The 57,671-nt window shown below is 34.5% G+C and carries 48 protein-coding genes and 2 other annotated features; of the genes, 6 read left to right on the top strand and 42 right to left on the bottom strand.

The features are described 5' to 3' along the window. The coding region (locus tag BKP37_RS12985; RefSeq protein WP_139193130.1) for a transposase at positions 1 to 648 on the top strand (648 nt) is incomplete at its 5' end. Between the two features lie 474 nt (positions 649 to 1,122). On the opposite strand, the gene BKP37_RS20545 is transcribed toward BKP37_RS12985, so the two are convergent. Further along, entirely contained in the window at positions 1,123 to 3,195 is a 2,073-nt protein-coding gene (locus BKP37_RS20545) for a BMQ_0737 family morphogenetic spore coat protein (RefSeq protein ID WP_245712523.1), read from the bottom strand. A 117-nt stretch (positions 3,196 to 3,312) separates the two neighbouring features. Between BKP37_RS20545 and BKP37_RS20790 the strand changes: the two genes are divergently transcribed. Then, positions 3,313 to 3,438 carry a hypothetical protein gene (locus tag BKP37_RS20790; protein WP_281243063.1) on the top strand — a complete coding sequence of 42 codons (126 nt, stop codon included), beginning with the start codon at positions 3,313 to 3,315 and terminating at the stop codon, positions 3,436 to 3,438. Between the two features lie 113 nt (positions 3,439 to 3,551). After that, positions 3,552 to 3,803 carry a hypothetical protein gene (locus BKP37_RS12995; protein WP_071310042.1) on the top strand — a complete coding sequence of 84 codons (252 nt, stop codon included), beginning with the start codon at positions 3,552 to 3,554 and terminating at the stop codon, positions 3,801 to 3,803. 260 nt (positions 3,804 to 4,063) lie between these two features. Here the strand turns inward: BKP37_RS12995 and BKP37_RS13000 are convergent, their stop codons facing one another. Together BKP37_RS13000 and BKP37_RS13005 are read right to left on the bottom strand one after the other, a co-directional pair. Beyond that, positions 4,064 to 5,140 carry a M42 family metallopeptidase gene (locus BKP37_RS13000; protein WP_071310043.1) on the bottom strand — a complete coding sequence of 359 codons (1,077 nt, stop codon included), beginning with the start codon at positions 5,138 to 5,140 and terminating at the stop codon, positions 4,064 to 4,066. A gap of 67 nt (positions 5,141 to 5,207) precedes the next feature. After that, complete coding sequence (locus BKP37_RS13005; RefSeq protein ID WP_071310044.1) at positions 5,208 to 5,699, bottom strand: dUTP diphosphatase; 492 nt, start codon at positions 5,697 to 5,699, stop codon at positions 5,208 to 5,210. 118 nt (positions 5,700 to 5,817) lie between these two features. On the opposite strand from BKP37_RS13005, the gene BKP37_RS13010 reads away from it, so the two are divergent. After that, entirely contained in the window at positions 5,818 to 6,201 is a 384-nt protein-coding gene (locus BKP37_RS13010; RefSeq protein ID WP_071310045.1) for a sigma-w pathway protein ysdB, read from the top strand. 89 nt (positions 6,202 to 6,290) lie between these two features. Here BKP37_RS13010 and BKP37_RS13015 read toward each other — a convergent pair whose 3' ends face one another. The 6 genes from BKP37_RS13015 to BKP37_RS13040 form a co-directional block, all read right to left on the bottom strand. Further along, on the bottom strand, positions 6,291 to 6,872 hold the full coding sequence (locus tag BKP37_RS13015; RefSeq protein ID WP_071310046.1) for a TVP38/TMEM64 family protein: 582 nt from the start codon (positions 6,870 to 6,872) through the stop codon (positions 6,291 to 6,293). 36 nt (positions 6,873 to 6,908) lie between these two features. Next, positions 6,909 to 7,175, bottom strand: a complete 267-nt coding sequence (locus BKP37_RS13020) for a DUF1294 domain-containing protein (protein ID WP_245712524.1) — start codon at positions 7,173 to 7,175, stop codon at positions 6,909 to 6,911. 97 nt (positions 7,176 to 7,272) lie between these two features. Next, the gene (gene rplT, locus BKP37_RS13025) at positions 7,273 to 7,629 is read right to left on the bottom strand and encodes a 50S ribosomal protein L20 (protein WP_071310047.1); all 357 of its coding nucleotides are present in this window, start codon (positions 7,627 to 7,629) and stop codon (positions 7,273 to 7,275) included. A gap of 43 nt (positions 7,630 to 7,672) precedes the next feature. Further along, a complete protein-coding gene (gene rpmI / locus BKP37_RS13030) occupies positions 7,673 to 7,873 on the bottom strand; it encodes a 50S ribosomal protein L35 (RefSeq protein WP_071310048.1) in 201 nt (66 codons plus the stop codon). A 65-nt stretch (positions 7,874 to 7,938) separates the two neighbouring features. Beyond that, positions 7,939 to 8,442: a translation initiation factor IF-3 gene (infC, locus tag BKP37_RS13035; RefSeq protein WP_071310049.1), complete on the bottom strand. Its 504-nt coding sequence runs from the start codon at positions 8,440 to 8,442 to the stop codon at positions 7,939 to 7,941. 248 nt (positions 8,443 to 8,690) lie between these two features. Beyond that, positions 8,691 to 8,813: a sequence feature (ribosomal protein L20 leader region), on the bottom strand. A gap of 354 nt (positions 8,814 to 9,167) precedes the next feature. Further along, the gene (locus tag BKP37_RS13040) at positions 9,168 to 11,327 is read right to left on the bottom strand and encodes a sensor domain-containing protein (RefSeq protein WP_169823142.1); all 2,160 of its coding nucleotides are present in this window, start codon (positions 11,325 to 11,327) and stop codon (positions 9,168 to 9,170) included. Positions 11,328 to 11,649: 322 nt separating this feature from the next. Here BKP37_RS13040 and BKP37_RS13045 point away from each other — a divergent pair, with 322 nt between their 5' ends. Continuing rightward, positions 11,650 to 12,075: a hypothetical protein gene (locus BKP37_RS13045; protein WP_071310050.1), complete on the top strand. Its 426-nt coding sequence runs from the start codon at positions 11,650 to 11,652 to the stop codon at positions 12,073 to 12,075. 149 nt (positions 12,076 to 12,224) lie between these two features. Here the strand turns inward: BKP37_RS13045 and nrfD are convergent, their stop codons facing one another. The 25 genes from nrfD to BKP37_RS13175 all read right to left on the bottom strand — a co-directional run bounded on the left by nrfD (position 12,225) and on the right by BKP37_RS13175 (position 44,584). Next, positions 12,225 to 13,403: an NrfD/PsrC family molybdoenzyme membrane anchor subunit gene (nrfD, locus tag BKP37_RS13050; protein ID WP_071310051.1), complete on the bottom strand. Its 1,179-nt coding sequence runs from the start codon at positions 13,401 to 13,403 to the stop codon at positions 12,225 to 12,227. A 14-nt stretch (positions 13,404 to 13,417) separates the two neighbouring features. Beyond that, entirely contained in the window at positions 13,418 to 14,095 is a 678-nt protein-coding gene (locus tag BKP37_RS13055) for a 4Fe-4S dicluster domain-containing protein (protein WP_084034699.1), read from the bottom strand. Positions 14,096 to 14,195: 100 nt separating this feature from the next. Continuing rightward, entirely contained in the window at positions 14,196 to 15,713 is a 1,518-nt protein-coding gene (locus tag BKP37_RS13060) for a multiheme c-type cytochrome (protein ID WP_071310052.1), read from the bottom strand. A 265-nt stretch (positions 15,714 to 15,978) separates the two neighbouring features. Beyond that, on the bottom strand, positions 15,979 to 16,632 hold the full coding sequence (locus BKP37_RS13065) for a response regulator (RefSeq protein WP_245712525.1): 654 nt from the start codon (positions 16,630 to 16,632) through the stop codon (positions 15,979 to 15,981). After that, positions 16,604 to 18,490, bottom strand: a complete 1,887-nt coding sequence (locus tag BKP37_RS13070) for a HAMP domain-containing sensor histidine kinase (protein WP_071310054.1) — start codon at positions 18,488 to 18,490, stop codon at positions 16,604 to 16,606. The genes BKP37_RS13065 and BKP37_RS13070 overlap by 29 nt, the downstream gene beginning before the upstream one ends. Then, complete coding sequence (locus tag BKP37_RS13075) at positions 18,487 to 19,422, bottom strand: substrate-binding domain-containing protein (protein WP_071310055.1); 936 nt, start codon at positions 19,420 to 19,422, stop codon at positions 18,487 to 18,489. The genes BKP37_RS13070 and BKP37_RS13075 overlap by 4 nt, the downstream gene beginning before the upstream one ends. 177 nt (positions 19,423 to 19,599) lie before the next feature. Continuing rightward, entirely contained in the window at positions 19,600 to 21,522 is a 1,923-nt protein-coding gene (gene thrS / locus BKP37_RS13080; protein ID WP_071310056.1) for a threonine--tRNA ligase, read from the bottom strand. A 67-nt stretch (positions 21,523 to 21,589) separates the two neighbouring features. Continuing rightward, positions 21,590 to 21,952 (bottom strand) — a binding site (T-box leader). 83 nt (positions 21,953 to 22,035) lie between these two features. Further along, on the bottom strand, positions 22,036 to 22,890 hold the full coding sequence (gene ytxC, locus BKP37_RS13085) for a putative sporulation protein YtxC (protein ID WP_071310057.1): 855 nt from the start codon (positions 22,888 to 22,890) through the stop codon (positions 22,036 to 22,038). Positions 22,891 to 23,412: 522 nt separating this feature from the next. After that, positions 23,413 to 24,522 (bottom strand): cyclic dehypoxanthinyl futalosine synthase, encoded by a 1,110-nt coding sequence (gene mqnC / locus BKP37_RS13095; RefSeq protein ID WP_071310059.1) that lies wholly within the window; start codon positions 24,520 to 24,522, stop codon positions 23,413 to 23,415. A 179-nt stretch (positions 24,523 to 24,701) separates the two neighbouring features. Beyond that, entirely contained in the window at positions 24,702 to 25,634 is a 933-nt protein-coding gene (gene dnaI / locus BKP37_RS13100; protein ID WP_071310060.1) for a primosomal protein DnaI, read from the bottom strand. Next, positions 25,634 to 27,079: a replication initiation and membrane attachment family protein gene (locus BKP37_RS13105; protein ID WP_071310061.1), complete on the bottom strand. Its 1,446-nt coding sequence runs from the start codon at positions 27,077 to 27,079 to the stop codon at positions 25,634 to 25,636. The genes dnaI and BKP37_RS13105 overlap by 1 nt, the downstream gene beginning before the upstream one ends. Before the next feature lie 185 nt (positions 27,080 to 27,264). Further along, positions 27,265 to 27,747, bottom strand: a complete 483-nt coding sequence (gene nrdR, locus BKP37_RS13110) for a transcriptional regulator NrdR (protein WP_071310062.1) — start codon at positions 27,745 to 27,747, stop codon at positions 27,265 to 27,267. A gap of 255 nt (positions 27,748 to 28,002) precedes the next feature. Beyond that, positions 28,003 to 28,410 (bottom strand): hypothetical protein, encoded by a 408-nt coding sequence (locus BKP37_RS13115; protein WP_071310063.1) that lies wholly within the window; start codon positions 28,408 to 28,410, stop codon positions 28,003 to 28,005. A 211-nt stretch (positions 28,411 to 28,621) separates the two neighbouring features. Then, positions 28,622 to 29,254, bottom strand: a complete 633-nt coding sequence (gene coaE / locus BKP37_RS13120) for a dephospho-CoA kinase (protein ID WP_071310064.1) — start codon at positions 29,252 to 29,254, stop codon at positions 28,622 to 28,624. A gap of 22 nt (positions 29,255 to 29,276) precedes the next feature. After that, entirely contained in the window at positions 29,277 to 29,912 is a 636-nt protein-coding gene (gene ytaF / locus BKP37_RS13125) for a sporulation membrane protein YtaF (protein WP_071310065.1), read from the bottom strand. 179 nt (positions 29,913 to 30,091) lie between these two features. After that, positions 30,092 to 30,919: a DNA-formamidopyrimidine glycosylase gene (gene mutM, locus BKP37_RS13130; protein WP_071310066.1), complete on the bottom strand. Its 828-nt coding sequence runs from the start codon at positions 30,917 to 30,919 to the stop codon at positions 30,092 to 30,094. A 237-nt stretch (positions 30,920 to 31,156) separates the two neighbouring features. After that, positions 31,157 to 33,772 (bottom strand): DNA polymerase I, encoded by a 2,616-nt coding sequence (gene polA / locus BKP37_RS13135; RefSeq protein WP_071310267.1) that lies wholly within the window; start codon positions 33,770 to 33,772, stop codon positions 31,157 to 31,159. Positions 33,773 to 33,942: 170 nt separating this feature from the next. Then, entirely contained in the window at positions 33,943 to 34,872 is a 930-nt protein-coding gene (gene hflC / locus BKP37_RS13140; RefSeq protein ID WP_071310067.1) for a protease modulator HflC, read from the bottom strand. Next, complete coding sequence (gene hflK / locus BKP37_RS13145) at positions 34,872 to 35,837, bottom strand: FtsH protease activity modulator HflK (protein ID WP_071310068.1); 966 nt, start codon at positions 35,835 to 35,837, stop codon at positions 34,872 to 34,874. The genes hflC and hflK overlap by 1 nt, the downstream gene beginning before the upstream one ends. A gap of 834 nt (positions 35,838 to 36,671) precedes the next feature. Next, positions 36,672 to 38,444 carry a two-component system histidine kinase PnpS gene (pnpS, locus tag BKP37_RS13150; protein ID WP_071310069.1) on the bottom strand — a complete coding sequence of 591 codons (1,773 nt, stop codon included), beginning with the start codon at positions 38,442 to 38,444 and terminating at the stop codon, positions 36,672 to 36,674. Beyond that, positions 38,437 to 39,159 carry a response regulator transcription factor gene (locus BKP37_RS13155; protein ID WP_071310070.1) on the bottom strand — a complete coding sequence of 241 codons (723 nt, stop codon included), beginning with the start codon at positions 39,157 to 39,159 and terminating at the stop codon, positions 38,437 to 38,439. Before BKP37_RS13155 ends, pnpS begins: the two co-directional genes overlap by 8 nt. Positions 39,160 to 39,579: 420 nt before the next feature. Beyond that, on the bottom strand, positions 39,580 to 40,518 hold the full coding sequence (gene mdh, locus BKP37_RS13160) for a malate dehydrogenase (RefSeq protein WP_071310071.1): 939 nt from the start codon (positions 40,516 to 40,518) through the stop codon (positions 39,580 to 39,582). 352 nt (positions 40,519 to 40,870) lie between these two features. After that, on the bottom strand, positions 40,871 to 42,142 hold the full coding sequence (gene icd, locus BKP37_RS13165; RefSeq protein ID WP_071310072.1) for an NADP-dependent isocitrate dehydrogenase: 1,272 nt from the start codon (positions 42,140 to 42,142) through the stop codon (positions 40,871 to 40,873). A 164-nt stretch (positions 42,143 to 42,306) separates the two neighbouring features. Then, on the bottom strand, positions 42,307 to 43,422 hold the full coding sequence (gene citZ, locus BKP37_RS13170) for a citrate synthase (RefSeq protein ID WP_071310073.1): 1,116 nt from the start codon (positions 43,420 to 43,422) through the stop codon (positions 42,307 to 42,309). Between the two features lie 688 nt (positions 43,423 to 44,110). Next, the gene (locus tag BKP37_RS13175; protein WP_071310074.1) at positions 44,111 to 44,584 is read right to left on the bottom strand and encodes a DUF441 domain-containing protein; all 474 of its coding nucleotides are present in this window, start codon (positions 44,582 to 44,584) and stop codon (positions 44,111 to 44,113) included. A gap of 185 nt (positions 44,585 to 44,769) precedes the next feature. Between BKP37_RS13175 and ytvI the strand changes: the two genes are divergently transcribed. Next, positions 44,770 to 45,879, top strand: a complete 1,110-nt coding sequence (gene ytvI / locus BKP37_RS13180) for a sporulation integral membrane protein YtvI (RefSeq protein ID WP_071310075.1) — start codon at positions 44,770 to 44,772, stop codon at positions 45,877 to 45,879. Between the two features lie 138 nt (positions 45,880 to 46,017). Here the strand turns inward: ytvI and BKP37_RS13185 are convergent, their stop codons facing one another. The 8 genes from BKP37_RS13185 to dnaE form a co-directional block, all read right to left on the bottom strand. Then, entirely contained in the window at positions 46,018 to 46,413 is a 396-nt protein-coding gene (locus tag BKP37_RS13185; protein WP_071310076.1) for an FxsA family protein, read from the bottom strand. Between the two features lie 196 nt (positions 46,414 to 46,609). Next, on the bottom strand, positions 46,610 to 48,364 hold the full coding sequence (pyk, locus tag BKP37_RS13190) for a pyruvate kinase (protein ID WP_071310077.1): 1,755 nt from the start codon (positions 48,362 to 48,364) through the stop codon (positions 46,610 to 46,612). A gap of 118 nt (positions 48,365 to 48,482) precedes the next feature. Beyond that, the gene (pfkA, locus tag BKP37_RS13195; RefSeq protein WP_071310078.1) at positions 48,483 to 49,442 is read right to left on the bottom strand and encodes a 6-phosphofructokinase; all 960 of its coding nucleotides are present in this window, start codon (positions 49,440 to 49,442) and stop codon (positions 48,483 to 48,485) included. A 200-nt stretch (positions 49,443 to 49,642) separates the two neighbouring features. Next, positions 49,643 to 50,620, bottom strand: a complete 978-nt coding sequence (gene accA, locus BKP37_RS13200; protein WP_071310079.1) for an acetyl-CoA carboxylase carboxyl transferase subunit alpha — start codon at positions 50,618 to 50,620, stop codon at positions 49,643 to 49,645. A 17-nt stretch (positions 50,621 to 50,637) separates the two neighbouring features. Continuing rightward, the gene (gene accD, locus BKP37_RS13205) at positions 50,638 to 51,492 is read right to left on the bottom strand and encodes an acetyl-CoA carboxylase, carboxyltransferase subunit beta (protein WP_071310080.1); all 855 of its coding nucleotides are present in this window, start codon (positions 51,490 to 51,492) and stop codon (positions 50,638 to 50,640) included. A gap of 114 nt (positions 51,493 to 51,606) precedes the next feature. Continuing rightward, entirely contained in the window at positions 51,607 to 52,272 is a 666-nt protein-coding gene (locus tag BKP37_RS13210) for a FadR/GntR family transcriptional regulator (RefSeq protein WP_071310081.1), read from the bottom strand. 443 nt (positions 52,273 to 52,715) lie between these two features. Further along, positions 52,716 to 53,948 carry an NADP-dependent malic enzyme gene (gene ystJ / locus BKP37_RS13215; RefSeq protein ID WP_071310082.1) on the bottom strand — a complete coding sequence of 411 codons (1,233 nt, stop codon included), beginning with the start codon at positions 53,946 to 53,948 and terminating at the stop codon, positions 52,716 to 52,718. Positions 53,949 to 54,257: 309 nt separating this feature from the next. Further along, positions 54,258 to 57,617 (bottom strand): DNA polymerase III subunit alpha, encoded by a 3,360-nt coding sequence (gene dnaE / locus BKP37_RS13220; protein ID WP_071310083.1) that lies wholly within the window; start codon positions 57,615 to 57,617, stop codon positions 54,258 to 54,260. Positions 57,618 to 57,671: the final 54 nt, after the last annotated feature.

The following is a 57,671-nucleotide window of genomic DNA, read 5'->3' on the forward strand; positions in this document are numbered from 1 at the left end:
GGTATGGTGAAAGCAAATAATAACAGCTTCCGTCACAATGACAAGCGCTATCTTCTAAAGGATCTTTATAAGCTAGCAACGCCTGCTTCATCAAAGAAAAATAAGGACATCTTGCGAGTGATTCAAACGGAGATGAACCATAAGACGATGGGAACCGTCATTCCAGTTAAGATCGTCTTTATTAGGCATCGCCATTATAAGCAAGAGTGGTTAGCGATTTTGAGTACAGACCTAACTTTAAGTGCGGAAGATATCATTCGAATTTACCGCCGTCGCTGGCAAATCGAAACCTTTTTTAAAGCTGCAAAGTCACTATTAAAGCTTGAAAGCGAGTTCCAAGGAAGATCCTATGACTTGCTTATTAGCCATACAACGATTGTATTTACTAGGTATATTCTAATCGCTTGGCAGCAACGTTGTAGTAACGATCAACGTACATTTGGTGGTCTCTTTTATGATTTAACAGACGAATTACAAGATATAGACTGGGCGACAGCACTTTGTGAACTTCTTCTCATTCTTGAAGAAGTATCAAAGGAGTCAAATAAAGCAGTACAAAACTTAATAAAAAATCAAATAGTACAGTGGGTGAGTCACTTGCCCAACTATATCAAGGCTTTAGTGCCAATTTCTTGGTGCGAAACTTGAGGTAGAAGTTGAAAAAGTAGTATTATACATGTTAGACATTGATTTCCGAGGTAACATCTACAAATAAATACAAGGATAAAAGGTTAGGGAGTATTCTTAACCTTTTTTAATTTACAGTTATTACCGAGTGGGTAGATTAGCTTATTGAAGTAACGGAGGCTTTATCGAAAGTACTGCACATCTCGTTGTTGATCCAAGATATAATGCCTTCTATTTGTTGAAGTTACTTAACTCCCTTTAGTTGAATAACGAGACAGCCACTTCCTTTTTGGAGGTGGCTGTTTTTTATACCTGGCGCATATAATAGACCGTAATCAATTTGGATCACTTACATGCGCTTAAAAGCACACAGTTTACTCGTTCTTTTTTTTGTCCTTGTTTGTCAGGATCAACACGCTTATCGGCATCCTTCATGATTAGATGACCACCACATATAGAGACAAACTTATTCTGTTAGCAACAGTGCCACAAATGTTAAGGTTGTTGGTTGCAATCCCCAACAAAAGTTAATGGGTTCAAAGTTGCCGTAAAGGTAGTGGTAAATGTGTTACCAAATAAATCACTAGCATTGATTTGCCATGTCCCAGTATCCCCTGGCAAGAGTGTCAATATAATCTCTACATCAAATATCCCGCTGAATAAATTTCCACTGGCCATTGCGGTTCCATGTACTCTAGCTGTATTGGCCGTACAATCAATGTGAATTCTTCTTCCTTGAATAAAATTAATTGTTGTACCCCCAGATCCAAATGTAATATTAAAGTTATCAACGGCAGGATTACACATAGGTGCTGTGATAAAACATTGGACTGCAGTCACATTAATCGTTCCTGCTAAAGTTGAAGGAACACCTTGTTGGGTAATATTAACAGTCGTTGGGGCACTATTGCCTTGAATACCTATTCGGAACTTACAAGGACATTCATCTGGACCAGGACATTCTACATTCGTGCCTACATGGGTCGAGACGGTTTGACCATTAACTGTGGTAGTAGCCGTAATAAGAACCGATGTAAAAGGAGTATTCTCTGGTACTGTCACTGTAGTTGAGAAAGTTCCATTCGCAAGGGATACTACAGGATTAGGACTGAATGTTACTATATTTGGAAAGCTGCTAAACGAGATATCAGCTCCACTAACAGGATCACCACCGCAGAAAATGGAACCAGTGATTGTAGCTTCACAACTAATGTTGGCTGGAACTTCGAGTGTTAAGACACAAGCATCTTCAGAACAAACCACTTGGGCATCAATGGAGGTGAAAATGTTCTGTCCTTCAACTATTGTTGAAGCAGTAATTGTAATGGTTTGTAAAGGAGTTCCAGGTTCAACAGTAACACCTACGAAGAAGTTTCCATCAGTACCAGTTGTAATTTGATCATGAGCAAAAGTGACATCTTCAGAATCTGAAGTTACCTCAATTACAGCACCTTCAATTGGTCTTCCACCGCACATAACTCTTCCCTCAACAAATCCGTCACAGTCAATTACATCTGTAGTGAATAATTCAATTACACAAGGACCATGGCACTCCACAATCGTATCAAGTGAGGTAGTAATAGGTAGACCACTAACAAAAGTATTAGCTGTAATTGTAACTGGTGTTGGAGGGGTCCCAGGAGGAACAGTGACGATTGTATCAAAATTTCCATTAGCATCCGTTACTGTAGGATCAGGAGAGAATGTAACAATGTTTGGTTCTGCACTAAACGACACTTGGGCGCCCTGAACAGGTATATTTCCGCAAAGAACTTTACCTTGAAGATCTCCTTCACATATATAGGCTGCATGTACAAAAAGATGCGCATCGCAAGGTGGGATATCACAATCAAGCACTAAATCATTTATATTGAAATTTAACTGAAATGTGCTTGGGCGGACAATCCAGTCATATACCTTTTTTACAGATACACAGGCTAATTCCTTTTGAAAAGTATGATTTGTAGAAACGAACGTATCACTTGTTAATTTAATAGAGTTAACTTTGCCTTGGGTTCCTGCAGAGGTATTAGAAGAAGGAAATACCGCTGGACATTGATTCGGTAGAGGCATTGGACAACTGTTGATTTTAATCTCTTGACGCGGAGTACACAATTTCGCTGGAATACTAATTACGGTGTCTGCAACTATTTCTACATCTTGGCAAATAGTGAAGAATAGGTCCACTGAAGTAACAAGTCCATTTTGACAGTTTAGCAGTGCAATACAATCAAATTCAGTTATATTACATTCAAGTTCTGTACCTTCTGGCGCACATAGTATAAAAGATTCAATAAAACTAAATGGAAGAGGTTGGCTGCGGCAGGTGGTTCCAGGTCCAGTGATTTCAATGATAATAAATCCACTTTTTTGAACGAATACTTTTTGTAAAGTTATGAGCTTACCGTTTGGTAACGTCGTATTGATATTTTTCCTGCCGTTTTTTTGAGGTATTTCTTTACAGCTGATAGAACCTGGTGATAATGGGTCTATAGGAATTCCTTCTTGATTTGTAAGAATGCAATTTACTTTTAAAATATCACATAGATTAATAGGCAGATTTAACATAACGCCTCCTTTATAAACTGATTAATATAGTAAAGCGTAAAATATTTTATTCTAAACCAAAATACTATGATTGGACAAAAATCTAACTTCTGATGGTTTGGAAGTATTATTAAAGAAATGTTTAATAACGAATATAAGGGATTTGAATTAATCGAAGAATCCAACAATATGCCTATCATTTCACTTCAAAATGATGAAGAAATTTGGGACATTGTTACTTATAAAAATTTAATGATCTTCTAGTTGTTATTAGTATGAAAGGTAACCAAGATTTTTTAGAAGGTGATCAAATTGGTGAAACAGAGTATTTTTCAATATATAAGAAAATAATTGAAATGACGTCTGCTAAGTAAAAGGTGATTAAAACAGATAATGAACATCTGCTCAAAATCATCTTAGAACGTTTTGATAAAGTAGATCTTCAGTTTGATGAAGTATTATCAAGGCTTGGTCAAACAGAAAAAAGTCAGCAGAAAGATGTTAAAGACACCCTTTATTTAATCTCTAAAAAGGTTGACGGTATTAAGTATGACGTTGATTATTCAAGTGAAAAAACAGGGAAACACGATACGAAAATTAATAGCCTCGAAAAGAGAATTCAGTCCTAATATAAGTACTGATTTTTTTAGCCAAGAAATTATCTTTTAACTTGTGAAAAGTTTCACTTAAAGTAAGGAGGCTTTAGGCTAACAAGAAAAGAAAATATGAGTAAAAACGCACAGATACAGTATCTGTGCGTTTTTGTATGCTAATTGTATTGTTAATTCGTTTGGAATTGGAATGTTAAATGTAATGTATTTAACCTATAAATTAACGTTTTCCCTCCCAAAACTGAACCCGTTAGAATTAAATCAGCCTCCTTTAATTTTTATTCAAATGTTATTTTTGCAACTGTATCTTTATCAAGTTTTTTAATAACTTCAACAATTAATTTCACAGCATTTTCAAAATCATCTCGATGAAGAATCGCTGCATGTGTATGAATGTATCGTGTAGCAATAGTAATAGATAGAGCCGGAACCCCAGTCGCTGTCAAGTGAATAGCGCCAGAATCTGTTCCACCACCAGCAACAGAATCAAATTGATATGGAATTCCAGCTTCATCAGCTGTATCAGTTACAAAATCACGAAGTCCTTTATGAGAAATCATTGAAGCATCATAAATGATAATTTGAGGGCCTTTCCCCATTTTTGCCAATGCTTCTTTTTCTGTTACACCAGGAGTATCTCCTGCAATTCCTACATCAACACCAAAACCTATGTCTGGTTGGATAAAGTGAGCCGATGTTCGAGCCCCTCTAAGTCCTACTTCTTCTTGTACTGTCCCTACACCGTAAACTGTATTAGGATGATCAACATCCTTTAATTGGCGAAGTACTTCAATCGCAATTGCGCAACCAATTCGATTGTCCCACGCTTTTGCCATAAGCATTTTTTCATTTTTTAAGACCGTAAATTCACAAACAGGTACTATTGAGTCACCGGGAAGAACACCAAATTCCATTGCCTCTTCTTTACTTGACGCACCTATATCAATAAACATATCCTTAATCTCAACAGGTTTTTTTCTTGCCTCGGGTGGAAGAATATGCGGTGGTTTAGAGCCGATAACACCTGGCACATTACCTTTGCGTGTCATAACAGTAACACGTTGTGCTAACATAACTTGCCCCCACCAGCCACCTACTGTTTGAAAGCGTAAAAATCCTTTATCATCGATGCTTTTAACCATAAAGCCAATTTCATCTAAATGCCCTGCCACCATTATTTTTGGACCTTCAACAGCACCTGTTTTTTTTGCTATTAGACTTCCTAGGTGATCTTGAGTCACTTCATCAGCATAAGGTTCAATAAATTTTCTCATAACCTCTCGTGGCTCGCGTTCATCCCCTGGAATTCCGTTTGCATCTGTCAGTGCCTTTAACATCTTTAACGTATCATCCATATGTAAATGCCTCCTTAAAATATAATATCTCCCATTTAATTATACCGATACTCGAAATAATACTCAATTAATAGCCATCGTTCTGTCGTTGATGATTCACTTCATTTTTCCCTCTATATGCTGTTTCTATATCACTATCTGTAAAACCTAATAATTTTCCTAAAACTAAATATCGCTGAAATAATACAATAAAATCACTTTCATCTTTCGTTTTTTCAAACTGACTACTAAGAGAATATAGAGTTGCAAACTGGTTTGTTAAAGTTGAATTAATTTTGGGCGTATCAACATTAAGTTTTTTTATTGATATTGAGATATCTATTCCTATCGATAATAAAAAATGAAATCCATCTACATACTCCTCTAAAATAACTTCTTGTGAACTTGGTTGTTTTAAACTCCAATACTTGAAACAACGTGTTTCATTTGCTAATTCACCAAGTTCTACTTGAAAAGCTAATACTTTTTCAGCAATTAAGTTCTTACCAAGAACATTGTGTTCTTCTCTAATTCGGTTGTCTAATTCTTTCTGCAACTGGAACATTTTTATTAAATCCAATATATTCACGTCCTTTTGTTATTTTTTGAAACCTTTTCTTTTTTTAAACGTATGTAAATGAGATGATATCTGATTATGCGCATATACTATTAAATGATTTTAACTAGGAGTGATGTCGATGGCTGTTTTTTTATTTCGATTTTTGGTATTAATAGCCGTTTTTATTTTAGCATATTGTGCTATCAAATATTTTATAAATCCTAAACGAAAGTTAGAGTTAGCCCATAATAAAAAATTGTTTTATTTACTAGACGAAAAATCAAATGTCAGAAAAAATTTTCTTTTGACTTACCGTGGTGTTTTATTTGAGGGAGAAAAATATTTAGGGACAACTGAAAATGCCTTTGAGGTTGTCACTATACAAGTTTGGGCAAAGAATAACAATAACCTACAAGGTTTAAATAAGGAAGATTTTCATTTTATCGAGAAAGAAATTAGCATCATATATCCCAACTCGAAAGTAATTTGGAAGAGCCCAATAAAAGAATTACTTTTACGCTAACAAAAAGCGCATGCAACCGCAAAGACAAAAGTTTAAGTAAACAAGCTGAAAAAACAACCATCCAATTATATTATTGGACGGTTGTTTTTTCAGCTTGTTTTAAAAAATTTCTTCCATTCAACGTTTGTCTGTTTGTCTAAATTCTTTTTACGAAAACCAAAAAAGATAGCTGTTAAAAAGACTAAAAGAGCGATTGAATAAAAAAGCGGAAGATCCACAATCATTTGCCCAAAACTAGTAAAAATAATTGATGGTAGAACGATACCTAGAAACGAATATTTCGTATATTCTTTAAAACTATTTGTTTGCTCCATAACATAGAGCGATAATAGGTGAAAATGTACAAAAGGAACCATCCTTAACACCATGATTTGATTCATCGTCATTGGACCATTTTTCATCATTTTTTTATTTAACTTCGCAAATTTGGATAACAGATTCGGAAACTTCATTGTGATAAAATAAAAAATGATACACATAAGTGTTAATCCTATCATTGAAAAGATCGACCCGTAAATGACACCAAATAAATACCCACCAACCATACAAACAAAGATAACAGGTAATAACAAAAGTGGACGGATAAGATGAAATAAAACAAATAATAATGGCGCTAAAAATCCACTCTGCTCAATATAGATGGGGATAGCTTCTGATAGATGTTCAATCATCGTCTTCCTCCTCTCTATTAAAAATATGAATTCCGATTACAAATAATGATAACTCATTAGGACAATTTGTATAATCATTATAACCGGCATCCCTATTCTAAAAGAATTGTGCTTTGTTTTATGACGAAAAGTTCTCATACCTAGCATGATACCGACACTACCTCCGATTATCGCTAGTAAGAAAAATTTTCTCTCAGAAATTCTCCACTGACCTTTTATTGCTTTTTGTTTATCTACAAACATATAGATAAATGATACAATATTGATAAAAAAAGCATATGCGACGATGGTTGTACTTGTCACAACTTTTCCCTACTTTCTTAACATTAGGCCTAAACTCAACTACATAATGTGTTAAAAAGCCACCCTCGTTCATGAGAGTGGCTTTTTAATTTTAATATTAGTTTAAGCTAGATTTTGCTTTTGCTGCTAATTCAGCAAATGCATTCTCATCGTTAACCGCTAAATCAGCAAGCATTTTACGGTTTACTTCAATACCTGCTACTTTTAAACCATGCATTAAACGGCTATATGAAAGACCATTCATACGTGCAGCAGCGTTAATACGAGTAATCCAAAGCTTACGGAAGTCACGCTTCTTTTGGCGACGATCACGGTAAGCATAAAGTAATGATTTCATTACTTGGACTTGCGCAGTTTTAAACAATCTATGTTTTGAACCATGATAACCTTTAGCTAACTTTAATACTTTCTTACGACGACGACGAGCGACATAACCGCCTTTTACTCTTGGCATCGTGTTTCCCTCCTCAAATCTTCAACAATGTTGAAAATAATAATTATTTTTTGTACGTTAACATTTCACGGATACGTTTGAAATCTCCACTATGAACCATTGCAGCTTTACGAAGCTTACGTTTTGCTTTTGTTGACTTGTTAGCGAATAAGTGACTTGTGTATGCATGCGCACGCTTAAGCTTGCCAGAACCTGTTTTCTTAAAACGCTTTGCTGCACCCTTATGAGTTTTCATTTTAGGCATAAGTAAATCCTCCCTTATTGATTACTACTATTAAAAGATTCTTATGTTCTTGATAGTTTTATCAACTATTTTTCAGCTTTTGGAGCTAAAATTAAGAACATGCTTCGGCCTTCCATTTTTGGCGCCGACTCCACCGTTGAAATGTCTTCACATTCTTTGGCAAGACGCATTAACACATCTCTTCCGATTTGAGAATGAGTAATCGCACGTCCGCGAAAACGGATCGCAGCTTTTACTTTATCTCCTTTCTCAAGGAACTTGCGGGCATTACGAAGCTTCGTATTAAAATCATTTAACTCAATCGTCGGGCTCAGGCGAACCTCTTTCGTTGTGATAATTTTTTGATTTTTACGAGCTTCCTTGTCTTTCTTTTGTTGCTCATACCTAAACTTACCGTAGTCCATAATTCGGCATACCGGCGGTTTAGCATTTGGTGCAACCATAACTAAGTCAAGGTTTGCATTTTGAGCCATTTCAAGAGCTTCTTGTCTTGATTTCACACCAATTTGATCTCCGTTAGCCCCAATGAGACGAACTTCTCGGGCACGGATGCCCTCATTGACCATCATGTCTTTACTAATAACTAGCCACCTCCATGGTTTTTAGAAAAACATTGCTTATTAAAGCAACTGTAACCTTAGTTTACTATGTATATCGTTTTACTTTTTTCAAAACGATATACCAAGGATCCATGCATAAATTGAATGCCCTACTTACTTGATTATTCAATGTACTAGAACAACTTAATCATTCGCAAACTCTAAGTATGCGTCTTATACTTCCTATACTCTAATCTTTTAACAAAGTTAAAAGTTGGAGCATAAAAAAGGTGTGAGCACATATTGCGCCCACACCTATACTGTTCATTACTTAAACATTTTAGTAACCTACAAACTTCATTAGTCAGTCAGGTGAGAAGCGGGCGCTTCTTCTTGCATTGGTTCCAATATTTAATTTACTAAGTTACTATACCAAGAAGCAAGTTATTTGTCAACATTCTACGTATACTAATTATTTTCACTTCACAACAATTAAGAAATTCGAAAATCGACTTATTTATCTTAACAAGAATCTATGAAACATTTCAAGTGTTTTTTTCCTAAAAATGAATATTAATTGTTCTATTAATATTCTCCGTATTTAAATATCCTTATTGAATGAGTGTTCTAATTAAGCAAACAGACCCAAAATAATATCTTAACGGCGAGAAAAATGAATGAATAAATTCATTTTTCTCTATTAAATAAATTCAATTCGTAGAGTTTATATGGGTGATCCTGACTGTTATGATAAATCATTCATTTTTTAAAAGGGAAATTATTTCTTCAGAAGAAACTGGTCGACTAAAGTAGTAGCCTTGCATTTCATTACATTGTTCTTCTTGTAAATAACACAGTGCTTCTTTATTTTCTACCCCTTCAGCGATCACTCGTAAACCTAAATTATGTGCCAAATTTATTATTGAAGATACAATTGCTCGATCACCCTTATTGTCAGGTAAATGATAAACAAAAGTTTGATCAATCTTTAAAGTAGTTATCGGAAATGTTTGCAAATAACTTAACGAAGAATATCCTGTACCAAAATCGTCGATAGCAATTTGAATTCCTAATTCTTTTAATTGGGTTAATGTCTCAACCGTTGCTTTAGTATTTTCTAATAAACTATTCTCTGTTATTTCTAGCTCTAATAAACTCGGGTTGACCCTAGTTTTTTCCAACAATTTTGATAAATCGTTTATAAAACTAGGATGTTGGAATTGTTTATTCGAAATATTAACACCCACTCTTATATTATCAAAACCAAGCTGTTGCCACTTTTTAATTTCAGTAACCGCTTCTTTTAACACCCATTCTCCTAAGGGGATAATTAAACCAGTTTCTTCAGCAACTTGTATAAATTCTAAAGGTGGGATATAGCCTTTTTCTGGATGAAGCCAGCGAATAAGTGCCTCTACACCAACAATTTTATTCGTTTTTAAGTCAACCTGTGGTTGATAGTGCAGCATTAACTGCTTGTTTGTTGTTAATGCTTTCCTTAATTCATTTTCTATTTGTAATTTTTTGACTAACTTCTTATTCATCTCATCGGTGTAGAACATATACGTATTTTTACCCTTTTCTTTAGCATTGTACAATGCAATATCTGCGTTTTTCACTAGGTCTTCAGAGGTATCCCCAGATGATGGGTAAGCGCTGATACCTATACTTATTGTTAGGTGTATATCAGCTTGTTTATATAAAAATGGACTTTCAAATTTTTTTAATAAGTATTGGCATGCTTTAACTACATCATCTTCTTTAAAGTCATAAATGACTAATAAAAACTCATCGCCACCGAGATGATAAAGCATATAATCACCAATATAATTGGTTAACTCTACTTTTTTTAAACGATGTGCTGCCAAAATTAATACATAATCCCCTACCTGGTAACCTAACGAATCATTTATATGTTTGAAATGATCTAAATCAATATACATTACTCCAACATTTTTATTAGTTTCCCTAGCCGTTTGTATATGTTGAGTTAAATTAAGATCCAACATTCTTCTGTTCGGTAAATTAGTGAGTGTGTCATGATAAGCCATATGTTGAACCGTTAATTCAGAATTTTTTAATTCTGTAATATCATTTACCGATCCAACTATTTCTTGTATTTCATTCTCTCGATAAAATGGCGAAAGTGTTATATACAAATGCTTATTATTATTTTTTAATTCAAACTTACTTTTCTTCCCTGTAAAAGTTTTTTCTACATAGTATAAAAATTTATCTAAAATTACTTGCGGTAAAACTTTCGAAATAGAAGAATGAATAACATTATTTTTGTATAGTCCTAGTTCTTCTGCTAGTTTTCCAGCAATTAAAGTAAAAACGTAATCTTTATTTATTTTTTTTAACCTAAATACAAAGTTATCTAAATTTCCCACCACTTGAAAGAAATCATTTTTTAGTAATCTTCGTACTTGTTCTTCATAAAGCTTTCCTTCTGTTATATCAGTTCTAATTGATACGAATTTATATGGAACTCCATTCTCACGAAAATAAGGAAAAATGGAAGTTTTCACCCAATAGAAGGTTCCATCCTTTGCCCGATTTTTCACTTCACCATGCCAAACATTCCCACTAGTAATTGTTTTCCACATATCCGCATAAAAATCATCTGCGTGATGGTTAGATTTTAATATCCTGTGATTTTTCCCAATTAATTCTTCTCTCGAATATTTAGAAATTTTGCAAAATGTATCATTAACACTTAAAATTGTACCGTTTTTATCTGTTGTTGCAACAATGGTTGATTGATCGTGGGCATAGCTAAGATCAGATAACTCACCTAATATTTCTTCTACCATTGGACTATTTATATTTAATTTTGTTAGCTCGCGCTTAAGTTCATAGACAAGATTTGTCGATGTACTACGTTTAAATGTATCAATCAAATCCTTACTCAAAAAAATTCCCCCTTGAGAAGAAAACCTCTCAACATAAAATATAGAGTATTTCGCTTTTATCGGCATAGTAAGTCTACCACTCATTTATCAATGTCGAAAAGTGTAATTATTTATCATATTAATTAGTGTACCTAATAATTTCATTAATCCAGCGATAACATGCTATATCTAGTTAAAAACGCACCAATTCAACTAGATATAGTAACATAGTCACGTAAATCTGTATAATAAAATTCATAAAATATTAAAGCAATTTTTGGATAAAACTATGAGTTGAGCTTTTACTTGCACAAAAATTTTTACTAATTATGAAGGTGATAAAGTGAAAAAATACTTATTATTAACTATTCTTTTTACTACACTATTTAGTCATTCAGCATCTGCTATCTCGCCAGAATTTCTAGAAGAAAAGTATCTACCTAAATTTGAGGATATTGAAAGAAGAGCGATATTACAATTGAATTCATTAATTGATGAAGCCTATGTAGAGTATCATAATAAGAAAGAAAAAGGAGAAATAACGCTACCACTATTGTTCAACTATATAGAGCGAGGCAAAAAGTTAGAGGATGATGTGGAAATTGAATTTCAATCACTGCTTACACAAGTGAAAGCAGAAATAAAAGCCAATGATTTACCAGAAGAATTAACTTACCCTTATGAGAAATACTATATCAAATCCAAACGAAATAACAAACTAAAAATTTTGAAAAATATTACATTAGAAGGTCATAAAATTACTTTTTAGAAAAAGCTACTTAAAATACCCATATCAACTAGCATCAGCCAAGCTTCAAAATATCATATATCTTCACCTACTAAAAAGTGAATTCAAAGCCTTGGTTTTACGAGCTTTGAATTCACCTTTTATCGTATAAATATATTTTTAATATTAAATCAATGAGCTTTGTGATATTTATTTACTAACTTTATTCCTAAGAAATACCCTATAAATATCATACTAAGAGCACCGATCACCATACTATACTCAACGAATGTTGGTGTGTAGCTTAACAACGTAACGGGAGCGTTTACTTCTGGTTTTAGCGATACGATTTGCCCTGCCGTTATGAGATTATGACGTGCAAATGCCATTCCAACTAATACCATTACACCGGCAGCCATTAAACTCCGAGGATCTTTTACTGTTAGTACAATCAACAATGGTAGTAGAAGACCAAATCCAAGTTCAAACACCCAAAAACTTATACTTAAACTACCTGTTAGCAAATACATTGTAGCTTCGTATCTTTCAGGAGATTGCCCAATCAAACCACTGAGTATATTCCAAATAGTTAAAATAAGAACAACGATTATAAACAATACTAATAATTTACTTAAATACGGAACGAGCTGTTCTCTAGTTCTCTCACTTGTGAAATAAAACAATATGAGTAATGCGGCTGCCCCAGTTAATAATGCCGTAAATATAAACAATATAGGTAAATAAGGTGAAGTCCAGAAAGCTCTCCCTGGCATCGTACCGAAAACTGCGCCTAAATTACTAGTTGCAGCTAATCCAGTAGTAATTGCTAGTACTGCGAATACTTTTACTATCTTTTCTTTATTTCTCATATGAAAAAAAACTTCAGCGATTAAAAACACTAAGTAAATTCCATATAAGTAACCCATCCAAATAAACGCTGATTGGAAATTCGGTGATAATACGGCATAAATTGCCAAGTTAAGAGGATACTTAAGCTCTAGTGCAAGAACAAGAAAGGCTGTAGACAAAAATGTAATAGCCAAAATGATCGGCTTTATTCCCATATCTTCAAATTCTTTTGTGTTTGTAAACTTTGTGTCTCCAAAAACAAGACGGAGGATCCATACTCGGTGTCCTAATGTTGATAAGAGACATAACCCTGTACATCCAACAGCAAAGTATACATACGCAGAGATTAATAATCCCCATAATACTTCCTCGGTTGTACCCCATGCATGATGACCTTTAGCGAGCGTTACTATCGCACCATAAATAAATAAAGCAAGTAAAACACCCGTAATCACTAGTAAAGGAGTACTACTTTTAGGACTTTTAGGTAGTTCTGACTTTTGTTGAACAATTTCAGTCATCTTTCGTTCCTCCTTTACTTATGTCTCACATAATAAATTTTCGGTTTCGTTCCAAGTTCAGGCTTTAATGGCTCAAGTCGACGTTCAATAATATTTTTACTAATCTGACTATTTACGTCATTTAAATCTCCAAAAATACGTGCCTCTCGAGGACATGCTGTTACGCACGCCGGATCCTTACCAGCCTGTACGAACCCATCACAGAAATTACATTTTTCAGGAGTTCCGAACTTTTCACTCCAAATTCTTGCGTTATAAGGACAAGCAGTGATACACCCTTTACAGCCAATGCACTTCTTAGCATTCATAACCATGATACCCTGATCATTTAAATATGTTGCTCCAGTCGGACAGATTCTAGCACATGGGGCATTCTCACAATGATTGCATTGTGTAGTAATATTCTCTACAATGATATTAGGATACGTTCCTCGTTCGTATTCCTTATAGAGTTTAATAAAATACTCACCTTCTGGCAGCTCATGTCTAGTAGCACAAGCTTCCTGACATAGACCACAGCCAATACATTTCGTATTGTCAATGATCATACCAAATTTAACTTTTACGGTATTTCCATTAGATGCTGTTACTAAACTAGTAAGTGATAATAACCCACTTGAAAGTATTGCTGCCCCAGAACATAAGGTTGCAGTCTTCTTTAAAAAAGCGCGACGTGAAACCTTTGTTTTCATCGTTTCCCCTCCTTTTTATTTTTCTTATAACAACAAAACTTTTATTTTAATAGGGTACTAAATATGATTAGTACCCTATTGTGTTAATCAATATATAAAGCTACTGATTCCAAGGTTCAGCCCCAACAGATACTCTTTGACCTTTCTCTCTATATAGATCTTTTTCCCATGGCCAAATTGGTAGCCAATCCTCTTTTAGTGAAGCATCACCATCAAGCTTTAGTGCCCAAATATATTGATCTGGGGACAACCCAAAACTTCTGCCTTCCTCGTCAATATTAAAGATGTGCTGTTTGTTTGGCACACGGCCACCTTCATTTTTCCAGTTTCCGAATCCGTAACTATCCCAACCAGTTCTACCATCTAGAGCTTTCATCATTTCTTCAGACTCTAGTCCATGACATGTGAGACAATTAGCTATAGGTGTATCACCAAAAGTTCGTAAGTTATCTGGGTTATTTCCTACATTATGAGCATCATGACAATCAAAACAAGTCATAGATCCGTGGATCGTTTCTCCACCTTTAATATGATCTTGCAGGCGAATGTCCATGTCTTGTTGGTGGTCACGGCGACCTTTACCATCAATAGAAACTTGACGATTACCCTCACCCCATGCTGGCCGCGTATATTGAATAATATTCAAATAGTCATTAAAATCATGAACACCTAACTGGAATCCACGGAAATCATTTGAACCATTTCCATACATAAGATTTGTTTGGTTTCGTGTATGACATTGTTCACAGACAAGTTTACGCGTATCAACATCACCATCCATTGTTACTGGGTTAATGATTGTACCTTCACGTAACGGATAATATACGTGCTCTAAGCCTGGGCCGTGACAGGATTCGCAACTTACACGTGTATCTACAGTAAAAGTTTCTCTTAAATCCTCGCGTTCTCCGTTAATATATTCCTCTTTTGCTTCTTCCCAAGCATCTGGATCGAATCCAGTAGTATGACAAGCGATACACTGTTCTTGCCATGAACGCCATGTTCCGTAAGTTTTAATTTCTTGTTTCGGAGTTAATTCTAGAAATAAGAAATTATATCCAGCCCGTTCTTTATTACCTTCAAAATGAACCTTTTCGGACTTATCCAAATTCCAACTAATTCCACCATCTTCAGTAGTTGCTAAGTAAGCTTCTTGCGGTGATCCATCGTAATAAACCATATATCGTTGCTTTCTAACACTACCTACTACATAATCAACTTCAGCTAATTCATATTTCTTTGTGCTTAAATAAATGGTATTGCTGTCTTTTTGGTCAAGAATTAAATATGAATCCATTTGTTCCCACTGATCAAAAACCCAATCCCAAACATACTCGTAAGACCCAAGATTTGGCCCTTCCGTCGTTTTAGCTGTGTGCCAAGAAGTTTCCCATTTTTCGTATTTTTCTTCATGGCAATCCATGCATCTTTCAGGTCCAACAAACTTATCATAATAAGAACCATAGGTTATAAGGTCTACTACTTCTTCGCTTGGCTCTGTAGGAAATGTCGGTTGTACCGGTTGACCACCAACAGATGTATTGGTTTGACAGCCTGTAGCAATTGCTACCAAAAATAATAAAACAATTGATATAACCAATAACCGTAATTTCTTCATTCCTTCCCCTCCCTTTAATGAATTAAATGATTGAAAATTATTGACCTACTGTTTTTCTTAGTAAGTCCTTGTTCATATTTTCACATATTATTACATAATCTGTTATCAGTGAAAGCCACCTTTTTACTTAGTCTAATCCCTGAATGATTTTAACAAAACCTCTACTTATACCCTACAACAATCGGGGTTTTCCCCTACAGACATTTCAAAGCGATAACTCTTAATAAATAAAAAAGATTAAAAGTCAGGAGAAGTCCCCTGACTTTTAATCATGAATAGAAATTAGACCTTGCGCTACTGCATAGCGGACCAGTTCTGATCGTTTCTTTAAATTTAATTTTTCCGATATCCTGGCTTTATGTGTTTCAACAGTTTTGACACTAACATATAATTGATCAGCTATTTCTTGATACGTAAATCCTAAAGCAACGTACTTTAATACTTGTTTTTCTCTCTTACTTAAAGGAGATTTCTTTGAATGATCTTCATTCTGCTCCCCAAAAAAACCCTTTAATAGAAAGCTTGATAAAGTAGGATAAATGTAAGTTTCTCCTTGAAGTACAGTTCTTACAGCAGAAATCAATTCTGTATCAACTGCTTTTTTCAGTACATAGCCAGAAGCACCGGCCTTTAAAGCTTTCTTAAAATAATCCTCTTCAGAATACATGGTTAACATTAATATTTTCACTTTTGGGTGTGATAATTTAATTTGTTTTGTTGCTTCTATTCCACCAATTCCAGGCATCGAAATATCCATCAGTATCAAATCTGGGTTCCAAACGAAGACCTTTTCTACAGCTTCTTCACCACTTGAAACAGTACCTATTATCTCCCACTCGTTTATCTTTGACAGTAATAGCTCTATCCCAGATAATAAAACCCCATGATCATCAACTAGCATTATTTTCGGCTTCGCCACCCGTTTCATCTCCAATCATGATATCTTTCATGTATACTGTAGTGCCTATACCAGTGTTCGATTCAATCACTAGTTTCCCACCTATTGACTCTATTCTTTCCTGCATTCCTTTGAGTCCTAAATGATTCTTTGTTAATTTACCATTTAAGGTTTTATTTACGTCAAATCCTTCTCCATCATCTTCAATGATAACTGAAACTACTCCATTTACATGCTTTAAAATAATACTAATATTATCAGAATTTGCATGTCGGGCTGCATTTGTTAACGCTTCTTGAATAACACGATATATCGTAACTTCATATATAGAAGAAAGTCGCACTTGTTTAAATCCAATTACTTGAATGTCAACATCAATTGTGAATTTTTTCATATATTCAATGACGTACTTTTTAATCGCTGGCATTAATCCTAAGTCATCAAGAACACTCGGCCTTAATGACCATGAAAGATAATGAACTTCATCGAGTGTTCGTTGGGAAACCTCTTTAAGGTCAATAATCTCTTGTTGCATCGAAGATGGTATATCATACTCCTCCAAAAGAGTTAATCCAACTATAATAGAAGTTATCGATTGACTCGTTTCATCATGTAATTCACGAGCAATCCGTTTTCTTTCCTCCTCTTGAGCAGTAAGTACTCGATCCAAAAGCTTCAATCGCAGTTCTTCTTTATATTTTATTTCCTTCCAAAGTTCAGCATTTTCAGCAATGACAGTAAGCTGCCTAGCAAAAGAGGTCAAAAATTTTACTGTTGTATCATCTGGATCATTTTCAAAACAGCCTAAAATCTGACCAATTTTTTTCCCCTTTGTTTTAAAAGGAATGAAGAAATGCTTAGAATCTAAGACTAGTTTTTCTTCAAAACTAGTACAATTTGTACACCATTTACTACCTTTATACGTAGAAAGACTTTCCCCGCCAAGTAAGATTTCAATGAAACAACTATTTAATCCAAGCTCCTCAATTAAACGTTCTGCTGTACTCTCTAGAAGTTTTTCAAAATGGGCAATATCCGTCGATCCAACAGCAAGTTGGTGTAGTAAGGAAAGTTCATTATTTCTCATTTTTAATACTTTTGTAAAACGATTATTTTCTTCATTTTTATCATTTAAACGTTCGATCATTGTATTAATTTCTTTAGCAAGCATCCCTATTTCATCTTTACATTCTATATCTACTTTACAATCCAAATTTCCTTTTCCTACTTGTTGTGTTGTATGCATTAGTTGTGTTAAATCACGATACATATATTTCGTTAATATGAATGCAATAACAAATCCAAGCCCTCCAATAATAATGGTAGCCATAACAAGCAAAAATGTAATTTCGTCAATGGTGTTGTAAATTTGTTTTTCATTTAATCCTACTCTTACAAACCCAGCATCGCCAGAAAAAATAGGAGCAATCACATCGTGAATTTTTCCCGTTTCTGATTCAAATACAACTAACTGCGTATTTGTAATATCACCATTTGTATCTATCATATTTACATTTAAGAGTTCGTCAGACACTTCAAAATTAGAACCAAAAGTATGGATGATCATCTCAAAATTTTGATCGACAATAAAGATATATTCGATGTCTGGATTATTGCTCATTGTATCTTGTAATAAAGTATGAAAACTATAAATATCTCTTAAAATTATATGATCAATACTTCTGGAACTAACATCACTAGCTATAGAAATAGCTCGGCGATCAAGGTCTTCGCTAAGTTTCACAACCAAAATTTCCCTAAGTATGATTGTACTTGTCAATCCCATTAATATAACTAACCCAATCGTAATACCAAGAATTTTTGTTTTTACACTTTTATTTTTTAAACTAGTAATAATAAATTGTACTGTTTTCTTCATTTTAAGTTCTCAATTTCTTCGAGGATTTGAGTAATCGGCTCATATAATTCTTTTTCAGGTAAATCAAAATAATCATAGCTTAATTTATTTAAAGCAACTTTCCCTTTTTCATTTAGGTGCATGTTTAGTACAACATCTGTTAACTGTTTTATTAATTCATTATCGATATTGGGATTAACCACGATTGGTGATTGGCCAACATGTTCACCTTCGCCAATAATGATTAGATTATCAACGATTGGGTTATTTCCCCTCTTTAACTTTTCAAATATTGAACTATGTGTTGCTCCTGCATCTACCAAACCATTTGCTACTGCAATTATGGTATTATCATGACTATAAGTGAAATAAGTGTTTGAAAAGTAAGTATTAAAATCATTCGCACCTTTCATAATGTCGTATTTTGTTACAAGGTATCCGGAATATGACAGGGGGTCGGAAAAAGCAAAGCTTTTATTGTAAAGGTCCTCTAGAGAGTTTATTTCACTATTTTTTTGAGTAATGATATAGGAAGTAAACTTTTTTTCACCATTTATTACTGGCATGGCAATCTTTTCTAAAATCTCATCCCGACTACCAATAACAGCTAAATAAGAACAGACAATACCTGCATCAATTTCATTTCTTTCAAAAAGTTCTTTCATCTCTGAGTACGTTTGCTTTTGTATGATTTCAATAGGTCGACCTAATTGTTCCTCTAAGTATTTCTTGAATTTATAATATAAGCGATGTGTTTCTCTGATAGACATAATAGATACTATACCAAACCTTATTGGCTCTTCTTCGAGACTACCTGCACTTACGGACCTATCTGAAATTGGTGTATTTGTTAATTCAACAAACGTTTTGCTTTCATTCAGTGAGCAAGCAGTCATTAAAATGACGATAATAATTTTAGTAAGCGAGAAAAATACTACTCTCAGAGTATTCATTATTTCCCTCCTCGTTTAATTGTACAGCTTTATACTTTCTGCCTTGTAAAAAACAGCAAATTAATTAACGCACTAATTTTAGTATAGTAAAAAATAGTTATTAGTGGCGGTAGTAAATTCAACAGTTTAATGAAAAGAAAGGTGCCCTAAAATAATATTTAGGGCACCTTAGTTTCTTTAAATCAAGTTATTTTTTCTTGTAGCAATTTCTTCTTTAATATTAAACACAAACGTTTCAAGTCCGACTGCTTCTGATTTTTGTTCACCATATTTACGAACATTAACTGCATTCTCTTCAATTTCTTTGTCACCTAATACCAGAATGTAAGGTGTTTTCTTCATTTGTGCTTCGCGCATTTTATATCCCATTTTTTCGTTCCGTGTATCAATATGAACACGAACTCCAGCATCTTGAAGCTTTGCTTTCACTTCTTTTGCATAATCAAGATGAACGTCGTTTACTGGGATAATTTCCACTTGAACTGGGGCTAGCCATGTTGGGAAAGCACCAGCAAAGTGCTCTACTAATATTCCAAAGAAACGGTCGATCGAGCCGTAAATGGCACGGTGAATAACAACTGGATGAACCTTTTGATTATTTTCGTCAACATAAGTTAAATCGAACTTCTCAGGCATTTGGAAGTCAACTTGAATTGTAGCGCATTGGTGACTACGCTTTAGAGCATCTTTAATATGGAAGTCAATCTTTGGTCCGTAAAACGCTCCATCTCCCTCATTTAATTGGTATGGTAATTGAAGATCTTCTAATACATTACGAAGAGCATTTTCCGCTTGCTCCCATAATTTATCGTCACCCATTGAATTTTCAGGTCGAGTTGATAATTCAACAGAATATTCAAAACCAAACGTTTTGTAAATTTTATCAACTAACTCAAATACTTCTTTAATTTCTGACTCGATTTGCTGTGGTGTAACGAAAATATGTGCATCATCTTGACAGAATGTACGAACACGAATCATACCATTTAATGCTCCACTTAATTCATGACGGTGCACTTGTCCGAATTCTGCCATACGGATCGGTAGGTCACGATATGAATGAAGTTCATTTTTAAAAATAAGCATATGCCCTGGACAGTTCATTGGTTTCATAGCGAACTTTGTATTATCTACTTCTGAGAAGTACATATTTTCATGGTAGTGTTCCCAGTGACCCGATTGCTCCCAAAGGCGTTGATTCATCATAAAGGGTGTACGTACTTCATCATATCCAGCTTTTCTTTGTAATTCACGAGAAAAATCTTCTAATTCAGTTCGAACAATTTGTCCTTTAGGTAAATAAAACGGCATGCCAGGTGATTCCTCTGAAAACATGAACAACTCTAATTCTTTTCCTAATTTACGATGATCGCGTTTTTGAGCTTCTTCAATGAAATGTAAGTATTCATCAAGTTCTGCTTGTTTAGGAAACGCCGTTCCATAAATTCTTTGTAGCATTTGGTTGTCACTATTCCCACGCCAGTATGCCCCTGCAATACTCATTAATTTAAATGCTTTAATTTTTCCAGTTGAAGGTAAATGCGGACCGCGACAAAGATCAAAAAATTCACCTTGTTCGTAAATAGAAATTTCTTCTCCTTCAGGAAGTTCACGAATTAACTCTAACTTTAAATGATCATTAATTTCTTCGTAAATACTTAAAGCTTCTTCACGCGTAACAACTTTTCGCTCAATTTTCAAGTTTTCATTAACAATTTTTTTCATCTCTTTTTCAATAGCTGGTAAATCCTCTGGTTTTAAAACATGCTCCATATCAATATCATAATAGAAACCATTTTCAATAACTGGCCCGATCCCCAATTTGATATTAGGATATAAACGTTTTAAAGCTTGAGCCATTAAGTGTGCTGTACTGTGACGATATACTTCTAGACCTTCTTTAGAGTCGAGAGTAACAATTTCCACAGCTACATCATCTGTAATTGGTAGTAGTAAATCAGAAACTTTATCATTAATTTTTCCCGCTACTGCCTTTTTCTTTAAACCCGGACTAATAGAAGCTGCGATATCTTCCGTTGTAACTCCTTTATCATACTCCCGTACTGCACCATCAGGGAAAGTTACTTTTATTTGCTCCATTTCGAACACTCCTTTATAAATCTTAAAAGAAATTTTTGGCAAAACAACAAAAAACACTCATCCCAACTAAAGGGACGAGTGCTGACTCGTGGTTCCACCCTCATTCTCGCCAATCATGTTCAAAAATCTGGTAACGACGGACGTCGAATCTCTTTGTCAGCTTACTGGTCTGCTACTCACGCATTTATTATGCGCTTCGTTGCTCATAGTTTCGCTTCCTTGACCTTCTCGTCTCTCGTTTCCCACTTTTTTCAACTTATGAAAAAGCGACTCATGAGAAAATAACGGTTGTAACCGTCAGTAGATACTATTAATTCCCTACTGAAGTTCAGAGGTGGTAAGTGTTATTTCCGTGTTAGGAAGCTCTCAGCTACTACTCCCCTCTCTTTGAACCGTAAAATAATACTCATGTCCTCATCAAAACTGTTGTTGGATATAATTATCATATGTACGTATTATATGAATTTCTAAATAGAAAATCAAGTCCAATTCATTATTCCAACAACTAAAACTTCATTTTATAGATATTTTCCCAAAAAAATCTTTGTTATAAAGTTTCACTCGTTCTTGAAAGATATTTTGAATTGATTGTACAACCCCATTATTAACTTCATCGCAATACAGGTGAATTTCCTTAGGAGCTATACTTACAAGCGGACTAATTACCATCTCTTGAATAGGAATCCCTTTTTCAAAAATTATTTCTCGATCTAAATACTGTTCAAGTTTTTCTTCAGATATCTGTTGAAAAACTTCATCAAAGAAAGTGTAACTTTCATCCAACAGAAGATGTACAGAATATAATTTAGGGGTACGCTTTTTTAAATAATACCTGAAACTTTCAACTAGGTTTTGATACTCTTGTTCTAGTTGATACTCATCAATTGACATTTCAACACAGTCAATGAGCCTATCTAAATAACTCTTTAATCGAAATGTTAAAAACGATTCATAATCAAACTGACAATTCCTCGTTAAGAAGGTCCTAAATGCATCGTAAATTATGTTCTCACAAGAAAATAATTTTGTGACATCAGGAAGCTCTAACCGTTCTCCTGAAAGAATAGATTTAGCCATAGCTAATATTTGTGTTTGTTCCTCAGAGTCTTCAAAGTAAAAAACATTTTTTATTATATCTAACAGCCAAATTTCTTCTTTTGTTTCTATAACATGCTTTTTCAGTGCTTCAATTAATACTGGCTTTATTGTCTCTTGAAAATCAAACGATTCATCTACCTTAATAATCAAGCGATCACTAGCTAATGAAAGTTCGACTACTCCATTTTTGATAAAGGCATGGAGTCCAACCTTAAAATATTTAAATAGCTTGTAACGATCGAGCTTATTTTGTAAATATATCTCTATCAATGAAAGCCCCTCCCACAACAATTAGACGAAAACACTCCACCTAGTGTTCTTTTTTCTTTACATGTATATGGGAGCTTATCCTAAAAAATGATTAAATATTTTCAGAAGATCATTGTTTTCTAGTAAGAAAAGCGCAAGCGCCTTGGTCACGAGCAGCTGCTCCTGTGCCACTCCGTTTGCTCGTCGCAAAGCCACTTCGAAGTAATCCAAGTAGTAGCTTCACTGGGGCTGCCTTTGACAGAAGCCGCTCTTTGGCTTCCGCGTGCTTCTGCGTCTTCTCGCATAGCTTCGTAGCAAGCTTCCTCGAAGCAGTGTTTTGTGCGACGAGTAACCGCAGGAGCAAAGCTGCATGAAGCATCATCAAAGAAGCAATCCAGGAAGTCAGTGAAGTCAGAAACTTGTCTGAAGTGATCGAGCCGATGGCGCCTGGAGCTAGACAGTTTTCAAGTTAGAAACTTATAAATTCTGATACTGTAAAGAAAAAGGAGAAGTAGAAAAATAATCTACTTCTCCCCTCAAAAGTTAGTTTTGCATGACAAAATCTTTATCTGTGTTTTCTTCTTCTTTAAATAATCGAATTATTTCATACTTTGTATTACGTTGAGCTGGCACTTTTCCTGCTTCACGAATTAATCTTAAAATCAAATTAGTATTTACTTTATGAGTTGCACCTGCTGCAGATACTACATTCTCTTCCATCATTGTGCTACCGAAATCGTTACACCCATAGGATAAAGATTTCTTACCAATTTCTGGACCCATTGTAACCCATGATGACTGGAAATTAGAAATGTTATCGAGGAACAATCTTGATATTGCTAAGTTTTTCAAATACTCTTCTGGTGTTATCTTATCAGCTTTAAGGTTTGTATTATCCGGCTGGAACGTCCATGGAATAAAAGCTAAAAAACAGTTTGTCTCGTCTTGTGCATCACGTATACGTTGAAGATGTAACGCACGCTCATGGTATGATTCCCCAAAACCAATAACCATTGTAGCAGTACCATGCATACCAACTGTTTTTACCATCTTCATGCATTCAATCCATTTTTCCCAAGAACCTTTTTTCTTACTAATTTTTCGCCTAGTACGATCATCTAGTATTTCCGCTCCACCGCCCGGAACTGAATCAAGACCTGCCTCTTTAAGTTGTAACAATACTTCTTTTAAACTTAATCCTGAAACTTCAACCATTTTCCAAATTTCTGCTGGAGAAAATGAATGCATCGTAATTGTTGGAAAACGTTCTTTTATACCTTTTAATAAGTTAGTATAGTAGCTAAATGAAAGATCTGGATGCGTTCCACCTTGCATCAAAATCTCAGTTCCATTAACGTCTAGCGTTTCTTGGATTTTATCAAAAATAACATCACCTTCTAATACATAGCCATCTTCATGTCCTGGCGGCCGATAAAAAGCACAAAAACGACAATACGTATCACAGTAATTCGTATAGTTTATATTTCTACCAATAACAAATGTAGTTACTGGATCTGGATGAAACTTTTTCATCACTTCATTAGCAGCCGCTCCGATTTTCTCCCCTTCATTACTTTCATATAGATAAATAGCATCTTCAATTGTTAATCGTTTACCATTAATTGCACGTTCTAGAATATGATCTATAGTCATCAAAAAACCCCCATATCTACGTAGATAAGTCCTAGAAAACTAAGGTTACATAAGTTTAAACCTTCGTAATTTTAACCTATTAACACTATATTAATAATTATATCTTTGAATATCGTAACATATTTTTTAATAATCTAGAATCTAAAACTGAGAATTAGTTTATAAGAATAGTTTATTCACTAATAGCCCCTTCTATTTGTTCCTTCTACAGAAACCGGTTCAGCAAAATGCCGGATACGTTCCATAATTCGCTTCGCTTTCAATTGTTCTATTCCACCTTTTTGAGAATACGATAGGTGTTCTTCGAGTTCTTCATAATCATAATTTGACGTGTATAGAGTCGGAAGTTTTTCTAGCATTCTATATTGTAAAATAACACCTAAAATGTCATCTCTTACCCAACTTGACATTGTTTCAGCACCAAGATCATCTAATATCAAAACAGGTATACTTTTTACAATTTCTAATTTTTCATTATAAGACCCGTCATGAATACCACTTTTTAGCTCTCGGAAAAAATCAGGTGTATATACTAACATTGACGAAATATTTCTTTCTGCTAATTCATTTGCAATAGCTCCCATAATGAACGTTTTCCCGACACCGAATTGTCCATGTAGATACAGTCCTTTTCCGTTTTCACCTGGATTTGTTGTTGTTGCAAATTCAACAGCTTTTGCAATTGCCACAAGTCTTGAACGATTATCTTGGTCAAGTTGATCAAAGGTAGCAGATAATATTTCTTTAGGTACATATAAACTTTTAATTAGGGTTTGCTGACGTTTTCGTTCATCTGCGCTTTTCTTCTTAGCACAGACGTTATAACGAATCAAAATTTGCCCACGTTCAGTATACAATTCTGGCTGATAGCCTCCCATCAAATTAGGACATTCTTGCAAACTTGAACAATTTGTGCAATTTTTACGCTCGTTACGAAATTCAAAAAGGCGAGAAACATTACGATCTAATTCATGTTCTGAGAGGGTAGGATTAGATTGGATAAATTCCAAAATTAATTTATCAGATAGAACCTCTTCTTTTAAACGTTGAAATCTATCTAAAATGCTATTAGAGTTTTTCATTTTTTGGAGCGTTTGCTGAATTGATTCCATTAGCTATCCTCCCTATTTCTCTGTAATTTTAATTGTTTTAACTTTGTCTCAAGTTCCTCTTTCATCTTTGAGATATCACTGTCTTCAACTAAGTTTTTCTCTTTTTTCTCTTCGGTTAACCATTTAGGAAGTCGGTCTTTTTTAATATAGCGGTTATTGTTTTGGCGCTTTGTAGTTTGTTTTTCTTTCGTAACAGCTACCTCTTTTACACCTTTTTCCAACTTTCCGCTATTTTTATATTCTTCTTTTGCCAAATCCATTGCTTCTTTTACTGTTTTTATATTTTTTCTAGCCCATTGCCCAGCAATTTTTTCAACATAAGATTTTATTAATTTCATGTTGTTAATCTCAAGTATATAATCTATGAGGACATTAACAACACCAGGCAGAAGCTTGTAATCTAGTATTAATGCTTCAACAATTTTCATATCGGTTAAAGGTACTTTCGCTCCATCAGAAGACTTACTTTCTAAAAGCGTTAATGGTGATACTGTTTCATAATGTAAAATCATTTCTTCTTCTTCTGAGGTAGGAGCTTTTCCTACCATTATCCTAAACTTTTCTGGATGGACTCGTAAACCTAGTGCTGGTGGCTCACTTTCATGCGTAAACCGATACCAATTTTTCACCTTTACTCTTAACTCATCAAGATCAACAGTATCATTCTGTGTTAATGAATCCTGTACGATCTTACTCATTTCTAAAGGGTCAATTCTATACACAAATGCTAAACGAACAATTGTATCCTTTACATTATTATTTAATAATTTTGTTGGATTAATTAAATTCGATAAATGTGCTAATAATAACGAAAAGTCAAAAGCTTCTTCCAAAATAGTATAAGAACTTTCTCCTTCGCCATTAGTGATAATTTCTTTTTCTTCTACCAGTGTTAGTGAAGCTGCTACCTCACCTTGGTGGGATGAGATTTCAGAATGGTGTAATGATGTAAAAACATCACTAAATGAATGAGTAACTTCTTCAAAAGCCTCATTATTTATTTTATCTAATGTAAATCGTTCCCTCAGTTGAAGGTAGCGATACTTCCCAACTCTATTATATAAATAAACACTAAGAACATCGTCTTTAAAAAATTCTAAAGGACTAAACGGCTTTTGTAATTGGTATAAATAAGTAATATCATCATCTTGCTTTTTCTTATAAACATTTAAAAGTCCAATTGCTTCTAACTTTTTTCTTTCCTCATAAATTTTATCTAAAGGAATTCCTAGCATTGTCATCAACGTCTTATGAGTTGTCTCTGTAGATGTGTATTGATCATTTTCAAGTTCACTTAATAATGCAAAGTATATACTATGAGCAACTGCTCCAATTAGCGGTTGATATAAGAGTGTAATAATTTTTTTATCTGCTTCATTAATGAAGCAGTTCATACGAACGACATATCGATCAACGGGTAATAAATGCATCCAATGTAACGTCATTCTCTAATCACCTGTATCTATAAATTTACTTATCTATTTTAACACTTTTTCTCTTAAACTTTAGATAAAAACGATTAATTTTTAAAGCCATTTCGGGAAAAAATGTACAAATCCATCTAAAAAAACCAATGAAGCATGCAGTTACGTTATAAATGACCTTTCATAAAAAAAAAGAGCTAAGATTATTATATCTTAAGCTCGCATTTATTTTTTTCTGCCTTTTGTAGAAGATCTTTTAATTCATCGATAAAAACGTTGATATCTTTGAACTGGCGATAAACAGATGCGAAACGAACGTAGGCTACATCATCAATTTTGGCTAAGTATTCCATAACAATCTCGCCAACATCTTCACTTTTCACTTCAGCTGAACCAGCACTTCTTAGCGATTTCTCTACCTTACCGACAATATCTTCTAGTGTTTGTAAAGGAACAGGCCTTTTCTCACAGGCCCTAATAAGCCCACGTAGAATTTTTTCTTTACTAAACTCTTCCCTGTTACCATCTTTCTTAACAACTATTAGCGGTGTTTCTTCAACAGTTTCAAATGTTGTAAAACGAAAATTACAGATTTCACATTCGCGCCTTCTTCTAATAGAACGCCCTTCATGACTTGGGCGTGAATCTAAAACCCGTGTTCCGTTATGATTACAGGTTGGACATCGCATACCTATCATCTCCAAAATTAGTTAAACGCAAAAAACTCTTATGCGCCGTTTATTTTGTTGTATTAATTGAAACAAGCTCATTGTCCAATTCAATTAAATAAAATCATTGTATTTCGTAGGAGCAATTAAATTTATAGGAACTTGAACAATAAACTTAGCTTTCGTAATAATAAATCTTGTCCTTTTAATCTTATATAAAAATGACAAGAAGTACAAGAAGAAGTTTAGTGTGTAGAAGAACACCTAACCTTGCAGCTATTTCATAAGTTGATCACCTAAACCAGAACCAACATATTCTAATTGTTGATCAACTTTTTGATAAAGTGATTTAATTACTGTTGCACTATATCCAAAGTCCATAGGAAGAACGGTCTCAGTAGTGACTGCAAAATCAATTGCCGTTCTGTTCGGTGCTACCATAACAACTGTAGCAATGACGAATATTCTTTTCTTTCCAATTCCATCAACAATAATCTCTCCACGGTCAACAGAACTTGACTTTACTTTAAAATTAGAATTTTGATCAAATATATTAAGTAATTCGTTAAAAGCCTTATCTTTCATTGTCTTGTAGTATCTTGTTTGTAGATCTTTATCTACATGTTTTTCCTTTGTCTCCGTGTGAGCAGAGATAAACTTATTAATTTTATCTTTAATTCCCATATCCTCACCTCAATTAATTATGTATAGTTAAATTATAATAGAAAATATAGTAAATTGCTATTTAAGATGCAAAATAGAGGTGTAAAATACACCTCTTAGCTTTTTCAAATTATAATGCAGTTACAAATTTGCCAACATTGATCGGTCCCATTCCTCGAGGAACTTGAACATGTTCTGCGGATAAGACTCATCAAGCTCTAAAATTCCCATTTCACTTAGGTATTATGGTGTGAGCAGAGTGCTTATGTGCGGGTAAGCAATTCCACTTAATCAAAATAGTTAATAATTGTTCTTTTGTATCGCTTAGTAATCCATGATTGTGAATTACTTCGTCAGCCCACTTGATCTTTTCTTTTAATGGAAATTGTGCTTTCAGTCTGACTTCTACTTCCTCATCAGAAAACTGATCTCTATTTTGCAACCTCTTCCTTTGTAGGTCCTCATCAACATAAACAAGAATAATTTTATCTACCAAATTAGTTAATTTACTTTCAAATAATAACGGAATATCAAGTACAATTGTTTTATATCCTTTTTCTATTAGTTCCCCTACCTTGTTTTCCATTCGATTTCTTATTAATGGATGGACAATCTCATTTAAAGCTAACCGTTTTTCCTCATCATTAAAAACAATAGCCCCAAGTTTTTTTCTATCTAAAGTACCATCACTGTTTGTAACCTCTATTCCGAAATAGCTCACGATTTTTTCATAAGCCTCTTCTCCAATTTGGACTACTTCTCTTGCTACAATATCAGCATCAATAACTGGTATTCCCTCATCTTTTACCATGTTAGACACTGTACTTTTACCACTGGCAATTCCACCAGTTAAACCAATAATCATAACAACTACTCCTTGTTACAATTCACAATTTCCATATTCCTAGTATAATTAATAATAAACCTGGAACAAATGAAAATTTTTGAATAGTTTTTGAATCTGAAAAAATATAGCCACTTTTCATTCCAAAAGTTACACATAAAGCACTCATAAAAGCTACACTAAGTGCCATAATTATCGGAGAGAAGCCTATTAAGGCAGCTCCTATACCAGCACCAAAGGCGTCTAAGGACAGTGCAATCCCTAACATAAATGCTTCTCTTCCTGTAATTGTTCCTGAATTATCAAAATCGGCAACCATTGGTTTTCTCAAGATTTTGATGACTACTCCTAATAATTTAATTTCAAAATTTAAGATTACGTGATCATCTTTATTTTTTTCATCTCTTTTAGCTGGGCGATAAATTTGATAAAGTGCCCATGCACCTATTATGATTAAAATTAACCCACCAATACTTTCTGCCACGCTAGCAGATAGATATTTTTGAATCCAATTTCCTATTGTCATTGCAATAAGAATTGAAATGGCTGAACATGAAGCAATAAAAAGTAAAGATTTAAAAGGAAGCTTCATTTTTCTTAAACCATATGTTAATCCTACACCAAAGCTATCAAGACTTACGGCCAATGCTAATAAAAGTAAGGAAAGAATTTCTACCATATTTAAAAGCTCCTTCCAACCACTGATACGATAGTATATGGTTAGAGCCCATCCAACGTACTTACTTTTTTAATTTTCAATAATGATGATTCCATGAAACTTAATAAACTATCAAAAAAAAAACAGTTGGGCTTTCTCATTCGGAAAATCTAAATTACTATTCGTTTCTTTGTTTAATATTATTTTTTCTGACATTTAGGACAAAAATGTGTACCTCTACCACCAACGACTGTTTTTTCAATCTCAGTACCACACCTTTTGCAAGGTTCGCCTTTTCTCCCGTAAACAAAAAGAGTTTGTTGAAACATTCCCATTTCACCTTGACCGTTTACATAAGACTTTACTGAACTCCCCCCCATATTGATCGCTTCTTGTAATGTAGCTTTAATTTCTTGGTAGAGCTTTTTCAATTCTTTTTGGGTTAATTCCTTACCAATTCGTTCAGGGTATATTCCTGAACGAAATAAAGCCTCATCCACATAAATATTCCCTAAACCAACTAGTTTTGTTTGATCTAAGAGGGTCACCTTGACCTTTCTATTTGTCCCTTCGAATAGTTCTTTTAACTTCTTTGGGGTAAAAAGGTTATCAAAAGGTTCAATCCCTAATTGGACAAGTGGTAATTGACATTCTTCCTCACCTTTTATAAACAAATGCATCGTTCCAAATTTTCTAACGTCTTGGTAGCGTAGTTCAGTCCCATCAGTAAATGAAAAAATAACATGGGTATGTTTAGTTATTGGTTCTCCCACTTTGTACAGGCCATATCGCCCTTCCATACGTAGATGGGAAACAACAACATAATCATTAAAGATAAGTTTTAAAAACTTTGCTCTTCTTTCTACATTAATAATAGTTTGACCTATTAAAAGATGACGAAACTGAGCTACATCATCTGGACGTTTAATAATTTTTCCCCAATGTACTGTAATATCTTTAATTGTTTTACCGATAACCAATTTTTGTAATGTCCTCTTTACCGTTTCCACTTCAGGTAATTCTGGCATACGATCACCTCCTAAAGATACTCTATACAATATTATTTTTTCCAACCTTAATGAACAGTAAAAAACACTATTTGACGTTAAGTATTATCCTATAGCTTTTAGGAACTATTTACTACGCGGGTGTCCACTTACATTAGATGATCGTCGTAAAAATAACAATTATAACATGCTGTTTCTACTGTTCATGACTGTATAAGGCAACATAACCAGTCAATTTATGAAAAAACATTAATTAGCTTATTTCGCATCATACCACGAATCACCAAATGCATAATCCACCTTTAGTGGTACTTTAAGCTCAATTGTCCCTTCCATCACTTCAGGAACTATTTCTTTTAGTTTTTCCAATTCTTCTTTAGGAGCCTCAAAAATTAATTCATCGTGAACTTGTAATAATAACTTAGATTCCATACCTTCGTTCTCAATTCTTTCAGTTATATCAACCATTGCTTTTTTAATAATGTCAGCAGCAGTTCCTTGAATTGGAGTATTCATTGCTGTTCTTTCAGCAAAACTACGCAAATTAAAATTTCGACTAGTAATTTCAGGTAAAAAACGACGTCGGTGAAGTAACGTTGTCACATAACCGTTTTCCCTTGCTTCTTGTACGATGTTTTCCATATACTCTTTTACTCCTGGGAAGCTATCTAAATAGCGCTCGATGAAATTACCAGCTTCTTTACGAGTAATACCTAAACTCTGAGATAAACCGTAATCACTAATACCATAAACAATACCAAAGTTAACTGCCTTCGCACTTCGTCTCATCAGATCAGTTACTTCTGTTTGATTAACAACATGGAAAACATCCATTGCTGTTTTGGTATGAATATCTAGACCTTTATTAAAGGCTTCGATTAAATTACTATCATTGGCAATGTGGGCTAACACACGTAACTCAATTTGAGAATAATCAGCAGCAAACATAATCCAATTCGGTTTCGATGGCACAAATGCTTTTCGGATTTTCCGACCTTCTTCCAATCTAATTGGTATATTTTGCAAATTAGGCTCTGTAGAACTTAAACGACCTGTTTGTGTTAATGCCTGATTAAACATCGTATGAATTTTATGAGTATCTTTGTGTACAACTTTTAGTAAACCTTCTATATAAGTAGAATTAAGTTTTCCCAATTGTCGGTAGTGAAGAATACTTGGAATGATTTCATGTTTATCTGCCAACTTTTCTAACACATCTGCAGAAGTCGACGCTCCAGTTTTTGTTTTTTTGATCACGGGTAAATTTAGCTTTTCAAACAATACCTCACCTAATTGTTTAGGTGAATTAATATTAAACTGTACGCCTGCTAACCCGTGAATTTCCAGTTCAAGTTTCTTTAACTGTGTATTTAAATCTTTTCCCATATTTTTTAATTGTTCTACGTCAACTTTTACCCCATCCATCTCCATTTTCCCTAAGATAATTGAGAGCGGCATTTCTAATTCATAATAAAGCTCTTTCTGTTGGTTTTTGACTAATTCTTCTACTATTTCTTGTCTTAATGTGTATACTGTATTGGCTTTATTAACGAGGTGTTCAGCTAAAACTTCGATACTTGGAACCGATCGCTTTGCCCCTTTTCCATAAATCGTTTCATCATTAGCCACAATACGTTTTCCTTTTCTATTAGCAATATCAGCGACTTCATGAGATGAGGCAGATGGATCAATGATATAAGATGCTAGGAAAAGATCAAAGTTAATTCCTTCTAGGATTACCCCTTTCCACCCTAATGCTACAACTGCTTTTTTTGCATCAAATATTGCCTTCTTAGCATTTTTATCTTTTGCCCATGTTTTAAAGACATCACTTGATAACGCCAATTCTGTCGGAATAAAATAACGTCCATGTTCATTTACAATTGCAATACCGTGTATGTCCGCTTGATGATAATTTTCATCAAACACTTCAATAACGATAGCAGAATCAGTTCCAAGTATTTCAGCATTTATTTCTTCTACAATTGTAAATTCTAGTTTTTCTATAGTTTCTTCACTTTCAACTTCATCAGTACTAAAACGCTGTAATAAAGATTGAAATTCCAGATCTTTAAATAATGAAACGACTTTCTTTTCTTCATACTCCCTAAAAGTGAGATCCTCAAGAGAAAGATCAACAGGTGCCTCACAAAAAATAGTTGCTAACTCTTTACTCATTAAAGCTTGTTGTTTATTTTCTACCAACTTTTCTTTTAATTTTTTTCCTGAAATTGACTCAATAGACTCAAGAACTTTCTCTACCGAACCAAATTCTTTTAATAACTTAATGGCAGTTTTTTCACCAACTCCCGGTACACCAGGAATATTATCTGAAGGATCTCCCATTAATCCTTTCATATCTATAATTTGTTTAGGTGTAAGACCATATTTTTCTTTCACAACAGCTTCGTCATATGTATCAACATTAGATATTCCTTTTCTCGTCAAAGCAACAGTTACTTTTGGCGAAACAAGTTGTAGTAAATCTTTATCGCCTGAAAAAACCTTTACTTCCCATTCCTTTTCAGAAGCTTTTTTAGCAAGTGTTCCAATAATATCATCAGCTTCATAATTTTCTTTTTCGTAACGCTTAATTTGGAATGCGTCTAATAATTCACGAATTAATGGAAACTGTTCCGAAAGTTCAGAGGGAGTCTTTTGTCTACCACCCTTATATTCCTGAAACGTTTCATGTCTGAATGTTGTTTTTCCAGCATCAAAAGCAACCACTAAATGAGTAGGTTTTTCCTCTTCAATAATTTTTAATAACATGGTTGTGAAGCCATATACAGCATTTGTGTATACACCTTTATCATTATTCAAAAGGGGTAGAGCAAAAAACGCTCGATAAGCAATACTATTTCCATCAATCATCACTAATTTGTTTTTCAAGAAACACACCTCAATATAATCTTTTTATACTTAGTAGTATTTTACCATGATTAACGATCATTCAAAAATAATAGCCAAGCATTTGCTTGGCTAAGTTTAACGCTAATATACTCTATTTATCATTTTAAAGCTAGCCGGAGAAAGGACTTGAGTTATTGAGTATAACCCATTAATATACGTGCGTATGGTGCATCGGCAGGAAGTACAATAACAGTTTGATCATCAATTGTATGTTCATAACTTTGTAGTGTTCGATATAAGTTATAGAACTCAATATCCTTACTAAACGCGTCATTATAAAGTTGGGCAGCCCCAGCTTCCCCTTCACCGATAATTTCATTTGCATCAGCATTAGCTTTAGCTACGATTTCTTTTACCTCACGATCTGTGTTCGCACGAATACGGTTTGCCTCAGCATCCCCTTGTGATAAATAATCTTGTGCAATTGAGTTTCGTTCAGATATCATACGACGATAAACAGCTTGTTCGTTTTCCTCAGGTAAATCTGTACGTTTCATTCTTACATCAGTTACTGAAATACCGTAATTATCTCGTAATAACAATTCATTAACACGATTTAGTACCCTGTCATTAAAGCTTCCACGAGATGACTTCTCATCATTAATAATTTCGTCATAATTTAGCTGACCAAGTTCAGCTCGAATTACAGAGTAAATAAAGTTCATCATAATCGCTTCAGCACGGTCAATTGTTTGAGCGTTTGCGATCATTAGCTGTGGGTTGTCAATTCTCCAAATAGCGTAATTATCTACTAAGATACGCTTTTTATCACGTGTATTAATTTCCGTTGGGTCAACATCCAAAACCATTTGCTTTTTTGTTAATGTTGAAACAGATTGTATAAAAGGAATTTTTACATTTAAACCCGGTTCATCAATAACTTTTACTACTTCACCAAATTGTCTAACAACCTTAAACTCACCTTGTTCAACAATAAACAAATTATTGGAAATAAATGTAATTAATCCTATCAAAACAACCAAAACAATACCAAACTTTGAATATTTCTTCCATTCGTCTGATGGTTTACGCTCACTTAAATCAATTATTTTTTCACTCATTAGTTTCCACTCCCTTCACTTGCTGTTGTAGCAGTGGATGGATTACGCTCTAGTGATCTAATAGGTAAATATTTTACCGTATCACTACTTTCATCCATAATGTAAATTTCTGTGCTTGGTAAAACTCTCTCTAAGGTCTCAATGACAAGACGACTTCTCGTGACCTCTGGGCTAATTAAATACTCATTATAAAGTGCTTCAAACCTTGCTACATCACCACGAGCACGTTCAAGCCTTTCTGTTCTAGTACCTTCTGCCCTAGAGATGATTGCGTCTTGTTCACCTTTTGCTTCATTTATTTTTTGGTTTCTGTATTTATTCGCTTCATTGATTTTAGTCAAGCGTTCTTCACGAGCATCTGTAACTTCCATAAATGCACTACGAACCTCATCGTTTGGAAGTTCAACATCTTGTAATTTTACGTCCATAACAGAAATACCAATATCGTAATTATCAATTAAAGCCACTAAATAATCCCAAACCTGTGCTTCAATTTCTGGACGTTGATCTGTTAGAGCATCATCAATTCTCGAACTCCCAATTATTCCACGAAGCGCCGCGGATGTAGCACTAAATAAAATTTGCTCAGGATCATTTGAATTAAATAAAAACTTTTCTGGATTTGTAATTCGCCATTGAACAACTAAATCAGCTAGGAGAATATTTTCGTCACCAGTAATCATTTTTGCTTCATCTCGATACTCAATTACTTCTCCATCTCTTTCATCATAACCTACAGTAGTTGTGAATGTTCCTCTAGATAAAATTTCAACGCGTTGAATTGGCCATGGAAATTTAAATTTTAGACCTGGCTCTGTAATATGGTCATCTACTTTACCGAATGTAATAAGTGCTGCCTGTTCTGATTCGTCGACTATGTACCAACCTGTTACTAAAAACAAGGCTAGTATAGATATTCCAACTAAGGAAAAGAAGCCAACTATTATTTGCTTCATAGTTACCATTAATTTGCCCCCTCTTTAACTTTTTTGTTTCTATTATCTTATTAATTATACTTACGATTATACTATAATAAAAGTTTCGTAACTTACCAATTTGTTATCTAAATTTTTTCTACAATAATTGACAAATAAGAAAAGCGCAAGCGCCCGCCTATCGGCGACAAACACTGGAAGACCTGCTCGTAGCGGTCAGGTTTTTGACCGAAATCTATGTGCTTCTGCGTCTTCTAGCATAGCTTCGTAGCAAGCTTCCTCGAAGCAAAACTGCATGAGGCTAATCGACGAAGTATCTCAAGCAGTAATTGAAGTCCGTTGCTTGTCTGAAGTGATCGAGCCGATGGCGCCTGGAGCTAGACAGTTTCCAAGTTAGAAGTTTATAAATTCTGATACTGTATGAAAAGCGCAAGCGCCTTGGTCACGAGCAGCTGCTCCTGTGCTACTCCGTTTGCTCAAGAGCAATTGTTTTCCGTGCGGCGAGCAATCGCAGGAGCAATTGTTTTCCGTGCGACGAGTAATCGCAGGAGCAAAGTAGTATGGAGCATATTCAAGAAGTAATCCAAGAAGACATTGAAGTCAGTAACTTGACTGAAGTGACCGAGCTCACAGGCTGCTTGCGCTAGATAGTTTTCAAGTTAGAAATTTATAAATTCTGATTATGTAAAAAAAGGTGGAAAGCTAAGGGGGCTTTCACACCTAACAAAGGGGCTGTTAAACAATTTTGTCGCTATGTAACAATAGCTAAAATTGTTTACGAAACAGTTCACAATTGAAATTATACTTATTTAACGTAAATTAACATTGAATTTAATGTTATTTTTTTGTAAAGAAAGTATATTTTTACCTCTGTTTCTTATTAAAAACAATCGTGAACTGCGACCCTTTTCCTAGTTCACTTTCTAACGTAATTTCACCATGATGAGCTTCAACTAAATGCTTTACAATGGCAAGACCAAGACCTGTTCCACCAGAGTTTCTACTTCTAGCCCTGTCAACTCGATAAAATCGTTCAAATACACGAAGAGTTTCGCTTTTACTGATACCAATTCCAGTATCTTTAACAGAAAAAAGTACCTTTTCTTTGATACCTTCCTTAATACTTATTACAATACTCCCACCTTTTGGTGTATACATGATAGCATTATTAACGAGGTTGATCATTATCTGTTTAATTCTTAGTGGATCTCCTTCAATAGAAGTTAAACCTTCTATTACCTTTGAGATCTGTATTTCCTTTTCCTTTGCTTTACTACTAAGCATTACTATAACATCGTCAGTGAGTAAACTTAAATCAACTTGTTGCCAATTTAGCTGAAATTGACTTTGCTCTATTTTAGAAAGATCAAGTAAATCTTGAATTAAACTTTGAAGTCGTTCACTTTCATCCCATATTATTTTTAAAAAGCGATTTCTTAAAACTTCATCATTAGCAGCTCCATCCAATAATGTTTCTGTAAACCCTTTAACTGAAGTTACTGGTGTTTTTAATTCATGTGATACATTTGCCACAAAATCCTTCCGCATTTGTTCTAGTTTCTTCAATTCAGTAATGTCATGAAAGACTAAAACAACCCCTTTTAAACGTGCTTTGCCACCACTACTAATGATTGGAGCTCCATGAACTTCGAAATGGCGCATTTCTAATTGAATTGGCAAGACAACTTGCTTTCTCTGCCCTTTCTCCGTTAAAAATATTTCTTGTACAATTTTAATAATTTGTTTATGAATAATTACACTATAGTAAACCTTGTTTAACCAAGAGTCTACATCTTCTTGAAAAATTCTTTTACAGGATTTGTTTATAAGACTAATTTCACCCTTATTATTTATCAAGATTAGTCCACTATCCATATTTTCAATTAATGTCTCTAAACGTTCTTGTTGAACCTGGTATGTACGAGTCACTTCATCCAAATTTTGAGCTAGGACGTTAAGGGACTGACTTAATTGACCAGTTTCATCATTTTTTCCGTGAGAAACCCTCACTTTAAAGTTACCATGAGCAAGTTGTTTAGCTACCAAAGTAGCTTCTTCTATCGGTTTAACCATTTCATTTGTAATTCTCGAACTAAGTAAAACAATAACTAAAAAAGCAATAGTAAAACTAACTAGTAATAAACCCCATATTTTCTTATGGACTTCATCTAGGACATGTATTGAGATCCCTAAGCGAACGTAACCAATTATTTGTTCACCTTCAATAAGAGGAACAGCATAATAAAGTAAATCGGCACCAACCGTACTACTATAGCGAATTGCTTGTCCTTCCCCTAATTCCCTAACATCCTTGATTTCCGGTCTATAATAATGATTTTCCATCATACCTGGGTCAGTATCAGTTTCCGCAATAACCTCTCCATCATCAGAAATGATGGTTACTCTAGCAGCTAACTGTTCTCCCATATCCTTCACAATTGTATGAAGGTCACGATGACCTAATCCCGTTTCTAATATACTTATTGCTACTATTTTCGCTTCTTTTGAAACCCTCTCACTCAATTGATTAAAATAAAATTCTTTAATTAATTGACCTAGAAAAAAACCTAAACCAACTAATACTATAAATATTGCTATAAGTAATGATAGAGTTAACCTCAATCTATATTTATGCATTAAATTGCGGCTCCTCAAGCTTATAGCCTAGACCTCTAATCGTTTTAATATAGATAGGTTTTTTTGTATTTGGCTCAATTTTTTCCCTTAAGTGACTAATGTGAACATCAACAATCCGTGTATCTCCAACAAATTCATAATTCCAAACAGCATTAAGCAGTTGATCTCTTGTTAAGACTCGCCCCTTGTTGTTAGAAAGGTACAATAATAACTCAAATTCCTTTGGTGTTAATTCAAGCTGATTCCCTCGATAATATACTTCGTAATTCTCAGGAAAGATTTCTACTTCTCCAATTTTTAATAAATCCTTTTTTATAGTGTCTTCTTTTGGTTTTTCATCCTGATTTTGGCTTACACGTCGAAGGATAGCTCGTACACGTGCAACAACCTCTCTTGGACTAAAAGGCTTTGTCATATAATCATCTGCACCAAGCTCTAAGCCTAACACCTTATCAAATTCATCATCCTTCGCGGTTAGCATTAAAATTGGTGTACTAACTTTATTTTGCCTTAACTGCTTACAAACTTCCAACCCATCCATTTCTGGAATCATCAGATCTAATATGATTAAGTCAAAATTAAATTCACTCGCTTTTTTAAAAGCTGTACTTCCATCCATTGCTGTTTCAATTTCATACCCAGCTTGTTCTAAATTAAATTGCAGCAAAGTAACGATTGAATCTTCATCATCAACAACTAATAGTCTTTGACCCATTTTATATACTTCCTCCTGATAATCGCTATGGCCCCCACCATAATCGTTGTTTTGTAACTGTTTCGAAAGTTAATACTTAACCCCAAAGTCATAATTGAAACTTGTTTTTTCTATTATACATAATATAGTGATCAAATTGTACGAAATAAATTTACGGATTATTTAAAATAGAAAAATCCGGATGGTGGAATAACCGGATTTTCTAATATTTATTCTGTAAAAAGCTATATTACACAACGTATTTTCAAGAAAAGCGCAAGCGCCTTGGTCACGAGCAGCTGCTCCTGTGCCACTCCGATTGCGACGAGTAACCGCAGGAGCAATTGTTTTTCGTGCGACGAGTAACCGCAGGAGCAAAGCTGCATAATCATGTAGTTATTGAAGTCAGTAGCTTGACTGAAGTGACCAACTGTTTTTCGATTATTCCAATGCGTTCATAACGTTTTTTACGGATTGAACTGATTTTTTTAAGGCATTTTTTTCTTCATTAGTTAATTCTAATTCAAACACTTTTTCAATACCGTCTCCACCTATTTTTGTAGGTACTCCTAAATAGAGACCTTGATATCCGTATTCACCTTCCAAATAAGCAATTGCTGGAATAATTCTTTTCTTATCTTTTATTATAGCTTCTACCATTTGAACAACAGATGCAGCTGGTGCATAATAAGCACTACCATTACCTAATAGATTTACTATCTCTCCACCACCTTTTCGAGTGCGTTCTACAATCTGATTCAAGCGTTCACTATTAATTAGTTTCTCCAAAGGAATACCACCTGCATACGAATAGCGGACTAGAGGGACCATGTCATCACCATGTCCTCCTAAAACAAAACCACTGATGTCTTCTACTGATACTTTTAGTTCTTGGGCAACAAATGTGCGAAATCGTGCTGTATCTAAAACTCCCGACTGCCCCATTACACGATTTTTCGGAAATCCAGATTCTTTAAAAACAGTGTATGTCATAGCATCAACTGGGTTAGTAAGAACAATTATATAACAATTAGGTGAATATTTTACAACTTCCTTAGTAACCGCCTTCATTATTTTTGCATTTGTATTAACTAAATCATCTCGACTCATACCAGGCTTTCTAGCAATTCCAGCAGTAATTACTACAATATCAGAATGAGCAGTATCTTTATAATTTGAAGTACCAACAATATTCGCATCAAAGCCTTGTACAGGACTTGCTTCTAACATATCTAACGCTTTTCCTTTAGTTGGATTTTCAATTTGTGGGATATCCAATAATACAACATCACCCAATTCCTTTTGAGCTACCATTAAAGCAGTTGTCGCCCCTGTGAATCCGCCACCAATAATAGAGATCTTCCGTCTTTTAATTGCCATCCACTTCTCACTCCTATCCTTTTAGTTTAAGCATCCACATTAATAAATATGGCCCGAATGTTGCTGTGAGAACTAATGTTACTTATTATTGAAAGAAATAATCTACTTTTGATAGTAATAATTTTAAAATCAGGAAATGCATACTCGATGAGTAAATTTCATAAATGCCTTTACTAGTGACATCAGTTACTGAAGCATCTATTACACATACTTGAGGCAATTTTTTTTATGTAAAAAAAGTTGACTCAAAACGAGCGTGTATCTACATTTGTAAAGAGACATTTATATATGTCTCTTTACCTTCGGAGTACACTTACTCTATATGAGTCAACTTAACTAAACGATAGTTGTATTACTTCATGTTACTAATTAATGCATTAGCAAATTCTGAGCATTTTACTTCTGTCGCTCCGTCCATCAATCGAGCAAAATCATAAGTAACTACTTTTTCACCGATTGTCTTATCCATTGAAGCCATAATTAAGTCTGCTGCCTCATTCCAACCTAAGTGACGAAGCATTAACTCCCCTGAAAGTAAAACAGAAGAAGGATTTACTTTATCTAATCCTGCATATTTAGGAGCTGTCCCGTGAGTAGCTTCAAAGATTGCATGTCCTGTTTCATAGTTAATGTTAGCACCAGGAGCAATACCAATTCCACCAACTTGAGCTGCTAACGCATCAGAAATATAATCACCATTTAGATTCATCGTTGCAACTACATCAAAATCTTTAGGACGAGTTAAGATTTGTTGTAGGAAAATATCTGCAATTGTATCTTTAATAATTATTTTTCCAGCTGCCTCAGCTTCGGCTTGTGCTTTGTTCGCTGCTTCTTGTCCTTCTTTTTCAACTAGTTTATCATATTGAGCCCAAGTAAACACCTTATCAGCATATTCTTTCTCGGCTAACTCATAACCCCAATTTTTGAAGGCTCCTTCTGTAAATTTCATAATATTTCCTTTATGAACAAGCGTTACACTCTTACGACCTTCTTTAATTGCATACTCAATTGCTGCACGGACTAAGCGAGCAGTCCCTTCTTCAGAAACTGGCTTAATCCCAATACCTGAAGTTTCCGGAAAGCGGATTTTAGAAACACCCATTTCTTCACGTAAGAATTTAATAACTTTTTGCACTTCCTCAGAACCAGCTTGCCACTCAATACCAGCGTAAATATCTTCTGAGTTTTCGCGGAAAATCGCCATATTCGTATCTTCCGGTCTTTTAACCGGGGAAGGAACTCCGTTAAAATATCTTACTGGTCTAAGGCAAGTGTATAAATCCAGCTCTTGTCGAAGCGCTACATTTAATGAACGAATACCACCACCAATTGGAGTTGTTAATGGTCCTTTAATAGCAATTATATATTCTCTAACCGCTTCTAACGTTTCTTCCGGAAGCCAATTTCCAGTTTGTTCATATGCTTTTTCACCAGCTAAGATTTCTTTCCAAACAATATTTTTTTCACCATTATATGCTTTTTCAACAGCAGCATCTAATACACGAGAAGCTGCAGCCCAAATATCTGGGCCAATGCCGTCACCTTCAATGTATGGAATTACCGGATTGTTAGGTACGTTCAAAACGCCACCTTGAACAGTAATTTTTTCACCTTTACTCATTATGAATTCCTCCTAAAAGTCTATTTTACTGGGATATGTAATGGGAGTATGAAAAGCAACTTAATCAGCAATCAAGAGTTTCTCAATTAATAATCCTACTGAATTATTTTGCTTTTCATTACTAATCACAAATTTTCTATTATCGTACTCCCTAACACAACAAATTAACGTTGAGAAATTGGAATATATTCTTGTTTTTCTGGACCAACGTATTCAGCGCGCGGTCTAATTAAGCGATTGTTACTATATTGCTCTAATATATGTGCAATCCATCCTGACATCCTACTTATAGCAAAGATCGGAGTAAACAGATCATGTTTAATTCCTAAGCTATGATAAACACTTGCAGAATAGAAATCAACATTTGGTAATAAGCCTTTTTCACTTGTTACAATTTCGTTAATTTTCACTGACATTTCATACCACTTTGGTTCTCCAGTGATCGTTGTTAATTGTTTTGACATTTCTTTCAAGTGTTTTGCTCTCGGGTCCCCATCTTTGTATACTCTATGACCAAACCCCATAATTTTAACCTTATTGCTCAAAGCATTCATAATATAAGGTTCAACGTTATTTACCTCACCTATCTCCATAAGCATAGCCATTACTCTTTCATTTGCCCCACCATGAAGTGGTCCTTTCAGTGCGCCGATGGCTGCTGTTACTCCTGAGTATATATCAGATAAAGTCGCTACGCATACACGTGCAGTAAAAGTCGATGCATTTAATTCGTGGTCAGCATGTAAAACTAACGCCTTATTGAATGCATTTACAGAGATTTCATCAGGTTCTTCACCTTTTAGCATATATAAAAAGTTTGCAGCAAAGCTTAAGTCTTTACGCGGCGCTACAGGTTCTTTACCTTCACGAATGCGGGAAAACGCTGTCACGACCGTTTGTACTTGAGCTTGAAGCTTTAGAGCTTTTCGTCTATTCGCTGCTTCTGACAAGTCATCAGCTTCGGTGTCATATAACCCCAAAATTGATATTGCAGTACGTAAAGCAGCCATTGGATGAATTTTATCAAGTGGGTACATCTTCATTTGTTCAATCACACCTTGCGGCACTTCAGCATAGCTAGCTAATTCTTCAGTAAGCTGCTTTAATTCTTGTTCCTTAGGAAGACGTCCATTCCATAATAAGAATACTACTTCCTCAAAACTGGCATAGTGTGCTAAATCGTCGATATTGAATCCATGATAGGTTAAAACTCCGTCAATAATCGAACTTACACTTGACGTTGTTGCAACAACACCTTCTAGACCACGAGTTGCGCTCATTCTTCAACCTCTCCTTTACAATAGATTGTTTCTTCATACTTTTTCATGCATAGAAATGAAGGAGGCCTTTCAAAAAGTCGTTTGCCAGTTTTATTTTGACGTTTTTATCTACTAAGCTATTATTGATTAGGAAAATGATTAAAAATAAGACACTTTTTTTAAAATGACATTGTTAATAAAAACGTCAGAAAATTAAGACGATTCCTGTTGACTTTTTGAAATTAGTCTTTTTTATACTTTAAGGAAGGATTATCTTGCTACTACAAAGATTAAAGTATAAGAAAAACTAAGGCATATACTTGTGAACTTGCCCAGAAGCCCTGTTTCTAGAAGAAAAATGTTTTTAAAAAAAATCCCAACCAAATTTAATTATAAACATTTTCCACAGATTTGTGAACGTTTATTTAAAAATAAATTCCGACTATTTAAATTGTTACAAAAATTAGAAACGCACAAGGACCTTGTTCACCGACCATAAAAAGCTTGTAATGAAGTCTAATGAAATGGTCGAGATCAGCTTTTGGTCTCAACTTTTCTTATATAATCAGAATTTATAAATTTATAACTTGGAAACTGTCTAGCTTCAGCGCCTACGAGGGGTGAAAAGCTTTTTAGTCGATGAGACGCTAGAGTTAGAAAATTTTCCAACCTCAGAAGTCTATACGTTTATATTTTATCAAAAGTTATTTTATGACCCTAATCTACTAATTAATTCAACAATTTTCATCGCCATATAAGCAATTCCAGCTCCAATCAATGGACCTACAGCTACACCATTAAAAAGTGCGACTGCTAGTATTGTTCCAAATACAAGTGCTGCAGTTATATGGGGATCAGTTTTTAATAACTCTACACCATTAGCTGCAATCACAGCAACAAAAATCCCAGCACCAAGTGCTATCCAAGCATAAGTTGATTTCATTGCTTCATTCAATTCCTTAAATCCTATTTGTCCGGTGACAATAGGAACAAGTACAGCTATTGTTATTATCGTAACGCCTATATGTATTCCTTTTTCCTGTAATATTGGAAAGGCTTTTTCACCTAATCCTATCCACTTGATAGCTAATAAAGCTATTACTGCAATTATTAATGACTGATTTTTAGCAATTAGTCCTACGAAAAGCAAAATAAACATAAAAACAGTTGCCTGTGATATCAATAACGTTGCATCCTTCCTTGGTGAGCATATCCATAGATAATCTTATCATACAAAATAAATTTGAGCCAACTCTCAAGATTTTAATATTAATTAGTCTCATAAAACATTGTCCATTTACTTCTAAAAAATGAAGCAAGCCATATGTATGTTAGTAATATGAAGTCCGTCAGAAAGGAAGAGGATAGATGAACTCCAACTATATTCAAATCCTATTAAGGTTTCTTGTAGTTATTTCCGTTATAATTATCGGAGTACTATCAAGCTATTTTGCTTTTAGAACCGCCTATCCTTTCATTATAGGACTCACCATTGCTTTTTTGATAAATCCTTTTGTAAACTTTTTCCAAGAAAAGTTTAGAGTTGCTAGATGGCTATCGGTTTCTCTTGTATTATTTATCATTATTGGTATCTTTATTGGTGCCATAACGATATTAATTTCCGAAATTATCATGGGGACTAATTATTTATCACAATCAGTTCCTTTCCATTTTCAAAAATTAATTTTTGAATTAAAAGAGCTGTTCACAGAAAAAGTAATCCCGATCTACGACCAGGTAACAACAATATTTTATTCTTTAGATCATGAAAATCAAGCAACAGTCTTAACATATATTGAAACAGTAGCAACTCAAATTACCAATGCAACTTCAACATCTATTCACTCAATTTTAAGTGGTATTTCTGAATTTTTACTAGGTTTACCTAATTTAGCTACTGTTATTATTTTTTCTTTATTAGCAACATTCTTCATTAGCAAAGACTGGTATAGATTGGTTTTTCTCTATCGGAAGTGGACACCTAACATCATTGTATCTAGAACTAAAGATGTTATGAATAGCCTTAAAAAGGCATTTATTGGATACCTTTTTGCTCAGCTAACACTCATTTCTATTACTTGTTTTATTGTTTTAGTTGGCCTAATACTTCTAAAAGTAGACTACCCCATTACCATTGCATTTATCATTGCTATTATAGATTTACTGCCCTATATAGGTACCGGTTTAATATTTATACCATGGATATTCTATACGCTCTTTTCTGATCAACTTTCTCTTACAATTGGGCTTTCCATTTTATATAGTATCGTTGTAATTCAAAGACAATTAACGGAGCCTAAAGTTTTGTCTTCGAATATTGGTGTTGATCCATTAGCAACGTTACTGTCTTTGTTTGTTGGTTATAAACTGTTTGGTTTTTTAGGATTAATTATTGGTCCTGTCCTCTTAGTCTTTATTCAAGCATTACAAAAAGCTAATGTTTTTCGAGATTTAAAGCGGTATATATTTAAAGTTTAGTTTAAAAGAGGCTGTTCTAATAGGTCTCTTCACAATAACTACGTAAGAAATTGCATAGGTACACTTTCTACATGGTAAATGAGTTGAAACTTTTATAAACAACCTTTTTGGCTTAAAAAGATTTAAAACCTATCATTCTTATCGCCTATTAATAAAAACAATTGAGCCATTTTTAATCATGCTATTGAATATTTTCTGAAAAAACGCTCTAGCTATTGCTCTAGTTTGGGGTATTAATAGAAAAAAACCTAAAGCATCCGTTATGAAACCAGGTGTTAATAAAACTACACCTCCAACTAAAATGCATAATCCATCTAATAAAACGCCACTAGGTATTTGCCCTTGTTGTAATTGAAGTTGGGCTAAGCGAATGGTTTGTAGCCCTTCTTTTTTTGCTAACCACGCACCTAATACTCCTGTAAATATAACTAGTAATAGTGTCCAAGGAATGCCAATTGTATTACCCGAAAGAACAAGTACGGCAATTTCCAATGTTGGAATAATAATTAAAAGTAAGATAAGGATTTTCAACATTTCTTAAGTACTCCTTTATTAACAATAATATTGAGTTAACTATGTTCCCCTATTATATTCTATATTACTACGCGAGTGAAGTATTGAACAAAGTTAACTCGAATTAAGTTGTTCACCTTAAGAGCTTCTTTAAATTAAATAAAAAAGGCACCCCAAGAGTTAAACTATCGGGATACCCTCTTTTATTTCATCTTAATTATAAAATACTTGTATGACCTTTATAAATATGGCCACGAGTTGCATCTACAGTAATTTCATCACCATCTTCAAATTGATCCGTAGCTTGAGGTACTCCAACAATAACTGGGATTCCAAGATTTAATCCAACTACTGCAGCATGACTTGTTAAGCCACCTTCTTCAGTAATTACAGCAGCTGCCTTTTCAAATGCTTCCATTAAATCTTTATCTGTACCTACAGTTACAAGGATAGCTCCCTCTTGCATCTTAGCATTAGCATCTGCAGCTGTTTTTGCCACTACTACTTTCCCCGTTGCTGTTTTACGTCCAATCCCTTGTCCTTTAGCTACTACTTCACCTATAACATGAACTTTCATTAAATTTGTAGTTCCAGCTTCACCAACAGGAACGCCTGCAGTAATTACAATTAAGTCACCATGGTCAATAAACTCTGTTTTTACCGCTTCTGAAACAGCTATTTCTAGCATTTCATCTGTAGTACTAGCTTTTGTTCCAAGTTGAGGAAGAACTCCCCAAACAAGCGCTAATTTACGACACACATCTTCTGAATGGGTTACTGCAAGAAGCGGTGATTTAGGACGGTATCTAGAAATCATTCTTGCTGTATGTCCACTTTCAGTAGCTGTTACAACTGCAGCAGCTTCTAAGTTTAAAGCTGTATGTGCAACAGATTGACTAATTGCATCAGTAACAGTTCTTTGACTTTCTTTACCTTTGGACTTTAATAATTCTTCATAATTCAATGCTGATTCAGTACGTAAAGCAATATTATTCATTGTTTGTACAGACTCTACAGGATAATCACCAGCTGCAGTCTCACCAGAAAGCATGATAGCATCTGTTCCGTCAAAGATTGCGTTCGCAACGTCACTAGCTTCTGCGCGTGTCGGACGAGGATTACGTTGCATAGAGTCAAGCATTTGTGTAGCTGTTATAACAGGTTTACCTAAGAAGTTACACTTTTTAATTAATTCCTTTTGTACAAGAGGTACTTCTTCCGCTGGAATTTCTACACCTAAATCTCCACGTGCAACCATCAATCCATCCGAAATTTCAAGAATTTCATCAATGTTATCCACACCTTCTTGATTCTCGATTTTTGGAATGATATGAATGTGTCCTGCGTCATGTTTTTCAAGTAATTCACGAATTTCTAACACATCTGAAGCACGACGTACAAATGATGCTGCAATGAAATCTACACCTTGTTCAATACCAAAAATAATGTCATTAGCATCTTTATCAGTAATCCCTGGAAGTTTCACGCTTACATTCGGTACGTTAACACCCTTTTTATTTTTAATAACTCCACTATTTAGAATTTTCGTTTTAAGCTCTTTCTTCCCAATTTCGATAACTTCTAATTCAATTAGACCATCATCCAATAAAATTTTAGATCCTATTTGAACATCATCAACTAGACCTGGGTATGTAATGGAAAACTTCTCAGCAGTACCCATTACTTCTTCCATTGATACAATTACTTCTTCACCGACTTTTAATTCTGCCACTCCATTTTCGAAGTTATTTGTACGAATTTCAGGACCTTTTGTATCTAATAAGATAGCAACATATTTCCCAGCTTTAGCAGCTGCTTCCCTAATGTTTTTAATTCTTTGCCCGTGCTCTTCAAAATCACCATGTGAGAAATTTAACCTTGCAACGTTCATACCTGCTTCAATTAATTGAGTTAATTTCTCTAAACTTTCACTTGCCGGACCAATAGTACATACTATTTTCGTTTTTCTCATGATTAATACTCCTCCTAATAATAAATGTCAATTAATTATGTCTCTTTTTTTCTATTTTGCCATACTATTCCTATTGATTAGAGGGATAAAGTATGGCATAATTACTGCATGTTACAAATTAAATGGATAATTCCTTTGATAATTGGTATAGATCTTGATCAAGAGTATGTTTCTTAGCTAGTGCCTCATCAATGTCATGGAAAACAAGTTCATTTTTTTCGATACCAACCATTTTACCCGCATAACCTTCTAGTAATAATTCAACAGCTTTTGCACCGAGACGGCTAGCCAATACTCTGTCAAAAGCAGTAGGAGTACCACCACGTTGGATATGACCTAAAACAGTTACCCTTGTTTCTAAGCTTGTTTCTTCTTGGATAACTCGTCCAATATCGATACCACTTCCTACACCTTCAGCCACAACAATAATGCTATGCTTTTTACCACGAGCATGTCCTCTTTCTAAGCGTGCAACGATATCCTTCATGTCATAATTTTCTTCAGGAATTAAAATTGTTTCTGCGCCATCAGCAAGACCTGACCATAAAGCAAGATCTCCTGCATCACGACCCATTACTTCAATTACGTATGTACGCTCGTGAGAAGTTGCAGTATCACGAATTTTATCAATTGCCTCGATAATCGTATTTAGAGCTGTGTCGAAACCAATCGTAAAATCTGTACCAGGTATATCGTTATCAATTGTACCAGGAACTCCAATACAAGGGAAGCCATGTTCAGTAAGTTTTTTTGCACCTTGGAAAGAACCATCTCCTCCAATAACAACTAAAGCTTCAATACCAAACTTATTTAATTGCTCAATACCCTTTTTCTGCCCTTCTAAGGTTTTAAATTCTTCACAACGTGCAGTGTAAAGCATTGTTCCACCACGATGGATAATATCACCTACAGAGCCAATTTCAAGTTTCTCAATATTTCCTGAAATAAGACCTGCATACCCATTATAAACACCATAAACCTCTAAATTTTGGTAAATAGCCTTTCGAACAACTGCTCTAATCGCAGCATTCATTCCTGGGGAATCCCCACCACTTGTTAAAACTCCTATACGTTTCATTCCAATTCACCTCATAATTAAATAATAAGTAGTTTTAAATTTAGTTAATATACTAAATGTATTAAAATGTTGATTTGATTCAAACAACTTTAATACTAGTATTTTCATTACGTGTCTAAAATAACACTTCTTTTTCATAATGACAATAGACATCCATCGACAAATAAAAATGCCTTCTCTAAAAAGAGAAAGCAAATTCCTTATTTAATCGCAATGGCATCGTTTACAACGTCAATCTCACCGATTTTATTAAATTTTTCGTAACGTTGTTCAACGAGATCTACCTCGGAATATTTTACCAATTCAGAGAGGGATTTTTTGATTACTTCTTCAATTTTACTCGCCTGTTCTTTCACGTCCCTATGAGCTCCCCCTCTAACTTCAGGAATGATTTCATCAATTATGTTCAATTCCTTTAAATCAGGTGCTGTAATTCGCATTGTTTCAGCAGCTCTTTGAGCAAGAGATGCATCTTTCCATAAAAGTGCAGCAGCTCCCTCTGGTGAAATAACAGAATATGTCGAATTTTCTAGCATATGAAGATGGTTACCTACACCTAAGGCTAACGCCCCTCCACTTCCACCTTCTCCAATAACAATACAAATAATCGGAACAGTTATACCCGCCATTTCAAGAAGGTTTCTAGCGATGGCTTCACTTTGCCCTCTTTCTTCTGCAGCTTTACCTGGATAGGCTCCCTTTGTATCAATAAAACAAATAATTGGTCTTTTAAACTTCTCTGCTTGTTTCATAAGTCTTAAGGCTTTTCGATAGCCTTCAGGGTGCGGCATCCCAAAATTACGGCGTAGATTTTCTTTTGTATCTTTCCCGCGCTGATGACCGATGACCGTTATCGGAATTCCGTTAAATTTAGCGATTCCAGCAACAATAGCCTCATCATCACCATACAAACGATCACCATGCAATTCAATAAAATCTGTAAACATATAAGATATATAGTCCATTGTGGTTGGGCGATCACTGTGACGAGCAATTTGAACACGATCCCATGGTTTCATGTTGCCATATATTTCATTTTCAAGCTGAAGTAGTCTTTCTTCTAATTTAACAATTTCTCCTGTTAAATCTATACCTTTATCTTCAGTAAATTTTTTTAACTCTTCGATTTTTGTTTTTAATTCAATAATCGGTTTTTCAAAATGTAGTTCATTGGCCATATTATCTACACCTCCCTTTACGAGTAAATATCGCGATGTATATCTAAAACAGATGTTAATGTTTGTTTCATTTCCAAACGTGAAATTACTTTATCTAATTGCCCATGTTTTAACAAAAACTCAGCGGTTTGAAAATCTTCTGGGAGTTCTTGACGTATCGTTTGTTCAATTATTCTTCTCCCAGCAAAACCAATTAGAGCACCTGGCTCAGCAAAGTTATAATCCCCAAGCGATGCAAAACTCGCTGATACACCACCAGTTGTCGGGTGTGTCATAACAGAAATATATAATCCACCTTCATTACTTAGTTTCTTTAGGGCGGCACTCGTCTTTGCCATTTGCATTAGGCTTAATACACCCTCCTGCATTCTAGCTCCGCCTGAAGCAGAAAAAAGGATAAATGGCGCATGTATCTCAATGGCTTTTTCAATAGCTCTTGTAATTTTTTCTCCAACAACAGATCCCATACTCCCCATTCTAAAGCGAGAATCCATAACAGCAATAACAATTGTCATATTTGCCATTTGACCTTGTCCAGTAACAACAGCTTCATTTAGCCCCGTTTTTTCACGATCAGCCTTCGTTTTCTCTAGATAAGACGGAAATGATAACGGATCTTTGGAAACCATGTCACTATCATATTCAATAAATGTACCTTCTTCAACTAAGCTATTAATTCTATCATAAGCTGTGATGCGATGGTGAAACCCACAGGAATCACAAACATATAAATTTTTCTTCAATTCTTTCGTATACATAATCGTTTTACACTTTGGACATTTTGTCATAAGTCCTTCTGGAATATCCATTTTTGCCTGTTCAGACGGAATCGTCGCATATTTTTTTTTCTTAGAAAATAAATCTCTTAACACAGTTACACCTCTCTACTGGACAAGATCACATTCAATCAAAATTTTCATAAATCATACCATAATAAATTCAATAGTTTCAAGGTAAACAATTACCGCTTTTTATACATTTTTTTATTAAAAACGACTTTTTTCGAGATGGTTTTTCATTGCAGAAATCGCTTTTTTTTCATTTCTATTTTTTAGTCCATCTAAAATCTGTTCATGTTCGTTTACTGAGATTTCAGCTCTCCCTTTTCTAGACAAGGATTCCCGTATAGTTACTTTGCTATACTCTACAAGTGAAATCCATATATTAAGCATTAAACGATTTTGACAAGCTTCTACAATGGTTTTATGAAATAAATAATCTTCTTCAACAGGTAAATCGCCTTTCCCTAAACAACTTTTTGACTGTTCAACCAATCTTCCCAGATTTGATATTTGCTCTTCATTAATTCTCTCACAAGCTAAACGAAGAGCCTCAACTTCAACGATTTTCCTCGTCTCTGCTAGGTCACTTCTAGCTTTTTTCTCCCTTAAAAAGAAACTTGCTAGCACCTCTACCAAGCGATGCCCACCAATCGTTTTTATAAACGTTCCTTCCCCTCGTCTCGTTTCAATTAGGTCCAATAATTCAAGTGATCTAAGGGCTTCTCGTACAGAAGAACGACCCACTTGTAATCGATCTGAAAGTTCTCTTTCCGATGGTAGTTTATCCCCAGCCTTCAAGTCATCTTCTTGTATAATTCGGTTAATTTCACGTATAATCTCGATATAAACCTTGTCTTGGTGTGATGACATACTATCACCACCTTTATTCTATATTGTAATAAGAAAAGCGCAAGGCGCCCGCCTATCGGCGACAAACACCGGAAGGTCGGCAAGTAGCGGTCTGCTCTTTGACCGCTATTGACGAACTGAAGTGATCGAGCCGATGGTGCCTGGAGCTAGACAGTTTTCAAGTTAGAAGTTTTAAATTCTGATACTGTAAGAAAAGCGCAAGCTCCCTTAATTACCGCAACAAGCACCAATGACCGACTCCTTGAAGATTTCACTATAATGAGGCAAGTGCCCCTGAGCATATAAGCTCTATAACTAGATAGTTTCTATAATTATTAAACTTAATTTTCATATAATTAGATTGAGTTTAGAGCTTGAAAAAATCCACCAAACCTTTAGAGGAAGAAATCAAACTCTGAACTCTTATCACAAAGGAAAACTAATAAAAATATTTTTGAACGTAATTAGTCTATAATTGCAAGTTTCTTTGTTTTTGCTTCAACATCATCAGGATTAACTTTTCTTCTTGCTACACCTGTTTCCATTGCTGCTTTCGCTACTGCCTTAGCAACAGCTGGAGCGACTCGTGGATCAAATGGGGCTGGGATTACATAGTCAGCATTAAGCTCTTCTTCTGAAACAAGACTAGCGATTGCTTCTACTGCTGCGATTTTCATTTCTTCATTAATATTTGTCGCATGGACATCTAAAGCACCACGAAAAATACCTGGAAAGGCTAAAACGTTGTTAATTTGATTCGGGAAATCAGAACGGCCAGTACCAATCACGCTAGCGCCTGCCGCTTTTGCATCTTCCGGCATTATTTCAGGTACAGGATTAGCCATTGCAAAAATAACCGGATCTACATTCATACTCAAAAGCATCTCTTTCGTTACAGCCCCTTCTACAGAAACCCCTATAAATACATCTGTACCTTTAATAACATCTTCCAATTTACCTTGAACCTTATCTCGGTTGGTTACTTTAGCTATTTGATCTTTTACTGGATTCATACCAACTGGACGACCCTCATAAATAGCACCTTTGGTATCGCAAAGTATAACATCCTTAACCCCCATGCGTTGCATAAGTTTAACACAAGCGATCCCTGCAGCGCCTGCACCATTGGCAACAACTTTCACTTCTGAAATTGATTTTCCGGTTAATTTTAAGGCATTTAATAAGCCTGCCGCAGTTACAATTGCTGTACCATGTTGGTCGTCATGAAAGATAGGAATATTACACTCTTTCTTTAGACGTTCTTCTATTACAAAACAATTTGGTGCCGCAATGTCTTCAAGGTTTACGCCGCCAAATGTAGGTTCAAGAAGTTTAACAGTTTCTATAATTTTTTCAACATCATTAGTGGCTAAACAAATAGGAAATGCATCAACACCTGCAAATGATTTAAATAATACAGCTTTACCTTCCATAACTGGTAAAGCCGCTTCAGGACCAATATTACCTAGACCTAATACAGCAGTGCCATCGGAAACTACAGCAACCATGTTTCCTTTCATTGTGTACTCATACACATTACTTACATCATCAAATATTTCTTTACAAGGCTCTGCTACTCCAGGTGAGTATGCCAAACTTAAGTCTTTGGCATTTCTTACAGGTATTTTAGATTTTGACTCTAACTTCCCTTTATTAATTCGATGCATATGAAGTGCTTCTTCTCTTAATGTTGCCATGAACTTCCACTCTCCATAATCGTAATTTGAAACCTAATTAAATAATTAGCAACGAATACGTTATTATGTCTCGACAAACTTTTTTTCCTTATTAACACAAGTGTGTGAATTTCATAATTACATAAATGGAGCTACATAAGTCTAAATGTTGTTGGGAACGGTCTTCATCCAACAACATTTAGTATCAGAGTAGCTAAAATAAACAATTATGAAATTCATTAAAGTATAAAAGTTAAAAGAATACGAAAAAAGTGGTCTGACCACGTCCCACCATATTATAACAGATCAATTTCTTCTGTCTACCCTTTATCATTTAACAACCACATTTTCCCTTCCTAAAATTGTATACAATTCTTCTAAGCATAGTTTTGTTGCTGATATCTTATATTCATCGGACAATTGAACTGATTGTTTTTTTTCTTCATAATATAGTATAACTTTCACGTTACCTTGGTACCTTTTTATAACTTGTTTTAATTGTATTAATTTCTTTTGGCTTGCATATTCATTACTAATTTTTATATATAATACACTCTCTAACTTCTGCTTCTTTTGTAGAGTTGTAACATCTACTACTTTTTTTAGAATTAACTGTGCCCTCTCTTTTGTTATTTCTAAATTCCCTTCTAGAAAAACAAGCTGTCCCATCTTAAGATCAGAATAGAACTCTCGATAGGTTTTCGGAAAAACAGTTACCTCAATCTCTCCACTTTCATCACTTAGCTTTAGAAAAGCCATTTGTTCACCTTTTTTTGTTTTTATCAACCTCACACTTTCAAGGAGTCCAGCAAGGCGCGAGTGACTTCCACCTTTTTTCACTGCTTCCATAATTAAATTTCTATCATGTGAGATAAGTACATCATGATATTGTTCAATCGGATGACTTGATAGATAAAACCCTAAAACTTCTTTTTCAAAATATAACTTTTCCGTTTCTTTAAATGGTGGCACCTGAACTAGTTCAGGTTTTTTTAGTTCATCAACAAAAAGAGCAGTTTGATTATCAGTATTTTGTTGTCGGATTTGCTCACCAAACTCTAGTGCATAATCTAATGTTGCTAATAAACCAGCCCGATGGTGCCCAAACTCATCAAAACAGCCTGCAGCGATCAATGCTTCTAGTGTTCTTCTATTTATATTCTTAGAATTATTACGAGCACAAAAATCAAATATATCTTTATACTCCCCACCTTTACTTCTTTCAAATACGATATCTTCAATAGCCCTAACTCCAACATTTTTTATTGCTGCAAGTCCAAACTGAACACTATTATTTTTACTTATCGTAAAACCTACATTACTCTTATTAATCGATGGTCTCTCTACTTTAATTCCTTTGTTTTTGGCATCAAGGATATATTGGCTCATTTTTGTTTGCTGTCCAATAGCATTTGTTAAAAGTGCTGCAAAAAAAGCTGTTGGGTAATTTGCTTTTAAATAAGCTAAATAGTATGAAATAACACTATAGGCTACAGAGTGACTTCGATTGAAACCGTAATTAGCAAAACGGACAATTAAATTGTAAACATCAGTTGCAATCTTTTCATTATAGCCATTTGCTAAGCAACCACGAACAAACTGCCCTCGCTGCTCTTCTAATGTTTCAAGGTTTTTTTTACTTACGGCACGCCTTAAAATATCAGCTTCTCCAAGGGAAAACCCTGCCATTTTTGAAGCAATTTGCATAATTTGCTCCTGGTAAATAATAACTCCATACGTTTTTTCTAAAATAGGCTTTAAGTCTTTGTGTAAATATGTAACTTGTCTTTTTTTATGCTTACCCTCTATATAGAGTGGAATGTTTTCCATCGGGCCAGGTCGATACAGAGCATTTACCGCAACAATATCTTCAAATTCTGTAGGTTTTAAATTCGCCAACACTCGTCTCATTCCTGGTGATTCTAATTGAAAGACTCCAGTTGTATCTCCTTTTCCTAACAGTTGAAATGTCTTATTATCATTTAGTGGGATCGTGTTGATATCAATCCTCTTATCTTCCATTTTATTTATATGGTTTATTATCTCCTCAATAAATGACAAATTCCTTAGTCCTAAAAAATCCATTTTTAAAAGTCCTACTTCTTCTAAAATGGTCATAGGATATTGCGTCAGTAGCACGTCTGAATGACCTTTTTGTAAGGGTACTTTGTCAGTTAATCGGTCTTTACTTATGATAATACCGGCCGCATGTGTAGAAGCATGGCGTGGCAACCCTTCCACTCTTCTAGCTAAACGAAACCATTCTCTAATTTCCTCATTTTGTTGAATTTGCTTTTGTAGGACAGGAGTTTCTTTTACTGCTTCATCAATAGTTAAATTCGGCCTAGAAGGAATAAGCTTGGCAATATTATCAATTTGTTTTAATGGTAAACCTATCACCTTTCCTACATCTCTAAGTGCAGCTTTTGCTGCTAGCGTACCAAATGTAATAATTTGGGCCACATGATTTTTCCCATACTTTTGATAAACGTAATCAATAACTTCCTCTCTTCGGGTATCAGGAAAATCTATGTCTATATCAGGCATTGTAATCCGCTCAGGATTTAAGAAACGTTCGAAAAGAAGGTCATACTTAATGGGGTCAACATTTGTAATATTAAGAACATACGCTACTAACGATCCAGCCGCTGACCCTCTTCCTGGTCCCGTGATCATACCTTGATCTTGAGCAAATTTCATAAAGTCCCAAACAATTAGAAAGTATTCATTAAATTGCATCTGGTCAATAATTTCTAGTTCATATTGTAGTCGACTTTCAACATCTTTAGTAATATCGGTATAACGTTTTTGTAACCCTTGAAAACAAAGTTCACGCAAGTAATCTTTTGGATTCTTCCCTTCTTCAAGTGGGTATTTAGGTAGTGCTTGTCCGCCTAATACCAATTCTACATTGCAACTATCTGCTATTTTTTGAGAGTTTATAATTGCATCTGGAATATACGAAAAGAGTTCAATCATTTCATCTTTTGGCTTTAAATAATATTCTTCTGTTTGAAAAGCTCCTTGAAGTTCGTGTAATGTCGTTCCCTGATCAATCGCTAATAAGCATTTATGTGCGAGCGCATCCTCTTTACTAACATACATAACTTGATTAGTAGCCACAAATTTTATTTTTTCTCGTTTTGAAAGATTTACTAACTGTAAATTTAATTGTTTTTCCATAGCTAAAAAATGGTCTTGAATGCCTATATAAAAATCCTCACCGAAATAATGCTTATATTCCTTTATTTTCTTTAAGGCCATTTCTTCAGATTCTTGTAATGACAGTTGAATTTCCCCTTTATAAGCCGAACTAATAGCGATTAAATCTTTGGAATAAGCAAATAGTTGTTTTTTTTCAATTTGCTTTAAATTGGTCGTTGAAAATACTTGAACAATACTTGATAATTTTATTAAATTTTGGTAACCAGTAAATGTTTTGGCTAAAAGTAACAATCTAGTCTCATCAGTTTGTTCTCCTTTAACACTTAATTCAAGTCCAATAATTGGCTTTAGACCGGCTTTTTTACAAGCTTTATAAAAGGGAACAACTCCGTACATTACATTTTGATCAGTTATAGCTAATGATAAAAAACCTAGTTCTACCGCCTTCTTTACTAGTGTATTTATTTTTGCTGCAGATTTTAAAAGGCTATATTCAGTATTTATATGTAAATGAGCGAACTCCACAACTTTCCCCCCTTATATTAATAATTTACCGCAATGATTTTCAAATACAGTTTT

The sequence above is a fragment of the Anaerobacillus alkalilacustris genome (genome assembly GCF_001866005.1).
GTDB classification, from domain to species: Bacteria; Bacillota; Bacilli; order Bacillales; family Anaerobacillaceae; genus Anaerobacillus; species Anaerobacillus alkalilacustris.

Bases quoted from the DNA above. Each gene is read 5' to 3' on its own strand.
- hflK (WP_071310068.1), bottom strand. From the start codon at position 35,837: ATGGTAACTATGAAGCAAATAATAGTTGGCTTCTTTTCCTTAGTTGGA.
- dnaI (WP_071310060.1), bottom strand. From the start codon at position 25,634: ATGGAATCAATTCAGCAAACGCTCCAAAAAATGAAAAACTCTAATAGC.
- nrdR (WP_071310062.1), bottom strand. From the start codon at position 27,747: ATGCGATGTCCAACCTGTAATCATAACGGAACACGGGTTTTAGATTCA.
- BKP37_RS13115 (WP_071310063.1), bottom strand. From the start codon at position 28,410: ATGGGAATTAAAGATAAAATTAATAAGTTTATCTCTGCTCACACGGAG.
- mdh (WP_071310071.1), bottom strand. From the start codon at position 40,518: ATGGCAATTAAAAGACGGAAGATCTCTATTATTGGTGGCGGATTCACA.
- coaE (WP_071310064.1), bottom strand. From the start codon at position 29,254: ATGATTATTGGTTTAACTGGTGGAATTGCCAGTGGTAAAAGTACAGTG.
- pfkA (WP_071310078.1), bottom strand. From the start codon at position 49,442: ATGAAACGTATAGGAGTTTTAACAAGTGGTGGGGATTCCCCAGGAATG.
- BKP37_RS20545 (WP_245712523.1), bottom strand. From the start codon at position 3,195: ATGTTAAATCTGCCTATTAATCTATGTGATATTTTAAAAGTAAATTGC.
- BKP37_RS13055 (WP_084034699.1), bottom strand. From the start codon at position 14,095: ATGAAAACAAAGGTTTCACGTCGCGCTTTTTTAAAGAAGACTGCAACC.
- infC (WP_071310049.1), bottom strand. From the start codon at position 8,442: ATGATGGTCAATGAGGGCATCCGTGCCCGAGAAGTTCGTCTCATTGGG.
- citZ (WP_071310073.1), bottom strand. From the start codon at position 43,422: ATGAGCGCAACTCGTGGTCTAGAAGGTGTTGTTGCAACAACGTCAAGT.
- mqnC (WP_071310059.1), bottom strand. From the start codon at position 24,522: ATGACTATAGATCATATTCTAGAACGTGCAATTAATGGTAAACGATTA.
- icd (WP_071310072.1), bottom strand. From the start codon at position 42,142: ATGAGTAAAGGTGAAAAAATTACTGTTCAAGGTGGCGTTTTGAACGTA.
- BKP37_RS13155 (WP_071310070.1), bottom strand. From the start codon at position 39,159: ATGGGTCAAAGACTATTAGTTGTTGATGATGAAGATTCAATCGTTACT.
- pnpS (WP_071310069.1), bottom strand. From the start codon at position 38,444: ATGCATAAATATAGATTGAGGTTAACTCTATCATTACTTATAGCAATA.
- accA (WP_071310079.1), bottom strand. From the start codon at position 50,620: ATGGCCAATGAACTACATTTTGAAAAACCGATTATTGAATTAAAAACA.
- ytaF (WP_071310065.1), bottom strand. From the start codon at position 29,912: ATGGTAGAAATTCTTTCCTTACTTTTATTAGCATTGGCCGTAAGTCTT.
- ystJ (WP_071310082.1), bottom strand. From the start codon at position 53,948: ATGGCAACATTAAGAGAAGAAGCACTTCATATGCATCGAATTAATAAA.
- hflC (WP_071310067.1), bottom strand. From the start codon at position 34,872: ATGAGTGAAAAAATAATTGATTTAAGTGAGCGTAAACCATCAGACGAA.
- nrfD (WP_071310051.1), bottom strand. From the start codon at position 13,403: ATGACTGAAATTGTTCAACAAAAGTCAGAACTACCTAAAAGTCCTAAA.
- BKP37_RS13185 (WP_071310076.1), bottom strand. From the start codon at position 46,413: ATGTTGAAAATCCTTATCTTACTTTTAATTATTATTCCAACATTGGAA.
- ytvI (WP_071310075.1), top strand. From the start codon at position 44,770: ATGAACTCCAACTATATTCAAATCCTATTAAGGTTTCTTGTAGTTATT.
- BKP37_RS13060 (WP_071310052.1), bottom strand. From the start codon at position 15,713: ATGAAGAAATTACGGTTATTGGTTATATCAATTGTTTTATTATTTTTG.
- thrS (WP_071310056.1), bottom strand. From the start codon at position 21,522: ATGGAGCAAATAAAAGTAACTTTCCCTGATGGTGCAGTACGGGAGTAT.
- BKP37_RS20790 (WP_281243063.1), top strand. From the start codon at position 3,313: ATGTTTAATAACGAATATAAGGGATTTGAATTAATCGAAGAATCCAAC.
- BKP37_RS13210 (WP_071310081.1), bottom strand. From the start codon at position 52,272: ATGTCATCACACCAAGACAAGGTTTATATCGAGATTATACGTGAAATT.
- mutM (WP_071310066.1), bottom strand. From the start codon at position 30,919: ATGCCAGAATTACCTGAAGTGGAAACGGTAAAGAGGACATTACAAAAA.
- pyk (WP_071310077.1), bottom strand. From the start codon at position 48,364: ATGAGAAAAACGAAAATAGTATGTACTATTGGTCCGGCAAGTGAAAGT.
- BKP37_RS13010 (WP_071310045.1), top strand. From the start codon at position 5,818: ATGGCTGTTTTTTTATTTCGATTTTTGGTATTAATAGCCGTTTTTATT.
- BKP37_RS13015 (WP_071310046.1), bottom strand. From the start codon at position 6,872: ATGATTGAACATCTATCAGAAGCTATCCCCATCTATATTGAGCAGAGT.
- polA (WP_071310267.1), bottom strand. From the start codon at position 33,772: ATGATTGATGGAAATAGTATTGCTTATCGAGCGTTTTTTGCTCTACCC.
- BKP37_RS13070 (WP_071310054.1), bottom strand. From the start codon at position 18,490: ATGAAGAAAACAGTACAATTTATTATTACTAGTTTAAAAAATAAAAGT.
- BKP37_RS13075 (WP_071310055.1), bottom strand. From the start codon at position 19,422: ATGAATACTCTGAGAGTAGTATTTTTCTCGCTTACTAAAATTATTATC.
- BKP37_RS13105 (WP_071310061.1), bottom strand. From the start codon at position 27,079: ATGACGTTACATTGGATGCATTTATTACCCGTTGATCGATATGTCGTT.
- BKP37_RS13000 (WP_071310043.1), bottom strand. From the start codon at position 5,140: ATGGATGATACGTTAAAGATGTTAAAGGCACTGACAGATGCAAACGGA.
- rplT (WP_071310047.1), bottom strand. From the start codon at position 7,629: ATGCCAAGAGTAAAAGGCGGTTATGTCGCTCGTCGTCGTCGTAAGAAA.
- rpmI (WP_071310048.1), bottom strand. From the start codon at position 7,873: ATGCCTAAAATGAAAACTCATAAGGGTGCAGCAAAGCGTTTTAAGAAA.